The sequence below is a fragment of the Vibrio kasasachensis genome (genome assembly GCF_050337565.1).
GTDB lineage: Bacteria > Pseudomonadota > Gammaproteobacteria > Enterobacterales > Vibrionaceae > Vibrio > Vibrio kasasachensis.
The window spans coordinates 1-57,671 of record NZ_JAKJTB010000020.1 but is presented as its reverse complement, the minus strand read 5'-3'; the positions used below and the strand labels follow the sequence as shown (position 1 = coordinate 57,671).

The 57,671-nt window shown below is 43.7% G+C and carries 52 protein-coding genes, 1 tRNA gene and 1 pseudogene (1 of these 54 running past the window's edge); 27 read left to right on the top strand and 27 right to left on the bottom strand.

All coding sequences use genetic code 11. From position 1 onward, the window contains the following. Both L4C38_RS16535 and L4C38_RS16530 read left to right on the top strand, forming a co-directional pair. On the top strand, positions 1-969 hold the 3' portion of the coding sequence (locus L4C38_RS16535; protein ID WP_428798659.1) for a DUF3549 family protein. 69 nt of this gene lie to the left of the window's left edge; 969 of the gene's 1,038 nt are visible here — the last part of the coding sequence; its start codon lies off the left edge, out of view; it ends in the stop codon at positions 967-969. A gap of 24 nt (positions 970-993) precedes the next feature. Further along, positions 994-1,293, top strand: a complete 300-nt coding sequence (locus L4C38_RS16530; protein ID WP_428798735.1) for a DUF3301 domain-containing protein — start codon at positions 994-996, stop codon at positions 1,291-1,293. On the opposite strand, the gene L4C38_RS16525 is transcribed toward L4C38_RS16530, so the two are convergent. Then, complete coding sequence (locus L4C38_RS16525) at positions 1,241-1,759, bottom strand: GNAT family N-acetyltransferase (RefSeq protein WP_428798658.1); 519 nt, start codon at positions 1,757-1,759, stop codon at positions 1,241-1,243. The two genes, L4C38_RS16530 and L4C38_RS16525, sit on opposite strands and share 53 nt — an antisense overlap. A gap of 596 nt (positions 1,760-2,355) precedes the next feature. Here L4C38_RS16525 and L4C38_RS16520 point away from each other — a divergent pair. Further along, entirely contained in the window at positions 2,356-2,637 is a 282-nt protein-coding gene (locus L4C38_RS16520; protein ID WP_428798657.1) for a hypothetical protein, read from the top strand. Between the two features lie 114 nt (positions 2,638-2,751). On the opposite strand, the gene sucD is transcribed toward L4C38_RS16520, so the two are convergent. The 8 genes from sucD to sdhC form a co-directional block, all read right to left on the bottom strand. Beyond that, positions 2,752-3,624, bottom strand: a complete 873-nt coding sequence (sucD, locus tag L4C38_RS16515) for a succinate--CoA ligase subunit alpha (RefSeq protein ID WP_428798656.1) — start codon at positions 3,622-3,624, stop codon at positions 2,752-2,754. Further along, positions 3,624-4,790, bottom strand: coding sequence for an ADP-forming succinate--CoA ligase subunit beta (gene sucC, locus L4C38_RS16510; RefSeq protein ID WP_428798655.1), 1,167 nt, complete (start codon positions 4,788-4,790; stop codon positions 3,624-3,626). The genes sucD and sucC overlap by 1 nt, the downstream gene beginning before the upstream one ends. A gap of 196 nt (positions 4,791-4,986) precedes the next feature. After that, positions 4,987-6,192, bottom strand: coding sequence for a 2-oxoglutarate dehydrogenase complex dihydrolipoyllysine-residue succinyltransferase (gene odhB / locus L4C38_RS16505; protein WP_428798654.1), 1,206 nt, complete (start codon positions 6,190-6,192; stop codon positions 4,987-4,989). A gap of 11 nt (positions 6,193-6,203) precedes the next feature. Then, on the bottom strand, positions 6,204-9,059 hold the full coding sequence (gene sucA, locus L4C38_RS16500; RefSeq protein ID WP_428798734.1) for a 2-oxoglutarate dehydrogenase E1 component: 2,856 nt from the start codon (positions 9,057-9,059) through the stop codon (positions 6,204-6,206). Between the two features lie 105 nt (positions 9,060-9,164). Continuing rightward, the gene (locus tag L4C38_RS16495; RefSeq protein WP_428798733.1) at positions 9,165-9,875 is read right to left on the bottom strand and encodes a succinate dehydrogenase iron-sulfur subunit; all 711 of its coding nucleotides are present in this window, start codon (positions 9,873-9,875) and stop codon (positions 9,165-9,167) included. A gap of 13 nt (positions 9,876-9,888) precedes the next feature. Then, positions 9,889-11,655, bottom strand: a complete 1,767-nt coding sequence (gene sdhA, locus L4C38_RS16490; RefSeq protein ID WP_428798653.1) for a succinate dehydrogenase flavoprotein subunit — start codon at positions 11,653-11,655, stop codon at positions 9,889-9,891. Further along, positions 11,656-12,000 carry a succinate dehydrogenase, hydrophobic membrane anchor protein gene (gene sdhD / locus L4C38_RS16485; protein ID WP_428798652.1) on the bottom strand — a complete coding sequence of 115 codons (345 nt, stop codon included), beginning with the start codon at positions 11,998-12,000 and terminating at the stop codon, positions 11,656-11,658. Then, positions 11,994-12,386, bottom strand: a complete 393-nt coding sequence (sdhC, locus tag L4C38_RS16480) for a succinate dehydrogenase cytochrome b556 subunit (RefSeq protein ID WP_428798651.1) — start codon at positions 12,384-12,386, stop codon at positions 11,994-11,996. The genes sdhD and sdhC overlap by 7 nt, the downstream gene beginning before the upstream one ends. Before the next feature lie 396 nt (positions 12,387-12,782). On the opposite strand from sdhC, the gene L4C38_RS16475 reads away from it, so the two are divergent. Then, positions 12,783-14,072 (top strand): citrate synthase, encoded by a 1,290-nt coding sequence (locus L4C38_RS16475; protein WP_428798650.1) that lies wholly within the window; start codon positions 12,783-12,785, stop codon positions 14,070-14,072. An 83-nt stretch (positions 14,073-14,155) separates the two neighbouring features. On the opposite strand, the gene L4C38_RS16470 is transcribed toward L4C38_RS16475, so the two are convergent. Continuing rightward, positions 14,156-14,914, bottom strand: a complete 759-nt coding sequence (locus tag L4C38_RS16470) for a Nif3-like dinuclear metal center hexameric protein (RefSeq protein WP_428798649.1) — start codon at positions 14,912-14,914, stop codon at positions 14,156-14,158. A 90-nt stretch (positions 14,915-15,004) separates the two neighbouring features. Between L4C38_RS16470 and L4C38_RS16465 the strand changes: the two genes are divergently transcribed. Next, positions 15,005-15,757: a DUF1853 family protein gene (locus tag L4C38_RS16465; RefSeq protein ID WP_428798648.1), complete on the top strand. Its 753-nt coding sequence runs from the start codon at positions 15,005-15,007 to the stop codon at positions 15,755-15,757. Between the two features lie 57 nt (positions 15,758-15,814). Here L4C38_RS16465 and pgm read toward each other — a convergent pair whose 3' ends face one another. Together pgm and seqA are read right to left on the bottom strand one after the other, a co-directional pair. After that, complete coding sequence (pgm, locus tag L4C38_RS16460) at positions 15,815-17,461, bottom strand: phosphoglucomutase (alpha-D-glucose-1,6-bisphosphate-dependent) (RefSeq protein WP_428798647.1); 1,647 nt, start codon at positions 17,459-17,461, stop codon at positions 15,815-15,817. 232 nt (positions 17,462-17,693) lie between these two features. Next, positions 17,694-18,233 carry a replication initiation negative regulator SeqA gene (gene seqA, locus L4C38_RS16455; RefSeq protein ID WP_428798646.1) on the bottom strand — a complete coding sequence of 180 codons (540 nt, stop codon included), beginning with the start codon at positions 18,231-18,233 and terminating at the stop codon, positions 17,694-17,696. Between the two features lie 93 nt (positions 18,234-18,326). On the opposite strand from seqA, the gene L4C38_RS16450 reads away from it, so the two are divergent. The 3 genes from L4C38_RS16450 (at position 18,327) to fldA (ending at position 19,982) form a co-directional block, all read left to right on the top strand. Beyond that, the gene (locus L4C38_RS16450) at positions 18,327-19,091 is read left to right on the top strand and encodes an alpha/beta fold hydrolase (RefSeq protein WP_428798645.1); all 765 of its coding nucleotides are present in this window, start codon (positions 18,327-18,329) and stop codon (positions 19,089-19,091) included. Between the two features lie 84 nt (positions 19,092-19,175). Then, complete coding sequence (locus L4C38_RS16445) at positions 19,176-19,397, top strand: DUF2788 domain-containing protein (protein WP_428798644.1); 222 nt, start codon at positions 19,176-19,178, stop codon at positions 19,395-19,397. Positions 19,398-19,448: 51 nt separating this feature from the next. Beyond that, complete coding sequence (gene fldA, locus L4C38_RS16440) at positions 19,449-19,982, top strand: flavodoxin FldA (RefSeq protein ID WP_428798643.1); 534 nt, start codon at positions 19,449-19,451, stop codon at positions 19,980-19,982. A gap of 37 nt (positions 19,983-20,019) precedes the next feature. Here fldA and L4C38_RS16435 read toward each other — a convergent pair whose 3' ends face one another. After that, positions 20,020-20,511 carry a DUF4442 domain-containing protein gene (locus L4C38_RS16435; protein ID WP_428798642.1) on the bottom strand — a complete coding sequence of 164 codons (492 nt, stop codon included), beginning with the start codon at positions 20,509-20,511 and terminating at the stop codon, positions 20,020-20,022. Between the two features lie 200 nt (positions 20,512-20,711). On the opposite strand from L4C38_RS16435, the gene fcrX reads away from it, so the two are divergent. Beyond that, positions 20,712-21,158 (top strand): ferric iron uptake transcriptional regulator FcrX, encoded by a 447-nt coding sequence (gene fcrX, locus L4C38_RS16430; RefSeq protein ID WP_428798641.1) that lies wholly within the window; start codon positions 20,712-20,714, stop codon positions 21,156-21,158. Positions 21,159-21,260: 102 nt separating this feature from the next. Here the strand turns inward: fcrX and glnS are convergent, their stop codons facing one another. Further along, positions 21,261-22,931 carry a glutamine--tRNA ligase gene (glnS, locus tag L4C38_RS16425; protein ID WP_428798640.1) on the bottom strand — a complete coding sequence of 557 codons (1,671 nt, stop codon included), beginning with the start codon at positions 22,929-22,931 and terminating at the stop codon, positions 21,261-21,263. A 246-nt stretch (positions 22,932-23,177) separates the two neighbouring features. Further along, the gene (nagE, locus tag L4C38_RS16420; protein ID WP_428798639.1) at positions 23,178-24,737 is read right to left on the bottom strand and encodes an N-acetylglucosamine-specific PTS transporter subunit IIBC; all 1,560 of its coding nucleotides are present in this window, start codon (positions 24,735-24,737) and stop codon (positions 23,178-23,180) included. Positions 24,738-25,217: 480 nt separating this feature from the next. Here nagE and nagA point away from each other — a divergent pair, with 480 nt between their 5' ends. From nagA to L4C38_RS16390, 6 genes are all read left to right on the top strand, one after another. Next, complete coding sequence (nagA, locus tag L4C38_RS16415; RefSeq protein WP_428798638.1) at positions 25,218-26,354, top strand: N-acetylglucosamine-6-phosphate deacetylase; 1,137 nt, start codon at positions 25,218-25,220, stop codon at positions 26,352-26,354. Positions 26,355-26,356: 2 nt separating this feature from the next. Then, the gene (gene nagC / locus L4C38_RS16410) at positions 26,357-27,571 is read left to right on the top strand and encodes a DNA-binding transcriptional regulator NagC (RefSeq protein ID WP_428798637.1); all 1,215 of its coding nucleotides are present in this window, start codon (positions 26,357-26,359) and stop codon (positions 27,569-27,571) included. Positions 27,572-27,658: 87 nt separating this feature from the next. Further along, positions 27,659-29,245 carry a cation:proton antiporter domain-containing protein gene (locus L4C38_RS16405; protein ID WP_428798636.1) on the top strand — a complete coding sequence of 529 codons (1,587 nt, stop codon included), beginning with the start codon at positions 27,659-27,661 and terminating at the stop codon, positions 29,243-29,245. Positions 29,246-29,452: 207 nt separating this feature from the next. Beyond that, positions 29,453-31,117: an asparagine synthase B gene (gene asnB, locus L4C38_RS16400; RefSeq protein WP_428798635.1), complete on the top strand. Its 1,665-nt coding sequence runs from the start codon at positions 29,453-29,455 to the stop codon at positions 31,115-31,117. Between the two features lie 276 nt (positions 31,118-31,393). Further along, complete coding sequence (locus L4C38_RS16395; RefSeq protein WP_428798634.1) at positions 31,394-32,785, top strand: peptide MFS transporter; 1,392 nt, start codon at positions 31,394-31,396, stop codon at positions 32,783-32,785. Positions 32,786-33,055: 270 nt separating this feature from the next. Then, entirely contained in the window at positions 33,056-33,925 is an 870-nt protein-coding gene (locus L4C38_RS16390) for a TraB/GumN family protein (RefSeq protein WP_428798633.1), read from the top strand. A gap of 65 nt (positions 33,926-33,990) precedes the next feature. On the opposite strand, the gene L4C38_RS16385 is transcribed toward L4C38_RS16390, so the two are convergent. Then, positions 33,991-34,067 (bottom strand) — tRNA-Pro (locus L4C38_RS16385). Between the two features lie 257 nt (positions 34,068-34,324). Between L4C38_RS16385 and L4C38_RS16380 the strand changes: the two genes are divergently transcribed. The 3 genes from L4C38_RS16380 to rluF all read left to right on the top strand — a co-directional run bounded on the left by L4C38_RS16380 (position 34,325) and on the right by rluF (position 36,349). Beyond that, on the top strand, positions 34,325-34,465 hold the full coding sequence (locus L4C38_RS16380) for a DUF3149 domain-containing protein (protein WP_428798632.1): 141 nt from the start codon (positions 34,325-34,327) through the stop codon (positions 34,463-34,465). Positions 34,466-34,621: 156 nt separating this feature from the next. Next, on the top strand, positions 34,622-35,200 hold the full coding sequence (gene smrA / locus L4C38_RS16375) for a DNA endonuclease SmrA (protein WP_428798631.1): 579 nt from the start codon (positions 34,622-34,624) through the stop codon (positions 35,198-35,200). Between the two features lie 102 nt (positions 35,201-35,302). Further along, a complete protein-coding gene (gene rluF / locus L4C38_RS16370; protein ID WP_428798732.1) occupies positions 35,303-36,349 on the top strand; it encodes a 23S rRNA pseudouridine(2604) synthase RluF in 1,047 nt (348 codons plus the stop codon). Between the two features lie 100 nt (positions 36,350-36,449). Here the strand turns inward: rluF and upp are convergent, their stop codons facing one another. Further along, complete coding sequence (gene upp, locus L4C38_RS16365) at positions 36,450-37,076, bottom strand: uracil phosphoribosyltransferase (RefSeq protein WP_428798630.1); 627 nt, start codon at positions 37,074-37,076, stop codon at positions 36,450-36,452. Between the two features lie 179 nt (positions 37,077-37,255). Between upp and purM the strand changes: the two genes are divergently transcribed. From purM to L4C38_RS16340, 5 genes are all read left to right on the top strand, one after another. Beyond that, the gene (gene purM, locus L4C38_RS16360; protein WP_428798629.1) at positions 37,256-38,296 is read left to right on the top strand and encodes a phosphoribosylformylglycinamidine cyclo-ligase; all 1,041 of its coding nucleotides are present in this window, start codon (positions 37,256-37,258) and stop codon (positions 38,294-38,296) included. Between the two features lie 3 nt (positions 38,297-38,299). Beyond that, on the top strand, positions 38,300-38,938 hold the full coding sequence (gene purN / locus L4C38_RS16355) for a phosphoribosylglycinamide formyltransferase (protein WP_428798628.1): 639 nt from the start codon (positions 38,300-38,302) through the stop codon (positions 38,936-38,938). A 180-nt stretch (positions 38,939-39,118) separates the two neighbouring features. Continuing rightward, positions 39,119-39,775, top strand: coding sequence for a tellurite resistance TerB family protein (locus L4C38_RS16350; RefSeq protein WP_428798627.1), 657 nt, complete (start codon positions 39,119-39,121; stop codon positions 39,773-39,775). Positions 39,776-39,918: 143 nt separating this feature from the next. Beyond that, entirely contained in the window at positions 39,919-40,125 is a 207-nt protein-coding gene (locus L4C38_RS16345) for a YaeP family protein (protein WP_428798626.1), read from the top strand. Continuing rightward, positions 40,125-40,316 (top strand): DUF4250 domain-containing protein, encoded by a 192-nt coding sequence (locus L4C38_RS16340; protein WP_428798625.1) that lies wholly within the window; start codon positions 40,125-40,127, stop codon positions 40,314-40,316. The genes L4C38_RS16345 and L4C38_RS16340 overlap by 1 nt, the downstream gene beginning before the upstream one ends. A gap of 68 nt (positions 40,317-40,384) precedes the next feature. Here L4C38_RS16340 and L4C38_RS16335 read toward each other — a convergent pair whose 3' ends face one another. Then, complete coding sequence (locus tag L4C38_RS16335) at positions 40,385-40,714, bottom strand: DUF3622 domain-containing protein (RefSeq protein ID WP_428798624.1); 330 nt, start codon at positions 40,712-40,714, stop codon at positions 40,385-40,387. 379 nt (positions 40,715-41,093) lie between these two features. Between L4C38_RS16335 and L4C38_RS16330 the strand changes: the two are divergent. Beyond that, positions 41,094-43,739, top strand: a pseudogene (locus L4C38_RS16330) (chitinase C-terminal domain-containing protein); the annotation flags it as partial. A 128-nt stretch (positions 43,740-43,867) separates the two neighbouring features. On the opposite strand, the gene purL reads toward L4C38_RS16330, so the two are convergent. Continuing rightward, positions 43,868-47,791 carry a phosphoribosylformylglycinamidine synthase gene (gene purL / locus L4C38_RS16325; protein WP_428798623.1) on the bottom strand — a complete coding sequence of 1,308 codons (3,924 nt, stop codon included), beginning with the start codon at positions 47,789-47,791 and terminating at the stop codon, positions 43,868-43,870. Between the two features lie 385 nt (positions 47,792-48,176). On the opposite strand from purL, the gene mltF reads away from it, so the two are divergent. Both mltF and L4C38_RS16315 read left to right on the top strand, forming a co-directional pair. After that, positions 48,177-49,727 (top strand): membrane-bound lytic murein transglycosylase MltF, encoded by a 1,551-nt coding sequence (gene mltF / locus L4C38_RS16320; protein WP_428798622.1) that lies wholly within the window; start codon positions 48,177-48,179, stop codon positions 49,725-49,727. A gap of 276 nt (positions 49,728-50,003) precedes the next feature. Beyond that, complete coding sequence (locus tag L4C38_RS16315) at positions 50,004-50,138, top strand: hypothetical protein (protein WP_281364235.1); 135 nt, start codon at positions 50,004-50,006, stop codon at positions 50,136-50,138. Positions 50,139-50,204: 66 nt separating this feature from the next. On the opposite strand, the gene tadA is transcribed toward L4C38_RS16315, so the two are convergent. The 7 genes from tadA to L4C38_RS16280 form a co-directional block, all read right to left on the bottom strand. After that, positions 50,205-50,720 (bottom strand): tRNA adenosine(34) deaminase TadA, encoded by a 516-nt coding sequence (tadA, locus tag L4C38_RS16310; RefSeq protein ID WP_428798621.1) that lies wholly within the window; start codon positions 50,718-50,720, stop codon positions 50,205-50,207. 88 nt (positions 50,721-50,808) lie between these two features. Then, a complete protein-coding gene (locus L4C38_RS16305) occupies positions 50,809-52,089 on the bottom strand; it encodes a hemolysin family protein (RefSeq protein WP_428798620.1) in 1,281 nt (426 codons plus the stop codon). 118 nt (positions 52,090-52,207) lie between these two features. Further along, a complete protein-coding gene (locus L4C38_RS16300) occupies positions 52,208-53,767 on the bottom strand; it encodes an AbgT family transporter (protein WP_428798619.1) in 1,560 nt (519 codons plus the stop codon). A gap of 249 nt (positions 53,768-54,016) precedes the next feature. Beyond that, positions 54,017-54,472: a type IV pilus modification PilV family protein gene (locus tag L4C38_RS16295; protein ID WP_428798618.1), complete on the bottom strand. Its 456-nt coding sequence runs from the start codon at positions 54,470-54,472 to the stop codon at positions 54,017-54,019. Beyond that, a complete protein-coding gene (locus L4C38_RS16290) occupies positions 54,462-55,685 on the bottom strand; it encodes a hypothetical protein (protein WP_428798617.1) in 1,224 nt (407 codons plus the stop codon). Before L4C38_RS16290 ends, L4C38_RS16295 begins: the two co-directional genes overlap by 11 nt. Beyond that, positions 55,682-56,293 (bottom strand): PilW family protein, encoded by a 612-nt coding sequence (locus tag L4C38_RS16285; RefSeq protein ID WP_428798616.1) that lies wholly within the window; start codon positions 56,291-56,293, stop codon positions 55,682-55,684. The genes L4C38_RS16290 and L4C38_RS16285 overlap by 4 nt, the downstream gene beginning before the upstream one ends. Beyond that, positions 56,271-56,780 (bottom strand): GspH/FimT family pseudopilin, encoded by a 510-nt coding sequence (locus L4C38_RS16280; protein WP_428798615.1) that lies wholly within the window; start codon positions 56,778-56,780, stop codon positions 56,271-56,273. Before L4C38_RS16280 ends, L4C38_RS16285 begins: the two co-directional genes overlap by 23 nt. Before the next feature lie 102 nt (positions 56,781-56,882). On the opposite strand from L4C38_RS16280, the gene L4C38_RS16275 reads away from it, so the two are divergent. After that, complete coding sequence (locus L4C38_RS16275; protein WP_428798614.1) at positions 56,883-57,314, top strand: type IV pilin protein; 432 nt, start codon at positions 56,883-56,885, stop codon at positions 57,312-57,314. A 95-nt stretch (positions 57,315-57,409) separates the two neighbouring features. On the opposite strand, the gene L4C38_RS16270 is transcribed toward L4C38_RS16275, so the two are convergent. After that, positions 57,410-57,671 (bottom strand): IS3 family transposase (locus L4C38_RS16270; RefSeq protein WP_428798613.1); only part of this gene is annotated, 262 nt, incomplete at its 5' end.

Genomic DNA, 57,671 nt, shown 5'->3' with positions numbered 1-57,671 from the left:
GGACGTCGCATTAAGAATATCGATAACCAAACCTTTCAACAAATTGAAAAAGGCCAACAACCCTACCCGTTCCCACTGCAGCGCCATGCCCATTTGGCGATCGCTTATTGGAATGAAACCAAGCAACCTTGGATTTGGTTCTTAAAATTTGAACTGGATGAACGAGGTCTGTTAAAACAAGCAGATGTAGGTAACTTTATCAAGTTTGTGGTTGAAGCTATGGGGACTCGCTTAAATCAAGAGATGAGCGAAGTTCAACAACAGAAACTGGCTAACAACCCATATACTTATAAACCAACCGAAGACAAAATGTCGGTTTTCCATAGCCAGATCCGTGCCGAACTCAACCTACCGTCCAGTCAATACTACGAGCATGCACAACATTACTTCAAAGGTGGGCTAGGTTGGAACAATTGGCAAACGGTAGGCTTACAAGGGATCACGGATATCTGTGCTCGACTGGGTTCAGAACAAAATGGTGTCGAGCTGCGTAAAGCTCTTCCTCATTTGCCCAATGAGCCGCTCTATGCCACATTAGGCGCTCTGGAACATATTGTTTTACCAGAAAAATTAGCGCAACGTATCGCCGAACTGACCCAAGCGCAAATTGACCATAAAGAGCCCGATTTGTTTTTGCTTTCAGCACTAACTCGCGCCCTTTCTGGCGCAGATAGTGCGCTCTCGCTGCCTTTATTAAAACAAGTACTGGAAAGCCCACGCTTAAGCCATCAAGAAGTTCTCATTGGTATTGCAGGGCGCAGTTGGCACTTGCTTGCCGATAGCAAAATTGCAGAGGTGTTTTTATTACGATTAGCACAAACAGGCAACCAGAACCTTTTTAACCAACTATTTTCCGATTTGGTGATGCTTCCTGAATTGCGCATGGTGCTACTGCCTTTACTGCATTCTTCACCTTCTGAAGAACTAGCAACGGCACTGATTAATTTACAGAAAGCGACGAAAGCTTAATGACCACAGTAGCGAGCGATGGATATGTTCACTGATTTGTTTGCCATTTTATTTCTCTGCATTGTCTGTATGTTGTTTTGGCAGCAAAGAAGACAGTCAGAGTTAGCTAAAGTTGCTATCCAGCGGAAATGCGAGCAACTCGATTTACAGTTAGTCAGTACCGCGTTGAAAGCACATAAGATAAAAACGCCGGACGGTACCTGGCGTTGGCATACAATCTATCAATTTGAGTTTTCATCACTCGGTGATGATTGCTACCAAGGTGAACTCATTATGATAGGGTTTCGAGTAATTCACTTTCATCTACCACCGCATCGGATGTAAATTCGTATTCAAAAAAAGGTCCGTGGCTATCGCTATTGAGACCTTTTTTTACAAAGCCAAGTTTTTCTAGCAACCTAATCGATGCAGCATGATCGACGTTCGACGTTGCCCTCACCGTTTTTAGTGACAAATCTCTAAGCACTTTGTTAAAGAAAGCTCCTAATGCTTCGCTAGCAATGCCTTTTCCCCAATAAGCTTTATCAAACAAATAACCCAGTTCAGGGACAGATTGAAGATCACTTATAAATATATGCCCGATGTATTCACGAGTTCGGCTATCAAGTACCGCGCGTGCGTACAGAGTATGATCACTCAAAATACGATCAAAGACTAATCTAGCTTTGGCGACTGTGTAGGGACCGTTCATCTGAGCACGGTTTTTCACACAACAATTGAGGACCACAAAATCCGATAATAAAGACTCGTTATATGGCACTAATATTACGCGTCGAGTTGCGATGGTCACAAATCTTCCTTGCTTTCAGCAAATTTGAATGAAGCTTTCACTTCTCAAATTAAAATGTGTAAGCCGATACGTTAGCCAACGTAAAGATAAAGCGTTATATACCCAAGTAATCCCAAGATGCTTGGATATAACTGTAACTAGTCTAGTTTTTTGATTGGAGGTAGTCTGACACTTAGTGTCTGGTGGCAGGATTTTCTATGGTAAGTCGATTACCTATCTTGTCCTTCTATCTTCCATTAAAAACTAATTCCTTTGCACTTGGCGTGCTTAACGAGTTCAAAGCGATCCTACTTTGACTGCTAGCTTTATTTGCCACTTTTTGAATGCACAATGTAAACTAAATTACAAATCAAACAATGATCCGACACGCATTTTACATATTGCGACAAATGAACAATCAATAATCAATGGTCAATATTTCAAATATTTAGCACCTGAAACTAGTAGTACGGATTTATAACATAAGTGATTTCTCACAATTTCAATGGCGAATATCTTACATGTCATCACTATTTTTTCTATTCGCTTAATGCAAAGTAAGTCCGTAAAATAGCATCATCCACCGTTTTATACAGTGCCTAAGACAAGGAAAGACAATGCTTACCAAAGATGTTAGCCAAGAACTTGAGCAAGCGATTGAACAGCTGGTTCGCGAGGGAAAAGAGCCTACCGTTGCGTTAGTCAAATCACGCTTGAAATTTCCGGTTCCCATGCCAGCGCTTATCACTACAATTAAAAGCTGGAAAAACAGCCAACGCGTACCAAAAGTTGAAATTAGTAAACCTGATGTTCAAGTTGATAATAAGGTAAGCCAATTAGAAAAACAGGTTGCAGAGCTAACATTGCGTATCGAACAATTAGAAGCCAAATTGCTATAGACAACTCTTGCTTAACTAAGCATATCGAAATTAATCGGGTATACGTATTTCGACCTAAAAAAAAGGCTTGGTTATTCAACCAAGCCTTTTAATAATTTCTAGTTCTATGTAAGTTTACCAGCCGGTTACTTCACGTAGAGCTTTGCCGATATCAGCAAGAGACTTAACGGTTTTCACACCAGCAGCTTCTAGCGCGGCAAACTTATCTTCAGCAGTGCCTTTGCCACCTGAGATAATCGCACCAGCATGACCCATGCGTTTACCAGGAGGTGCTGTTACACCTGCAATGTAAGAAACAACTGGCTTAGTCACGTTATCTTTAATAAATGCCGCCGCTTCTTCTTCCGCTGTACCACCGATCTCGCCGATCATGACAATCGCTTCTGTTTCTGGATCGTCTTGAAACAGCTTAAGAATATCAATGAAGTTTGAACCTGGAATTGGATCGCCGCCGATACCAACACAAGTTGATTGACCAAAACCTTCGTCTGTCGTTTGCTTAACCGCTTCATAAGTCAGCGTGCCTGAACGAGATACGATACCAACGCGACCCTTCTGGTGAATATGACCAGGCATGATACCAATCTTACATTCGTCTGGAGTAATAACCCCCGGACAGTTCGGACCAATCATCACAACGCCCGCTTCATCTAAACGCACTTTAACGTCAAGTAGATCAAGCGTTGGAATGCCTTCAGTGATAGTCACGATAAGCTTGATACCCGCATCAATCGCTTCCAGAATTGCATCCTTACAGAAAGGCGCTGGTACATAGATAACCGATGCAGTAGCACCTGTCAGTTCTACCGCCTCACGAACCGTATTAAATACTGGTAGACCAAGGTGTTTTTGACCGCCTTTACCCGGAGAAACACCACCAACCATTTGCGTACCGTAAGCTATAGCTTGCTCTGAGTGGAAAGTACCCTGACCACCCGTAAAGCCCTGACAAATAACCTTGGTATCTTTATTAATTAGTACTGACATTATTTGCCCTCCGCAGCAGCAACTACTTTTTCTGCTGCTTCAGTTAGAGAGTTTGCAGCAATAATGTTTAGACCACTTTCAGCTAGTTTTTGCGAACCTAACGGCGCATTGTTGCCTTCAAGACGAACCACAACTGGTACTTCTACGCCGACTTCTTCAACTGCGCCTATAATGCCTTCTGCAATTAGGTCACAACGTACTATGCCGCCGAAAATATTAACCAGAACAGCTTTCACATTGCTGTCAGATAAAATGATCTTAAAAGCTTCTGTTACGCGTTCTTTAGTTGCACCACCGCCAACATCAAGGAAGTTAGCTGGTTGACCACCATGCAAATTCACGATATCCATGGTACCCATTGCTAGACCAGCACCATTAACCATACAACCGATGCTGCCATCTAAGGCTACGTAGTTTAGTTCCCATTGCGCTGCATGTGCTTCGCGCTCGTCTTCTTGCGACGGATCGTGCATCTCGCGCAATTTTGGCTGACGATAAAGCGCATTAGAATCGATGTTAATTTTGCCATCTAGACAGACCAGATCACCCGATCCGGTGACAACTAGAGGGTTGATTTCTAGTAGTGCGAGATCATATTGATCAAACATCTCAGCAAGACCAATGAAAATCTTAACGAACTGTTTAATTTGGTCGCCTTTAAGACCTAATTTGAATGCTAGTTCACGACCTTGATAAGCCTGAGGACCAACAAAAGGATCAATCGCTGCTTTGTGGATAAGCTCTGGCGTTTCTTCCGCCACTTTTTCGATTTCCACACCGCCTTCGGTTGAAGCCATAAATACAACGCGGCGAGTTGAGCGGTCAACGACCGCACCCAAGTACAACTCGTTTGCAATATCAGATGCTTCTTCAACTAAGATTTTAGTGACAGGCTGACCATTAGCGTCTGTTTGGTAAGTAACTAAGTTTTTACCTAGCCATTTTTGCGCAAATGCTTTCACGCCTTCTTTTGTATCATGCAGTTCCACACCGCCCGCTTTACCGCGACCACCAGCGTGAACTTGACATTTAACGACTTTTTTCTCGGTACTAATACGACCAGCTGCTTCGAAAGCTGCTTGTGGTGTATCACAAGCATAGCCTTCAGGTACAGGCAAACCGAATTCTGCAAACAGCTGTTTGGCTTGGTATTCATGCAAATTCATTTTGATATTCCGTTTGTTTTTCCCTTAAGGGAATTATAATTTCCATGACGCCGTAGTTGAGTTTTACCAAATTCATCCGTAGCGTCTTCTCAAATCAATCGCAATAAGATTCAATTAAGACCAGACAGTTGAGCTAGTCTAGCCCCGTAAGCTATAAGCGTCGAGCCATCAAAGACAACTCGACGTTTTAGCGATATTAAACGTCTAACAAGAGACGCGCTGGGTCTTCAAGTAACTCTTTAATGGTCACTAAGAAGCCAACTGACTCACGTCCATCAATAAGGCGATGGTCATAAGATAGAGCCAAATACATCATTGGTAGAATTTCTACCTTGCCATCAACAGCCATCGGACGATCTTGGATCTTATGCATACCCAAGATAGCGGATTGCGGCGGGTTGATGATTGGTGTAGACATCAACGAACCAAACACACCACCGTTAGTGATTGTGAAGTTACCGCCGATCAACTCATCAACCGTTAACTTGCCATCACGACCTTTGATTGCCAGCTCCTTGATGCCTTTTTCTACATCAGCAAAACCTAGTGTGTCACAGTCTTTAAGTACTGGAGTAACAAGACCACGTGGCGTTGATACCGCCATACTGATATCAAAATAGTTGTGGTAAACAATATCTTCACCATCAAGTGAAGCATTCACTTCCGGATAACGTTTAAGCGCTTCCGTTACCGCTTTCACGTAGAAAGACATGAAACCGAGGCGAATACCATGACGCTCTTCAAACTGGTCTTTGTATTGCTTACGAAGATCCATAATTGGCTTCATGTTGACTTCGTTGAAAGTTGTCAGCATTGCTGTACTGTTCTTCGCTTGAAGTAAACGGTTAGCCACTGTCTTACGCAGACGAGTCATTGGCACGCGCTTTTGGCTACGCGCTGTCGCTGGTGCTTGTTCAACCACTTCAGCCACTGTTGGTTCAGATTTCGCTCTCGCCAAGTGAGCATCGATATCTTCACGCGTGATACGACCACCTACCCCTGTACCTTTCACTTGTGAAGGTTCCAGGCCATGTTCAGCCAATAGACGGCGAACCGCAGGGCTCAGTGCATCATTACTCTCCTCAGAAAGAGAAGCCTTATGACGTTTATCAGGTGACGCTTGTGTATCTTCAGTGGTATCTGTTGTTGGCTCACCAGCAACAGCACCGGGCTTAAGTCTTGCGAGAAGCTGTTTAGAAAGTACTGTCGCACCATCAACTTCGATGATCGCTTCCAAAACACCCGATTCTGGTGCTGGCACTTCAAGCACGACCTTATCGGTTTCGATATCAACAAGTACTTCGTCACGTTCAACCATATCACCCGGTTGTTTGTGCCAAGTAGCGACGGTTGCGTCAGCGACTGATTCAGGTAAATCTGGAACCAGAATTTCAATTGTCATTTCTATCTTCCTTATACTTCTAGTTCTTTATCTGAGGTTTGGGAATCTAATGTATTAGAACCAGTGGTCAGAGCGTCTTCAACCAACGCTTTTTGTTGTTTCAAATGAACCGACATGTAACCTACCGCCGGAGAAGCCGATGCTGGGCGACCTGCATATTTGAGGTCAGCGCCTGCTGGAATAGCTGCACGGAAGTTATGTTGGCTACAATACCAAGCACCTTGGTTTTGAGGCTCTTCTTGGCACCAAACAAAATCTTCAACATTGGTGTACTGAGCGATAGCTTCTTTCACATCTTCCAATGGGAATGGATAGAGCTGCTCAATACGCACGATAGCCACATCTTCTTGCTCGTTCTTGCGGCGTTGGTCTAGTAAGTCGTAGTAAACCTTACCTGAACAGAACACCACGCGTTTCACCTTGCTTGGCTCAAGAGTATCAATCTCCGGAATAGCAGGTAGGAAAGTGCCATCAGACAGATCATCAAGACTAGAAATACATAATGGGTGACGAAGCAAAGATTTCGGTGACATCACTATCAAAGGTCGACGCATTGGACGAACCACTTGACGACGAATCATGTGATAAACCTGTGCTGGCGTTGATGGTACAACAACCTGCATATTCTGCTCTGCACATAACTGTAGGTAACGCTCTAAACGAGCCGAAGAGTGCTCCGGACCTTGACCTTCATAACCATGTGGCAACAGCATAGTTAGACCACATAAGCGTGCCCATTTCTGCTCACCAGAAGAAATAAACTGGTCAATCACAACTTGAGCACCATTGGCAAAGTCACCAAACTGGGCTTCCCAAACAGTTAAACCACTTGGTTCCGCCGTTGCATAACCGTACTCAAATGCAAGTACTGCTTCTTCTGATAATACAGAGTCAATCACTTGGAAAGGACCCTGTTTATCATGAAGGTTTGCCAACGGGATATAGGTGCTTGCATCTGATTGATTGTGCAATACCGAATGGCGATGGAAGAAGGTACCACGACCTGAATCCTGCCCAGAAATACGAATGCGTTTACCGTCATCAACCAATGTCGCATATGCCAATGTTTCTGCCATACCCCAATCAACAGGCTTCTCACCACTCATCATCGACAAGCGATCGTTATAAAGCTTGTTTACACGACTTTGCAGTTTGTGACTGTCTGGGTATTGGCATAGGCGAAGACCTAGGTCAACCAAGCGCTCTTTATCGTATTGGCTCTGCCATGGCGTGTCCCAGTCGTGACCGAGATAAGGAGACCAATCAACCGAGTGCAGTGCCATCGGACGCCATTCTTTAACAACAATATCGCCACGATCTAACGCGTCTCGATATTCATTGATCATTAGCGTTGCAGTTTCAATGTCGTTGTCACCGCGCTCAATCAAAACATCTGCGTACAACTTACGAGGGGTTGGATGTTTTTTGATCTTTTGATACATAATTGGCTGAGTTGCGTTTGGCTCATCAGCTTCGTTATGACCATGACGGCGGTAGCAAACAAGATCAATGACCACATCTCGTTTAAACTCGTTGCGATAATCCAAAGCAAGACGAGTAACAAATGCAACCGCTTCTGGATCGTCTGCATTCACGTGAAAAATCGGAGCCTGTACCATCTTGGCAATATCGGTACAGTACATAGTCGAACGCATATCACGAGGGTTTGAAGTTGTAAAACCAACTTGGTTGTTGACAACAATACGTACCGTACCACCGACACGATAGCCACGAGATTGCGACATGTTAAATGTCTCAGCTACAACGCCTTGACCAGCAATCGCCGAGTCACCGTGAATGGTAATAGGAAGAACCGTACTGCCGTTTTTATCACCTAGGCGGTCTTGACGAGCACGCACCGAGCCAATAACTACCGGATTTACAATTTCTAAGTGAGATGGGTTAAATGCTAACGCTAAGTGTACATCACCACCTGGAGTAGCAAAGTCAGCCGAGAAACCTTGGTGATACTTCACATCACCCGTTCCCCATGATTCGCCGTGCTTGCCCGCAAACTCATCAAATAAATCTTGTGGTTTCTTACCCAGAACATTGACTAACATGTTCAAACGACCGCGGTGAGCCATACCAATAACCACTTCGCGCATGCCACTCTTACCAGCATGACGAATCAACTCTTTGGTCATAGGAATCAGTGCATCACCACCTTCTAATGAAAAGCGTTTGGCACCCGGAAATTTTGCACCCAAATAGCGCTCGAGACCTTCAGCTGCGGTTAGCTCTTCAAGAAAATCGCGTTTTTCTTCTGCAGTGAATGTCGGTTGACCAACCACTGATTCCACACGCTGTTGAATCCAACGTTTTTGCTCGGTATCTATAATGTGCATGTACTCTGCACCGATAGAACCGCAATAGATTTTTTCCAATGAAGAGTAGATGTCCTTAAGCTTCATGGTCTCTTGACCAATCGCAAATGAACCCACATTAAAGGTTTCTTCTAGGTCGTCTTCATTAAGATTGTGGAAGGATGGGTCTAACTCAGCTACGAGAGGGCGTTGCCATAAACCGAGGGGATCAAGATCAGCTGCTTCGTGCCCGCGGAAGCGGTACGCGTTAATGAGCTGGAGAACTTTTACTTGTTTCGCATCGACATCGGGGTCACTAACTTGGACATTGTAATGCTTTGTTTCTTGAGCGAGTCGACGGAAGTAATCACGGACACGTGAGTGTGGTTGTTCCACCACATCAGTCGATGGTTTAGGTAAACCATCAAATACACGAATCCACTCCTCACTTACCAGATCAGGATCACTGAGATACAGTTCGTAGAGATCTTCTACGTATGTTGCATTAGCGCCAGCCAAGTGTGAAGACTCGAGCCATGCCTTCATCACACCGTTGTGCATATTTTCCCTTAACCAGTAGTTTTCACGTTTACCGCGGTCTATCCCGCACTTACATTGAATCAACCGCTACCCACTGTAATGAATAGCGGTATTCTAATTACTTCACTAAACCGAGCGGTTCACTAACATCGATTTGATGTGCCCAATCGCCTTAGTCGGGTTTAGTCCCTTAGGACAAACACTTACACAATTCATGATGCCATGGCAACGAAAAACACTAAATGCGTCATCGAGTTCGGACAATCGTTCATCAGTTGCGGTATCTCGGCTATCTATTAGCCAACGATAGGCCGCTAAAAGACCTGCTGGACCAATAAATTTGTCTGGATTCCACCAGAACGATGGGCATGAAGTGGTACAACATGCACACATAATACATTCGTATAAACCGTCTAAATGAGCACGCTCATCAGGTACTTGAAGGTTCTCACGTGATGGTGGCGTTGCCCCATCATTAATTAAGAACGGTTTTACTTTGGCATAGTTATCGTAGAACTGAGTCATATCGACGATCAAGTCACGCACCACTGGCAAGCCAGGTAGTGGACGAATCACTATATTCTCTCCCCCAAGGGCAGAAAGTGGAGTGATACACGCCAAACCATTTTTACCGTTCATGTTCAGACCATCTGAACCACAAACACCCTCACGGCAAGAGCGGCGGAACGAAATAGTTGGATCTTGTTCTTTCAGTAGAATAAGCGCATCCAAAAGCATCATGTCTGAGCCTTCTTCTACCTCAAGAGTGTAGTCTTTCATGTACGGCTTTTTGTCAATATCCGGATTATAGCGATACAAAGAGAAGTTCAATTTCATCATCTATCCTCCCTTAGTATGTACGAGCTTTCGGCGGGAAAGCTTCACGATGTACAGGTTCCATATTCACACCACGCTTAGACATTGCTTCAGTCTCAGGGTTGTAAATGGAGTGACATAGCCACTGCTCATCATCCCTATCAGGGAAGTCAAAGCGAGCATGCGCACCACGACTTTCGGTACGGAAGTTCGCCGCAACCGCTGTCGCATAAGCCGTTTCCATTAAGTTATCTAACTCAAGGCACTCAACACGCTGAGTGTTAAACTCTGTCGACTTATCTGCAAGGTGAGCATTCTTCAGGCGCTCGCGGATCACTTTCAGTTCCTCAAGACCTTTAGCCATAGCATCCCCTTCACGGAATACCGAGAAGTTATTTTGCATGCATTGCTGAAGATCTTTACGAATCTCCGCAGGATCTTCACCGTCGGTACTGTTTTCCCAACGATTGTAACGTTCAAGTGAACGCTCAATATCCGCATCTGTTGCCAGTTTCGCCTCAGCTTGTTTATCAAGGACCTCACCAAGATGTAAACCAGTTGCGCGACCAAATACCACAAGGTCAAGCAATGAGTTACCACCTAAACGGTTAGCGCCATGCACCGATACGGAAGCGATTTCACCACAAGCAAACAAGCCTTGAATTTCAACATCATTGCCTGCTTCATCTTGCTTAATCGCTTGACCAGATACTTGTGTTGGAACACCACCCATCATGTAATGACAAGTAGGAATAACTGGAATAGGTTCTTTCACTGGATCAACGTGAGCAAAGGTACGTGACAGTTCACATACGCCCGGAAGACGCGATTCCAATGTTTCTTTACCTAAATGGTCAAGTTTTAGCTTGATGTGAGGACCCCAAGGACCATCACAGCCACGACCTTCACGAATTTCGATCATCATCGAGCGAGCAACAACGTCACGACCGGCCAAATCTTTGGCATTTGGCGCGTAACGCTCCATAAAGCGCTCGCCGTCTTTGTTGAGTAGATAACCACCTTCGCCACGACAACCTTCCGTCACCAATACGCCCGCTCCAGCGATGCCTGTTGGGTGGAACTGCCACATTTCAATATCTTGCATTGGCACGCCTGCACGAATTGCCATGCCAACACCATCGCCAGTATTAATATGCGCATTGGTAGTAGAAGCGTAAATTCGACCTGCACCACCAGTGGCGAGAATCGTCGCCTTAGATTTGAAATAGCACACTTCACCAGTTTCCATGCAAAGTGCGGTACAACCTAGAACTGCACCGTCTTCATTTTTAACCAAATCAAGAGCATACCACTCAGAAAATATCGTGGTTTTGTGTTTGATGTTTTGTTGATACAAGGTATGCAATAGAGCATGGCCTGTACGGTCAGCGGCTGCAGCTGTACGCGCCGCTTGTTCACCGCCAAAGTTTTTCGATTGCCCCCCAAATGGGCGCTGATAAATCGTACCATTGTCGAAACGAGAAAACGGTAAACCCATCTTCTCAAGCTCGATAACTGATTCTGGACCGTTCTTACACATATATTCGATCGCATCTTGGTCACCGATATAGTCGGAGCCTTTGACGGTATCGTACATATGTTGCTCCCAATGGTCTTCGTGCGCATTACCTAGCGCAACCGTGATACCACCTTGAGCAGACACGGTATGTGAGCGAGTTGGGAAAACTTTTGAAAGTAGAGCACAGGTTAGACCTTGCTCTGAAATTTGTAGTGCAGCGCGCATACCTGCACCGCCTGCGCCGATTACCACGGCATCGAATTCACGAATTGGAATAGACACTTACGCACCCCACAGAATAAACAGACCAGAGAAGAAATAACCAAGCAACAACGCCACTACACCGACTTGTAACCCACCACGCAATTTAGTGCATTTGATGTAATCGGTAAGAACCTGCCACATGCCAATCCAAGCATGAATCAACACACAAGTCAGGGCGATCATGGTGAAGGCTTTGGTGAAGTTCCCAGCAAAAAACTGAGTCCAAGATGCGTATGAAATATCAGTGAACGCACAGAAGCTCACTAGATAAATCGTATACAGTGTCATAATGATCGCAGTTGCACGAATCAATAGAAAATCGTGCACACCATTACGACCAAATGATGAAACATGGTTTACCATACCAATACCCCCGCTAAAAGAGACAGCGCAGCTGTTATACCGAATGACACTTTCACACTCATGGCGCCAGTATCGAGTTCTTCAAAATAGCCTAAGTCCATTAGTAGATGACGTACACCACCGACGATGTGATAGGCTAAAGCGGTAAGTATTCCCCATAGGATAAACGTCACGAACCAACCATCAACAATGTCAACAGCTTTCATATATCCGACGGGGGATGATAAAGATAAAGACAGCAACCACAATAGGATACCGACTGCTACAAATGTGATCACACCTGTTACTCGGTGGAGAATAGATGCGATAGCAGTGATCGGAAAGTGTATGGTTTGCAAGTCTAGGTTTACAGGTCTTGACTTTCTTTCTTTCACGGGCTTGCTCACTCAGCTCACTAGAGCATTTATAGTTATTGACGAAATTGGTCGCTGAACCCACTAAAATGATAACACACTATTAACAAATAACCCCTAATAACACCCAGTTAAATGTAAATAAGTTGTTAACAACAAGTCTTGAATATTTGAATTATAATTCTTTCAACCCTTGAATTTATTAGGTTTCTCCCAAATTTCACGTTACCAATATACGGTTGGCAACATTCTAATACAATTAACGTAACAATTTTTGCTACACAGAACAGGTTTTTAACTTAATGTGCGTAAAAAATAATAACAAGAGCACACATCAGAGGAGATTTATTGACTTTAGTAACGAACAGACGTACAAAAATGGCACACAAACATCCTGGATGGATTAAATAATAAACAAAGGAGATTGTTATGGCGGATAAGAAAGCGACCCTTCATATTGAAGGTAAAGCGCCCGTCGAACTACCGATTATGGATGGGACGATTGGTCCTCAAGTAATTGATGTTCGCAAACTAGGGGCTAATGGCTACTTTACGTTTGACCCAGGTTTTCTTTCCACTGCATCTTGTGAATCTCAAATCACTTACATCGATGGCGGAAAAGGGGTGCTATTGCACCGTGGTTTTCCTATCGATCAATTAGCGAACAACGCTGATTATTTAGAAGTGTGTTATATTCTTCTTTACGGTGAAGCCCCAACCCGAGAGCAATACGAGCGGTTCAAAACGACAGTAACACGCCATACAATGGTGCATGAGCAAATTGCTAGCTTCTTCCACGGTTTCCGCCGTGATGCTCACCCAATGGCTGTTATGTGTGGAGTAGTCGGCGCACTTGCTGCCTTCTATCACGATTCACTTGACATCAATAACGACCTACACAGGGAAATTGCTGCGTATCGTCTCATCTCGAAGATGCCTACATTAGCTGCCATGTGTTATAAGTACTCAGTAGGTCAACCATTCATCTATCCGCGTAACGACTTGAACTACGCTGAAAACTTCTTACACATGATGTTCGCAAACCCATGTGAAGAATACGAAGTGAATCCAGTCGTCGCTCGAGCAATGGACAAAATCTTTACATTGCACGCAGATCACGAACAAAACGCGTCTACATCAACAGTACGTTTAGCGGGTTCCTCCGGTGCTAACCCATTTGCCTGTATCGCAGCCGGTATCGCTTCTCTATGGGGACCTGCACACGGTGGTGCAAACGAAGCATGTTTAAAAATGCTCGAGGAAATTGGCAGTGTTGATAACATTCCTGAATTTGTTGACCGCGCAAAAGATAAAGACGATCCATTCCGCCTTATGGGCTTTGGTCACCGTGTTTATAAAAACTACGACCCTCGCGCAACAGTAATGCGTGAAGCGTGCCATGAAGTTCTTACCGAGTTAAATATTCAAGATCCATTGCTTGATGTTGCTATGGAACTGGAACGTATTGCTTTGTCAGATGAATACTTCGTATCGAAAAAACTGTATCCGAACGTCGATTTCTACTCAGGTATTATCCTGAAAGCTATCGGAATTCCGGTTTCAATGTTTACAGTAATTTTTGCGATGTCTCGAACTATCGGTTGGATAGCACACTGGAACGAAATGCACAGTGATCCTGAAAACCGTATCGGTCGTCCACGCCAGCTGTACACTGGTGAAACTCTGCGTGAGTTCCGCCCACTGCATGAGCGCGAATAAGCCCATTGTTAATTGGCTTAAACTGAAAAAGGTTGACCTGATGGTCAACCTTTTTGTTATCTAAACAGAGATAGAAAGCGTGACTAAACCGGATTATCAATATCAACGAAGGTAACATCAAAACCATGTTCACTGGCCAACCATTCGCCTAATGCCTTAATGCCATAACGCTCTGTTGCGTGATGCCCTGCTGAATAATAGTGAATGTCTTGTTCACGAGCTGTATACGTTGTGCGCTCAGAGATTTCGCCAGAAATGAACGCATCCAAACCCAATTGAGCCGCCAATTCAATATAATCCTGACCGCCGCCTGTACACCAACCTACTGTTTCAATAGCCTTGTCTACGCTCCCAGTGGTGATATGCAGCGGAACTCGCCCTAATGCTAGGGCTATCCTATCAGTGAGCTGTTCGCCTGTTAGAGGGCGTTTTAAGCGCCCATACATTGCAACCGACTGAGGGTGCCCTTCCATCCCCCCTTCGACTTCAATTTCAAGCAAGCGCGCTAATTCAGCGTTGTTACCCAGCTCCGGATGAATATCGAGCGGTAAATGGTAACCAATTAAATTAATATCGTTTTTAATCAAGGTTCGAATCCGTTTACCTTTCATACCTCGAATAGACTCTGGCTCGCCTTTCCAAAAATAACCGTGGTGCACCAATAATGCATCCGCACCAAGTTCTACAGCTTTATCAATCAGTGCCTGTGATGCGGTCACACCTGTGACAATTTTTTTGATCTCGGATTTGCCTTCAACTTGCAGCCCATTTGGACAGTAGTCTTTAATTAGCTGAGGAGATAACTTTTGGTTAAGTATTTTTTCTAGTTGTAGATTATCCATCTTACTTTCCAGTATCCTGACTTAAGCGAAGTTATAACAACTTCACTCTGGAATGTCGAAATAAACCCCATTTTTTGATAGTGGATCAGTATGAGCGCTCTAAACGAATTTTATCGTTGGATTACCACCAGCCCGACCCTCATTGAGCACGATGATGTTTTCTGTGATTTACGCTCACTGTCATCATTACCACTCAGTAGTAACGCCATTTATCAAGGCAACTCAAGGCTAGGCTTTGTTTATCAGCATCTTTGCACTCAGGCATTTGAATTAAGTCCTCACTACAACGTATTGCTCGAAGAGATTCAACTGTCTAAACAAGGGAAAACGTTGGGCGCTATAGACTTAATGGTACGTAATCAACTCAATCAACATATCGAACATTGGGAAGTGGCAGTAAAATTTTATTTGCTGCATCAAGGTGTTTGGTATGGTCCCAACGCGCATGATCAACTCGACAAAAAATTGCATCGAATGCTTAGCCATCAGCTGGCTATGTCCAACAGTGATATCTTCCGACAACAATACCCAGAGTTAAACGTCGATGATCATCATCTATTGATGCAAGGTCGCCTGTACATCAACCCATTTTTCGAAGAACGAATCCCCAGCCATTGCCTTGGATACAAACTTAACCCAAGCCAAATCAATGGGCATTGGTGCTATTACTCTCAAGCATCGAAAATTGGACAACCGCTGTTTGAATTGCCGAAAATCCGTTGGGCGACAGGAAAAGATAAAGATGCTCCGTTAGTTTACCCAAGCCCCAATAAGTTTATTCACGGACAAACAAATGATGGAAAATTTTGGTTCGTTGTTCCTGATTGCTGGCCAAATAAATAAAGGCAACCCTATCGGCTGCCTTTACAATCAAACTGTTAGCATGCATAACAATGAACGTTATAACCCTGCGTCTTTAAACACTTGATTTACGATCTCTTGCGCTTCTGCTTCAATTTGCTTTAGATGCACTTCACCTTTAAAGCTTTCACAGTAAATTTTATAAATGTCTTCCGTGCCAGAAGGACGCGCAGCAAACCAGCCATTCTCTGTTGTTACTTTAAGACCACCGATAGCTGCACCATTACCCGGCGCATGTGTCAGACGCGCAGTTATTGCATCCCCAGCTAGAGTCTCAGCTGAGACTCTAGCTGGGCTAAGCTTCTTTAATACTGCTTTTTGCGGTCCATTAGCGACAGCTTGAATACGATTGTATTGCGACTCACCATGCTTCTGTGCAAGTTCTTCATAATACTGTTGTGGGTTTTTGCCTGTTACTGCCGTGATTTCCGCAGCCAGTAAGCATAGTATTATGCCATCTTTGTCAGTTGCCCATGGCGTGCCATCTTTACGTAGGAATGATGCGCCTGCGCTCTCTTCACCACCAAAGCCAAACTTGCCGCTGTAGAGACCATCAACAAACCACTTAAAGCCGACTGGTACTTCACACAGTTCACGCCCAAGATCCGCCACAACACGGTCAATTAAAGCACTTGAAACTAATGTTTTACCCACGGCAACATCGCGTCCCCATCCTTCACGATGACGGTATAGATAATCAATGCACACCGCTAAGAAATGGTTAGGGTTCATTAAACCTTTCGACGTGACAATGCCGTGGCGATCGTAATCTGGATCATTACCAAACGCGAGATCGTAGTCGTCTTTTAGTGCTAATAGACCCGCCATTGCGTATGGCGATGAGCAATCCATTCGTATTACGCCATCTTTATCTAGCGACATAAACTGAAAGCTTGGATCAATCGCGTCATTGACCAAGGTTAAATCTAAATCGTATGCCGTTGAAATCTGACGCCAGTAATCAATGCCACTGCCGCCCAATGGATCGACACCCAACTTTAGATTCGCTTTTTGAATTGCCTGCATATCGATAACATTGATTAGGTCATCAATGTATGGTTTAACCAAATCGATTTGCTTCAACAGCTGTGAATTTTTTGCTTCAGCCAAAGGCATACGTTTTACGCCTTGCAGACCTTCTGCGATTAGCACGTTAGCGCGGTTTTCTATCGCTTTGGTCAGTTGGTCTTCCGCAGGTCCACCATGGGTAGGGTTATATTTAATACCACCATCTTGCGGGGGGTTATGTGATGGGGTAATAACAATACCGTCAGCTTTATCTTCATTAGCGAGGTTGTAAGTCAAAATAGCATGCGATACCCCTGGTGTTGGTGTGTAACCGTTGTTTTGTTGAACGATTACCTCAATACCATTTGCAATCAGCACTTCAATCACACTGGCAAATGCAGGCTCAGATAACGCATGGGTATCTTTACCAACGAACAACGGACCAGTTGTTCCTTGCTCAGCACGAACTTCTGAAATTGCTTGAGCGATGGCCAAAATATGGTTCTCATTAAACGTCGATCTATCAGCAGTACCACGGTGACCTGATGTTCCAAATTCGACTTTATGTGCCGAGTTACTTGGATCTGGCTGCAGCAGGAAATAATTAGAAACTAACGCCGGGATATTGTGCAGATCCTTCTGTTGAGCCTTCTGTCCAGCTCGTGGGTGCATAGCCATTTTGACATCCTTTCTAAATAAACAAGTATACCCAAGTAACCTCGAGATGCTTGGTTCAGCGAGAATTGTTAAGTTAATAGACAACTCGCTGATTCAAAGATCTAGTGGTTCTAAGTTGAGAATCAGAAACACAGTCTATTAATGTGACAAAACTCTGAATCCTGCAAAGTCACTTGGGTATGTAAAAAGCCCCATAAAACTTAGCGAATTATGAGGCGATTAATTTTGTGGATTAGATCGAGTTAGTCACTTTCTCAATCAAATCTGCTGGGAAACTCATGCGAGACATAAGTTGCTCAACCATTTGTCTCTTACGACTTGTATTACTATTCGTAATAACCCAAAACGGCGATGCTGGTATCGCTTTCGGTTTCGTCGTATTGCCGCTAGCAAGCAAGGTTTGCTCACTCTCTGCAAAATATACACGTTTGCGACCTTTTACTTGAGTCGCCTCAGAGAAGCCCTCAGAGTCGAGACGATGCAGAGTGGACAACACCATCATAAAGCGATCTATCGCTTTTTTAAGACCAGCAAATTCATCCGAGATTAACAGAGAGCGCATTTCTTTAACGCAATCCACCTGCACATCTTTCATTGCATCTTTGCTTACCACAATACCTTGTGATGGGTTCATTACCAATGGAGCCTCTACGGAAACATCTCCATCAACATTCAACAAACGACGCAAAATATCTGAAGCACTCTCACCAATGTGTTGGGTTTGACCTGCGATGTAACGGTATAGATCCTCATCAACCTCAATTGTTTTCATTCGCTTTTCACAATCTCTATGTTTAAACTCTGTGGTGATTATAGCGAGATCTTCTCTCAGACTCTACGTTAAACCAGTCACGAATAAGATAAAATGTCACAACTGCTGAACTACAAACTCGAAGGTGAGGGTCACACCATAATCTTGATCCACGGATTATTCGGAAATCTTGATAATCTTGGCCTACTCGCACGCAACTTAAAACAGGACCATCAAGTTCTTAGCCTTGATCTTCGCAACCATGGGCAATCGTTCCATTCAACACAGCATGATTACCAGACTCAAGCTAAAGATGTCCAAGCTTTACTACAGCATCTAGCAATTGAACGTTTTACGCTGATCGGTCACTCTATGGGCGGAAAAGTCGCAATAAAAGTGGCTGAGCTTCTCGAACCAAATGTTGAAAAACTAATTGTTCTTGATATGGCGCCAGTTCGTTACACTCAAAATCGACATAACAACGTTTTTGCCGGATTAAAAGCAGTTGAAGCAGTCAAGCCAAGCAGTCGCAAAGAGGCACTAAGCATATTGGAGCAACATATAGAGCTCGAAGGTGTGCGCCAATTCTTAAGCAAATCCCTGTATAAACATGGTGATCACCTAGCGTGGCGATTCAACGTACAACACTTGTTGAACAACTATCACGACATTTTAGGTTGGCAGGCGATCAATTCCATATCGACCCCAACTTTATTTGTTAAAGGTGCGAATTCAGACTACCTAACTGGCGAATATCAAAGCCAAATTCAAGCCCAATTTACACACGCAAAAGCACACATTATCGCCAACACCGGGCATTGGCTACACGCTGAAAAACCAGAGGAAGTTCTACGAACTATTCGGAAATTTATCGCTTAAGTACAAAGTGAGATGCTTCCACATTAACTTTGGCTTTTAACAATGGTATAGTGCAGCGCAAGTAAATTGGCATAAAGGGATACCATGCTTTACGACTACATGAACATGCTTGAGTCTATTGGTCTCGATCTATTATTCGCTTCAGTTTTTTTTCTGATTGGTATGGCGATAAAAGATGTACTTCACGCCGGCAATGTTCCCACTTTTGGTCGTAGAATAGTATGGTTGGTGCTGTCTCTTGGTTGTGCTGGATTCGTCGTAAAAGGGCTGATTCAGCTAAGCTGGGAAGGTACTGGTTTAGGCTAACCCTTATTGAATAGATGCTAGAAAGTAGACAATATTAAAGGTAATGAATCTATGGCAAGTGTAGGTATCTTCTTTGGTAGTGACACAGGTAACACTGAAGCTGTTGCAAAGATGATTCAAAAAGAACTAGGTAAACAATTAGTTCACGTTCAGGACATCGCTAAAAGCAGCAAAGAAGACATTGATAATTTTGATCTTCTTCTTCTAGGTATCCCTACTTGGTACTACGGTGAAGCACAATGCGATTGGGATGATTTCTTCCCTGAGCTTGAGCAAGTCGATTTCTCTACCAAGCTTGTTGCAATCTTCGGTTGTGGTGACCAAGAAGATTACGCGGAATACTTCTGCGACGCGATGGGTACTGTGCGCGATATCGTAGAATCAAAAGGTGGTACTATCCTTGGTAACACTCCTACTGAAAGCTATGAGTTCGAAGCATCTAAAGCGCTAGTAGAAGGCGATGAAAGCCAATTCGTCGGTTTGTGTATTGATGAAGACCGCCAACCAGAACTGACCGATGAACGTGTTAAAAACTGGTGTAAGCAAATTTATGATGAAATGTGCCTAGCTGAACTAGAAGGCTAATTTCTTAAAAAACCTCCTTAATGGAGGTTTTTTTCACTCAAATTTCACTTACTTCCCTGAATTTTGGCTTCTTACGTACGTAAAGCTTGCGCTCAACCTCTGCAACAACAACTCCTTGTTTATCTTTTACATGCACAACAAACTCTGGAAAACTCTTTTCGCCCCTATTCGTCTCTTGATATATCTGATCAAGTTGCGCTGCATGCAAATCAAAATCTGCGAATAGGTCTCCCTTACCTGGTTTGATAAAGTTAATACTCGCTTCTTTATCCCAGACGTAAAATTCTTCGCCCAAAATCCCCATGAGCATAAGAGCATAGACAGGATCAGTTAGAGAAAAAATACTCCCACCATACTGGGTTCGATTAGCATTTTTATTCCACCAACATAACTTTAGCTTCACCTTAACTTGACGAAAATCCGCACTAATTGAAACAATTGTAATCCCACTTCCCCAAAAAGGTGGCCAACTATTTAAGGCAAACTTGACAAAGCCAGGCTTGTAAACCTTTGAAAATAAAGAACTCATCTAAATTTGCATCCATGCACACAAAACAAACGTTAATGAATTGTAACTAATTAGACCAGTTTTATCCGTGACACCACACAACTTTATAAAAAATATGAGTAACCCCTTGAAGTTCGTGGTTTATTGTTGAGGGAACCTGCCCTATAATGGTAGTAATATTGAATTCTGTTTAATGCCGCAGATCATCAACGGGAAAGTATATGTCAGACAATAATCAAGCGCTAAAGGATGCTGGTCTAAAGGTAACCCTACCAAGACTTAAAATTTTAGAAGTACTACAGCAACCTGACTGCCAACACATCAGTGCTGAAGATTTGTACAAAAAGCTGATCGATCTAGGTGAAGAGATCGGTCTAGCAACGGTTTATCGCGTTTTAAACCAATTTGATGATGCAGGCATCGTAACTCGTCACCATTTTGAAGGCGGGAAGTCAGTATTTGAACTGTCAACTCAGCACCATCACGACCACTTAGTGTGCTTAGATTGTGGTGAGGTTATTGAGTTTTCAGATAACGTTATCGAAGAGCGTCAACGTGAAATTGCTGAAAAATATAATGTGACTCTAACTAACCACAGCTTATACCTATACGGAAAATGTGGTGATGGTACTTGCAAAGATAATCCCAACGCACATAAAGCAAAATAACATTCAAAGAAGCGCCACAGGGCGCTTTTTCATTATGGTTAGTGAATACACTGATACAAAAAAGCCAGTCAATCGACTGGCTTTTTTCTGTTCACTTAATGATTATTGAGCGTCAATCTTTGCCCAAGTATCACGAAGACCAACAGTACGGTTAAAGACTAACTTGTCAGCCGAAGATTCCTTCGCATCCGCACAGAAGTAACCCATACGTTCAAACTGGTAACCTTTCTCAATTTCTGCTTTTGCTAAGCTTGGCTCTACGAAACCATTCATCAAAACAAGTGACTCAGGGTTAATAGTTTCAGCAAAGTTATCTGCTGCAGCTGGGTTTGGTACAGTGAATAGACGATCATATAGGCGAATCTCAGCAGGCAGACCTTTATCAGCCGATACCCAGTGAATAACACCTTTAACTTTACGTCCATCCGCTGGGTTCTTACCTAGCGTCTCAACATCATAGCTACAGAAGATTGTCGTGATGTTACCTTCAGCATCTTTTTCAACGCGTTCAGCTTTAATCACATAAGCACCACGTAGACGCACTTCTTTACCTAACACTAAACGCTTGTACTTCTTGTTACCTTCTTCACGGAAGTCTTCACGTTCGATCCAGATTTCACGAGTGAATGGTACTTCACGCTCACCCATCTCAGGTTTATTAGGGTGGTTAGCAACCGTTAGAGTCTCTACTTCGCCTTCTGAGAAATTCTCAATTACAACCTTCACTGGGTCAAGAACAGCCATTGCGCGTGGTGCGTTTTCATTAAGATCATCACGAATACAAGACTCAAGAGAGCCCATTTCGATCATGTTGTCTTGTTTAGTTACACCAATACGCTTACAGAATTCACGGATAGATGAAGAAGTGAAACCACGACGACGTAAGCCAGAAATAGTTGGCATACGAGGATCGTCCCAACCATTAACCAATTTCTCACTCACTAACTGACTAAGTTTACGCTTAGACATCACTGTATATTCAAGATTTAGACGACTGAACTCGTACTGACGTGGTTGGCAGTCAATAGTAATGTTGTCTAACACCCAATCGTATAGACGACGGTTGTCTTGGAACTCAAGCGTACAAATAGAGTGTGAAATATGTTCTAACGCATCAGAAATACAATGCGTAAAGTCGTACATTGGGTAAATGCACCACTTGTCACCCGTTTGGTGGTGAGAGGCAAAACGCACACGGTAGATAACTGGATCACGCATTACGATAAACGATGACGCCATGTCGATCTTAGCTCGAAGACAGGCTTTACCTTCTTCAAAGCCGCCATCACGCATTTTTTCAAATAGCGCTAGGTTCTCTTCAACACTGCGGTCACGGTATGGACTCAGTTTACCTGGTTGGGTAAGTGTGCCACGGTACTCACGGATCTGCTCAGGACTTAGCTCTTCAACATACGCCAAGCCTTTGTTAATTAATTCCACGGCGTACCCGTACAGCTTATCGAAGTAGTCAGATGAATAACAAACATCACCGTCCCACTCAAAGCCTAACCAAGTCACGTCATTCATAATTGACTCAACGTATTCAACGTCTTCTTTTTCTGGGTTCGTGTCATCAAAACGTAAATTACACTTACCCTGATAGTCCTGAGCAATACCAAAGTTTAGGCAAATTGACTTAGCGTGACCGATATGCAAGTAGCCGTTTGGCTCTGGCGGAAAACGAGTATGCACGCTTGTATGTGTCCCATCTGCTAAATCTTTATCAATGATTTGGCGAATAAAATTCGATGGACGAGCTTCAGCTTCACTCATCTATAGCACCTCAGATATTTAGTATTGTCAGAAAAAAAAGGCTCTAAGAGGATAAGTAAACTTCTCAGAGCATATAGCGACTTATCATCCACAATTCTGGTACAAGACACAACTAGAACAGACCTAATAACGAGAAATAATCACACGCGAATGATGGTTATTTAACCATCTTCCGTTTTGAATGTGCGCAAACGTAAAAAAGCCTCCCTTAGGAGGCTTTTACACTTACATTCTAACCCAAGGTTATTATGGAAGTTTTACATCAGATAAATCTTCGTTTGCACCGATAGCTTTCATTTCGCCAGCGACGATTTCAGCTAGAGGGCCAAGGATAACTTGTAGGTTGTTTTCACCAAGTTTCACTACACCTTTCGCACCAAGCTTCTTAAGAACATCTTCATTAGCGACAGTACGGTCTTTTAGAGTTAGACGTAGACGAGTGATACAAGCATCGATTGAAGTTAGGTTGTCATGACCACCTAGAGCTTTCAGGTATTGACGAGCTAGGTCGCCTTTCGCTGCTTCACCAGCTGGAGCTGCTACTGCTTCGTCATCATCTTCACGACCCGGCGACTTCAAGTTGAACGCGCGGATTGCAAAGCTGAATGTGAAGAAGTATAGAGCACCGAAGCCTAAACCGATTAGCAGTAGCGTTACAGGTTTAGTTGCTAGACCCCAGTTTAGTAGGAAGTCGATTAGACCTGCAGAGAAACCGAAACCGTGCAGAGTACCAAACATGTTAGCAACCACTAGTGATAGACCAGTGAATACAGCGTGCATTGCGTACAGTGCAGGAGCTAGGAATACGAACATGAATTCTAGCGGCTCTGTGATACCCGTTAGGAATGAACAGAATGCTACAGAGAATAGTGCACCACCAACTTGGCTACGTTTTTCTGCTGGTGCAGCTAGGTACATTGCTAGTGCAGCACCAGGTAGACCAAACATCATTACTGGGAAGAACCCGTTCATGAATACGCCAGCAGATTTGTCACCACCGAAGAAGCGATGTAGATCACCAGACTTAACTGTTTCAGTTACTTCTTTAACCACAGCTGTGATTTCAGGGTTAACTGAGTTAGTAAAGTTAAACGTGTATTCTTGACCAACGATTAGCGTTTTCGCTAGAGCTGGGTCAACACAAAGTTGCTTGAAGCTTTCGAAGCCAGCAGAACCCGCAACAACGATCTCTTGACAAGTACCCATACCGAACCAGAAGTATGAGTTAAGAACGTGGTGTAGACCTACAGGGATAAGCGCACGGTTAAGAGTACCGTAAACGAACTGACCAACAGCGCCAGAAGTCGATACCGCGTGTGCTAGAGCATCAAGTCCACCTTGGATTGAAGGCCATACAACACCAGACACAGCACCTGCAACTAAAGCAAACAGACCAGCCATAATAGGCACTAGACGTTTACCAGAGAAGAAGGCCAACCACTCAGGAAGACGAGTCATGTAGAAAGTATTGTATGAGTGACCTGCGATGATACCTGCGATGATACCACCAAAGAAGGACATGTTAACGCTTGCGTCAATTGTTGCGGCTGTTGCTGTTAGTACAAAGTAAGCTACTGCACCTGCCAGACCTGCAGCACCGTTACCGTCTTTAGAAAGACCGATAGCAATACCTAGACCGAACAATAGCGGTAGTTGGCTGAATATTGCGTTACCGGCGGCTGCCATAAACGCAATGTCTAATAGGTCTGGTTGACCTAGTCGTAAAAGAAGTGCCGCAACAGGTAATGTTGCGATAGGTAGCATAAGTGCTTTACCCAGCTTCTGTGCATATCCAAGAATATTCACCGTTAGTTCCCCCTATAGGAATTATATTTTGGTCGAGCTACTTTTTATTGTTGCTCAGTTTAGTCGAAGCCAGTTTATGATATTAATTTTGCTCCGCAAATTAAAACCTTACCATTTGTGATCATAATCACCACAAAAGGACACGATCGAAGGTTTTTGCTAGCGAGATCATAAAACTTATTTTACAATACAAAAAAATAGAGAATAATCGACATTCTTTCTGCTACTAATGTGTGCTGATATCAAGCCTAAAGTCTTTTTGACAAAGGCTTTAAGCGTAATGACTACATTATAAATTAGAATGAATTTCTTTCGCGACAGAAAGCACAGAAGTAGAGCATATAAAGGACATAATCATCCTTTGCTAAAGATATTTTGCGACCTAATTGAAGCTCACAAATTAAGTAAGCATGTGAGGAAATAGTCTTCGATTTGAATGGTCATAAGTTCCAGATTTTAAACAATAAGGATTAGCTAATCATGTATGCGCTAACTAACTGTAAAATTTATACAGGCAGCGACGTTCTCGTTGACCATGCTGTGATCATTAATAACGAACTTATTGAGGCTATTTGTCCTATCGCTGAACTTTCAGCCGATATCATCGTTCATGATATGCGTGGTGCTAACCTATCCCCGGGTTTTATTGACTTGCAGCTTAACGGTTGTGGCGGCGTTATGTTTAACGATGAAATCACGGCAGAAACCATTCAAATCATGCATGAAGCCAACTTAAAGTCCGGCTGCACCAGTTTCTTGCCAACACTTATTACCTCATCTGATGAAAACATGCGCCAAGCTGTTGTCGCAGCTAGAAACTATCACGCAAAATACCAAAACCAATCTCTTGGTCTTCATCTAGAAGGTCCATATTTGAACGTCGCGAAAAAAGGCATACATAGCGTTGATTTCATCCGTCCTTCGGATGACGAAATGATTGACTTTATTTGCAACAACGCAGATGTGATCGCCAAAGTAACGCTTGCTCCTGAACACAACAACCCTGAACATATTCAACGTATGCGCAATGCCGGAATTGTGGTGTCTATAGGTCATACTAACGCAACCTATGCTCAAGCACGCCAAAGCTTTGAACACGGCATCACTTTCGCAACTCACTTATTTAATGCTATGACTCCAATTGTCGGTCGCGAACCTGGTGTTGTCGGTGCAATTTACGATACATCAGATGTTTACGCTGGAATCATCGCTGACGGCTTCCATGTCGATTACGCTAATATTCGAATCGCTCACAAAATTAAAGGTGAAAAATTAGTATTAGTGACCGATGCCACAGCTCCTGCAGGCGCTGACATGGATTACTTTATTTTTGTTGGTAAGAAAGTATATTACAGGGATGGTAAGTGTGTTGATGAAAATGGCACACTTGGCGGCTCAGCACTCACTATGATTGAAGCAGTTCAAAATACTGTTGAGCACGTCGGAATCGCTTTGGATGAAGCACTGCGCATGGCTACTTTGTACCCAGCGAAAGCAATCAGTGTTGACCACAAACTTGGTCGTATCAAGAAAGGTATGGTGGCAAACCTGACTGTCTTTGATCGTGACTTCACTATCCAAGCGAATATTGTTAACGGACAGTACGAGCAAGTGTAAACATGAATGGCGGACAAATAGGCAACGTAGATTTAGTTAAACAACTAAACAGTGCAGCGGTTTACAGGCTGATTGACCAACAGGGTCCTATTTCTAGGATCCAAGTGGCCGATGTTAGCCACTTAGCACCAGCTAGCGTGACAAAGATTACCCGCCAACTACTTGAACGAGGTCTTGTTAAAGAAGTCGCTCAACAAGCTTCAACCGGTGGTCGTCGAGCAATCTCGCTAACAACCGAAGTAGTGCCCTTTCACTCAGTCGCAGTTCGTTTAGGGCGCGATTACATTCAGTTCAGTCTTTTTGACCTTGGTGGAAAAGAACTCGCGAGCGATTACCAAGAGTTTTATTACACAACTCAAGGTGAATTGGTTGACGGTCTGCTACTGTTTCTAAAAAACTTTATTCAATATAATCAATCAAGTATCAATCAGTTGATTGCTATCGGTGTCGCTTTACCCGGTTTAGTCAACCCGGAATCTGGCATAGTGGAATATATGCCAAATATCCACGTAGACAACTTAAACCTCGGTGATTTGATCCAGAACACATTCCATGTTCAATGTTTCGTGGGTAACGACGTACGCGGTATGGCTCTAGCGGAACACTATTTTGGCGCAAGTAAAGACTGCCAAGATTCTATCTTAGTTAGTGTCCATCGTGGTACTGGCGCGGGTATTATCGTTAATGGTCAAGTCTTCTTAGGCTACAACCGCAATGTGGGTGAAATTGGTCACATTCAAATCGATCCTCTAGGCGAGCAGTGTCAATGTGGCAACTTTGGCTGTTTGGAAACGGTTGCGGCAAACCCAGCGATTGTCGAACGAGTGAAAACACTTATCGCACAAGGTTACAAATCAAGCTTGTCTCAACTAGAAACAATCACCATCAAAGAGATCTGTGAGCACGCAAACCAAGGTGATGAGCTAGCTAAGCAAAGCCTAGTGCGTGTAGGTAACCAACTTGGTAAAGCGGTTGCTATTACCATCAACTTGTTTAACCCACAAAAGGTAATCATTGCTGGTGATATCACTTCATGTAAAGAGATCCTTTTCCCTGCTATTCAACGCAATGTGGAAAACCAATCACTCGTTACATTTCATACCGACCTACCAATAGTCGCTTCTGAGATTGATAAACAGCCAACATTGAGCGCATTCGCGATGATTAAACGCGCAATGTTGAACGGCGTTTTGTTACAAAAATTGCTCGAAGACTGATAGATTAAGCTCATTGTTACGTTAGAATAGAAAGGCTACGTCAGCGACGTGGCCTTTCTTTTTTCAAGGAATTATAATTTTAATTGTATGGAACTGATATTAATTACTGCCGCATTTGCAGCAGGCTTTGTTGCCCTAAAATGCAATCTACCACCTCTCGTGGGATTCTTGCTCGCAGGTTTCGGTCTGCACGCTGCTGGTTTTAGTACCAATGACACTATTATTACGCTAGCGGATCTCGGCGTTACCCTTCTTCTTTTTACCATTGGTCTAAAGCTCGATATCAAAACCCTTCTTTCTAAAGAAATTTGGGCTGGGGCAACCGTACATAACTTACTATCAACCGCCATATTCACTGTTGCGCTTCTCTTACTAAAAGTGCTTGGCGTCAGTACCATAGCAACCATGAATCTAGAGCAAATCGTCTTACTCGGGTTCGCTCTTTCATTTTCCAGTACTGTTTTTGCCGTTAAGTCGCTACAAGAAAAAGGCGATATGAATGCTACTTATGGCACGTTAGCCATTGGTATATTGGTAATGCAAGACATCTTTGCTGTCGTGTTTCTAACAGCTTCAACCGGAAAAATACCTGAATGGTATGCAATCGCTCTGTTTGCCCTGCCATTATTAAGACCGCTATTCTTTAAACTGCTTGATTGGGTGGGACATGGAGAAATGCTGGTTCTTTTGGGGATTTTCTTCGCGTTAGTCGTCGGTGCTGGGTTATTTGAGCTTGTCGGTATTAAAGCTGACCTTGGCGCATTAATCTTAGGTATGTTACTCGCCGGACATGAAAAGGCATCAGAGTTATCAAAATCGCTCTTCAACCTCAAAGAACTGTTTCTCGTCTGCTTTTTCCTCAATATTGGTCTGTCCGAGCAACCGACCATGACAGGCTTCGCTCTAGCATTGGTATTTCTATTACTATTGCCATTGAAAGGAGCGCTCTACTTTTTAGTACTCAATGCGTTTAAATTTCGTGTACGTACTTCGCTACTCACTTCTCTCAGCTTGTTCAATTTCAGTGAATTTGGGCTTATCGTGGGTGGATTGGCGTTTAAGATGGGCTGGATGAGCGGTGATATCCTTGTTGCACTTGCGTTAGCTGTCTCTATCTCCTTCGTTATCGCTGCACCAATTAACCGCAAAGGACATGAGCTATATCGACGCTCTAGCCGTTGGCTCAAAGAACACGCAGCAGAAAAACTGAATGAACGAGACCAACTCATTGACCCAGGATCTGCGCAAGTTTTAATACTTGGCATGGGTCGAATTGGAACCGGTGCTTACGATGAACTAAGAAGCCGCTACGGGAAAATTAGCTTAGGCATCGAAGTGCGTGAAGAGGCTGCGGCTAAACATCAAGCCCATGGTCGTAATGTTATTTCAGGTGACGCAACTGACCCTGATTTTTGGGAGCGTATCCTCGATACAGCGAATGTTAAGCTGGTATTACTCTCGATGCCTCATCATCAGGGAAACCAAATTGCTCTTGAACAATTAAAGCTACGTCATTATCAAGGACAGATAGCCGCAATTGCAGAATACCCTGACCAAATCGAAACTTTGCTCGAAAATGGCGTTGATGCAGCATTTAACATTTATAACGAAGCGGGTAGCGGTTTTGCAAGCCATGTCTGCAAACAACTGCAACCTGGCTTTCAAAAACTGTGATTTAGTCAGCTTCTGCTCACTATTAAAGCAATAATTACTCTAAAATCCACCGTACGGTGGATTTTTTTTAACATTATCGAAATATATTAAATAATATTTAATGCATTCGGTATTTTGTCATTTTTTTTATCGCTTACTGTTGATTTTTTTAACCATAATGGCAAATTTATAGGTAACAGGTAAATACAGTTTAAATAAGGGATTAGTATGTGTGCAATTTTCGGCATTTTGGATATAAAAAGTGATGCAGCCCAACTGCGACCAGTGGCTCTTGAGATGTCAAAGAAATTACGTCATCGCGGCCCTGATTGGTCAGGTATTTATGCTTCAGACAACGCAATTCTTGCTCATGAACGTTTAGCAATTGTTGGTCTAAATAGTGGTGCTCAACCTATCTACAGCCCAAACGGGAAACACATACTGGCCGTGAATGGCGAGATCTACAACCATAAAGAAATTCGCGCTCGCTACGAAGGTAAATACGACTTTCAAACAGATTCTGACTGTGAAGTAATTTTAGCGCTGTATGCAGATATGGGCGAAGCCTTGCTTGAAGAGCTTAATGGTATCTTCGCTTTCGTTCTTTATGATGAAGATAAAGATCAATATCTTATCGGTCGCGACCACATTGGCATAATTCCTCTTTACCAAGGTTATGATGAACATGGCAACTACTATGTTGCCTCAGAAATGAAAGCACTGGTACCCGTATGTAAAACGATCAGTGAATTCCCTCCTGGTAGTTTCTACGGCAGTGCAGATGTCGAGCCACAGCGTTACTACCAACGCGATTGGAATGAATATAACGCCGTTAAAGATAACCTAACCAGCAAAGAAGAGTTAACAGAAGCACTTGAGGCAGCGGTGAAGCGTCAATTGATGACTGATGTACCTTATGGTGTGCTACTTTCTGGCGGTTTAGATTCTTCGATCACCTCAGCAGTGGCAAAACGTTTTGCCGCAATGCGCATTGAAGATGATGAAAAATCGGAAGCATGGTGGCCACAACTGCACTCTTTTGCCATTGGTTTAGAAGACGCTCCAGACTTAAAAGCAGCCCGCGAAGTTGCAACACAGCTTGGTACCATACACCATGAAATGACTTACACCATTCAAGAAGGTCTTGATGCGATCCGCGATGTGATTTACCACATTGAAACTTACGATGTCACGACCATTCGCGCATCAACGCCAATGTTTTTGATGGGTCGTAAGATCAAAGCTATGGGTATCAAGATGGTGTTGTCAGGTGAAGGTGCTGATGAAATCTTTGGCGGTTACCTATACTTCCACAAAGCACCAAACGCACAAGAATTTCACGAAGAAACGGTACGTAAACTACTCGCTCTTAATATGTTTGACTGCGCCCGTGCAAATAAATCTTTGGCAGCATGGGGGGTTGAAGGACGTGTACCTTTCCTCGATAAAGAGTTTATCGATGTAGCAATGCGCCTCAACCCAGCAGATAAAATGTGTGGCAATGGCAAGATGGAGAAACACATTCTACGTGAATGTTTTGAGCACTATCTGCCAGAATCCATTGCTTGGCGCCAGAAAGAGCAATTTTCTGATGGTGTAGGTTATGGCTGGATCGATTCTCTCAAGGCGACCGCTGAAGAAAAAGTAACCGACCAACAACTTGAAACTGCGGCTTATCGCTTCCCATATAACACGCCAGCAACAAAAGAAGGTTACGTTTACCGCGAAATATTTGAAGAGCTATTTCCACTGCCGTCAGCAGCGGAATGTGTTCCTGGCGGTCCCTCCGTTGCTTGTTCGTCAGCAAAAGCAATTGAATGGGATGAGTCATTCAAAGATTGCGCAGATCCATCAGGTCGTTCGGTAAAAGCGGTTCATAACGACTCGTACTAATATAAGATCTTATACTTATAAAAAGGGCGCTTAGCGCCCTTTTTTATGTCTAGTCTTTACAGCTCATACAGGTTGTTTTTTAAACGCGCTCAAATATGAAACCTAAGTTTTACTCTGCTTAAAATCGCCGTATTGGTTTACATAAGCCTTCATAAACAGTGCATTTGTCACATAATTCATGCAACAACCAGCAAACTAATAGTTTGCAATGTGAAATATTCTAATGTATAGATATTGCCACATTAAATTCTTTAAAAAATACTATTAGTTAATCTTATGCCAACACAGCATCATCAAATTCTAGGACACCCTCGTGGACTGTTCTTACTTTTTGGCACTGAACTATGGGAACGATTCTCATATTACGCAATGCGTGCAATTTTAGTGCTCTATTTAACAGATACAACTTTAAACGGCGGTTTAGGTTGGTCGACTAAAGATGCTCTAGATCTCTACGGCATCTATACTGGACTTGTCTACATCACCCCACTGATCGGTGGATGGTTAGCTGACAACTATCTCGGTCAACGCCGCTCTATCTTGATCGGTGGCGCATTAATGGCTATAGGTCAATTTACTCTTGCTATTCCTTCTGGCATGCTCGGTTTAACTGAACTACATAGCTTTTACCTTGGTTTAGCTCTGCTAATCGCGGGTAACGGTCTATTTAAGCCAAATATCTCAACCATGGTGGGTGACCTATATAACGAAGGCGATAACCGCCGTGATGGTGCGTTTACTATCTTCTATATGGGCATCAACATTGGCGCTCTACTTGCTGGTGTAATCTCAGGCTCTGTCACCAACGAATTTGGTTGGAAAGCAGGCTTCGTTGCCGCAGGTATTGGCATGCTAATGAGCTTAGTCATGCAAATGAGCCTAGCGCAATCTTGGCTTGGTGATATCGGTAGAGAACCTGCTGCTAAACGCGATCGTGAACTTAGAAATTCACAACAAAAACAGTCGTTAACTAAGGTTGAAGTCGATCGCCTAAAAGTAATTTTGGTAATGGGTCTATTTGTTATCGTATTCTGGGCAGGTTTCGAACAAGCTGGTGGCTTGATGAACATTTATACCCAGCAATACACTGATCGTATGATTGGTGGATTTGAAGTGCCTGCGGCTTGGTTCCAGTCTTTAAACCCATTCTTCATCATTACGTTAGCACCTGTATTAGCCGCTTTATGGGTAAAGCTGGGAAAACGCGAACCAAACTCTCCAATTAAGTTTGCTTTAGCTCTATTCTTCTTAGCTATTGGGTTCTTATGTATGGTCGGTGCAGTAATGGAACAAGGTGGCGACACCACGGTGAAAACATCAATGATGTGGCTCGTTGGTGCGTTCTTCTTCCATACACTAGGTGAATTGTGCCTATCACCGATTGGACTATCACTGGTGACAAAACTAGCGCCGTTACGTCTTGCGTCATTAATGATGGGTGCATGGTTCGGCTTTCAAGCAATTGCAAGCTACGCTGCAGGTTATATTGGCTCAAACGTTGGTGAACTTGGCACATTGCAAATCTTCGGTGGTATTGCCGTTGCTGCGACCATTAGTGGTGTGATTCTATTATTGTTCTCTAACACGCTAGTTCATTGGATGCACGGCGCTGAATCACCAATCAGCACAGCACAACAAGTTGAAGAGCAACAAGCTCAAATCGCTTAATCCAAGTCAGCAAACTCAACAATATTCACAGCCCGGCTTAACACCGGGCTTTTTTTTATATGCATCACGCGAAGCTTAGGATATCGGAACAATCCTGCGAGTTAATTCACAGTAAAAAATTAGTTTGCTGAGCTATTCGCTTATTTCATTCAAGAAACTAATGTTTCATCGCCCTCATCTCAGGTTACTAATCAAGCTCTTATTGCCAAGTAGCACAATTCCATTCATGCTTAATCGATAAGTGGTTATTTTTGCCTACTAGGAATTGCTATGTTCAGATTGCTCTACTTGCTTATATCCATACTGGTGTCATCTTTTGCTATTGCCGAGCCACTCTATTGGCAAGCAAGTAAGGGGGAACTGAACTACTTGCTCATTGGTTCCGTGCATGTCGGTGAAGACAGTATGTACCCACTCCCAGCCAACTTAACCACATTTCTCCAGCATTCTGATGGTATTGTCGTAGAAACCGATATTCGCTCCCCCTCTGCCATCCAGTACCCTCAAACCACAGTGACGACTCAACAAGTACTCACTAACAATCAAAAGAAGGAGCTGATAGGGATAACCAAATTACTTGGTCTGGATCATCAGCAACTATTCCTGTCTCCTCCATGGGCGACAGCACTGACCATGCAAATGAAGCTGATTGAGTACTTAGGTTATAAGGCACAAGATGGAGTTGATTTGTGGTTGCTAAATCAGGCATCAGCCGGAGGAAAGTCCGTGTATAACCTTGAAACAATACAGTTTCAAATTGATCTCCTTACGCGGCTACCAAATGGTGGAAAAGAATTATTAACGAGTGCCATCGACGAATTTGATCACATTGAAAGTGCAGCGCACTGTTTGATCCAAAGTTGGAAACAGGGGGATATCAAAAAGCTTAATGAATTTGCTAAATTATCGGAAATGTCCCCCGAACTTGAAAAGCTATTCATATTTGAACGCAATCGAAATTGGGCAAGGAAACTCTCTAGTGGATCGTTGTTTCCTAGCCACAAGGGCAACTACGTAGTGGTCGTTGGCGCATTACACTTGCTTGGTCGAAATAGCGTACTTGAACTGCTGAAAGCGCAAGGTTTCACTGTCACTCAACGATCCAAAAGCGTACCAGCTAACTGTGAGTTTAAGTTTTAATCGCAAAGTTGATTCCGGTAGAAACGAAAAAAGCCTCAGCATTTCTGCTGAGGCTTTTTAAAATATGGTCGGTGAAGAGGGATTCGAACCCCCGACCCTCTGGTCCCAAACCAGATGCGCTACCAAGCTGCGCTATTCACCGAGATGTCTTATTCGAGCTTAATGCCCGTCAACGGATGTGTATATTACGGATTATCACGCTCAACACAAGTGATTTTGCTAAGTTTATCCCCCCTGACAGTTCGTTTGCCTAAAACAACATCAACGGGCCACTACTTGTGACAGAAAACACACTAACGGAAACATTTTAGTAACCTTATCAATGCAATTGATCCAGATCAGTATCTTTTGTTATCCAAACGTTAACCTTAACTACGTCTTCGGAACTTTGGAGGAAACATGGACTTTTGGCTCGATCTCCTTTTTGGTAATGCAGTTGGACTTTCGTCTATGATCGTTATATTGATCACTGTAGGTCTAATGCTATTTTATGGCGGTTTCTTCATTTACAAGGTAATGACTGACAAATCTCCTCACTAGATCGCTAAGCTGAGCTATTCAGTAGCAAAGCGCTTTGCACCGAAGTAGATACTCTGTCTACTTCGGTTTTTTATGCTTGCTTAACAGAAAATATGACCTAACAGCTCTTTGAATAGGTATAATTACTTCATTGAACTCTTACCCTGAGATGCCGTTATGTCTCAAAATGACTTCGACTTATTCCAACAAATGATGGGGGATGTAAAACCCCTGCAAAATGACACCGCTGAACTTAAAAAATCTCACCAAGTCAGTGAAGCTCAGATCGCTAAGCGAGAAGCCGCCGTTTCATTAGCTGAACACGAACCTGAATATCTGTCGTTAGATAATGCGCCAATGCTCAAACCTGATGATGTCATTGCGTTTAAACGCAATGGTGTTCAAGACGGCGTTTATCGCAAACTTCGATTGGCTAAGTATCCTATCCAAGCAAAGCTCGACTTACATCGTAAAACGTTAAAACAGGCGCGTGATGAAGTAGTCAACTTCCTCAAGCAATGCATGCGCATGGATATTCGAACCGTCATCATTATTCATGGTCGAGGAGAGCGCTCTAACCCACCCGCTTTAATGAAGAGCTATGTTGCGCATTGGGTGACTCAAATCAGCGATGTTCAGTGTGCACACAGTACGCAGCAATTTCATGGTGGAACGGGTGCGGTCTATATACTGCTGCGCAAGAGTGAAGAAAAAAAATTAGACAACCGAGAACGCCATCAAAAACGAATGGGCTAATAGCACTGCGGCTGTTACAATCGCCGCGAACTAATTCACGCCATGTTAGAAATCAACATGACGACTGACATTTGCCGTTGGGAAACGTTGAGAGAAATTCCTATGCCACAAGATAATGCTAAGCGCTTAAACAAATTCATCAGTGAAACTGGCTACTGTTCACGTCGCGAAGCCGACAAGCTTATTGACCAAGGTCACGTAACCATAAATGGGCAAATACCTGAAATGGGCACAAAAGTAATGCCTGGTGATGACGTTTGCATTAATGGAAAACCGCTGAAATCGAAAGAAAAACCTGTCTATATTGCCTTAAACAAACCAACCGGTATTACCTGTACTACCGAGCGTGATATTCCGGGCAACATCGTAGATTTCATTGGGCATAAGTCGCGCATCTTCCCGATCGGTCGTTTAGATAAACCGTCTGATGGTTTAATTTTCTTAACCAACGATGGCGACATCGTCAATAAAATTCTGCGTGCGGGCAACAGCCACGAAAAAGAATACGTAGTTCGAGTGGATAGACCAATAACCGATGAGTTTATTCGCCAAATGGGTTCTGGCGTTGAAATTCTCGATACCGTCACTTTACCTTGTAAGGTAACTAAAGAGACCAAATACTCTTTTCGTATCGTTTTGACTCAGGGCTTAAACCGTCAAATTCGCCGTATGTGTGAAGCATTAGGCTTTGAAGTATTCAAACTCCGCCGCGTCCGTATCATGAATATCACATTGGACGATATTCCAAACGGTCGTTGGCGTTATCTGACAGACGATGAAATCAATGAAATTCACGCCATGTGTGAAGGATCTGTTAGTACTGAAGAAGCATCAAAAACGGATTCAAAAGGTAAGCACATTCGAAAAGCAACCGATGCTAAGTTGTTTGATAGTCGAGAAGAAAACCAAACTTCAACAGCGCGCCGAAACCAAGATACTCGTACGTTTAAAGGTCGCAATGCTGATGAGTTTCGTCACGCTCCAAATTCGAAGAAAGGGCGCAATCACTCTTCATCAAACGGTGGGGGCTCTGGTAATGCATCTTCTGGCAACAAAGGGAAGCCTTTTCACTCCTCTAAACGCAATAGCGAACAAGCAAAATCAGGCAATCAGCCGCGTTTCGGCGGTACATTGGGCTTGAAGAAGTAGCGGTAGGTAAACAGCAAAATGTTGAATTAACAGCACGTTAAGCTGTTATTCTATTCTCAAAAAAAAGGGGAGCTTTGCTCCCCTTTTTCATTACTTGGTATTATTTAGTACCAAAGATTTTATCACCTGCATCACCTAGACCCGGAACGATGTAACCTTTATCGTTTAGCTTCTCATCGATAGCCGCACAGTAAAGTTCAACATCTGGGTGAGCGCGTTCAAGAGCTTCAATACCTTCAGGGGCAGCAACAAGTACAAGAACTTTAAATGCCTGACAGCCATTCTCTTTTAGAAGATCGAGCGTTGCGATCATTGAACCACCCGTTGCTAGCATTGGATCAACAACAAGCGCGATACGCTCGTCGATGTTCGATGCTAGTTTATTGAAGTACGGTACTGGCTCAAGTGTTTCTTCATCACGATAAACACCTACTACACTGATACGTGCACTAGGCATGTGCTCTAATACGCCATCCATCATACCGAGACCGGCACGTAGGATAGGCACTACAGTCACCTTTTTACCTTTAATTTGATCGACTTCAACTGGACCATCCCAGCCTTCAATGGTTACTTTTTCTGTTTCAAAATCCGCGGTAGCTTCATAAGTTAGTAGGCTACCAACTTCTGTCGCTAATTCACGGAAGCGCTTCGTGCTGATATCACCTTCTCTCATTAGACCAATTTTATGTTTAACAAGTGGGTGATTAACTTCAACAACTTTCATGTCCATCTCCGGCTTTTTGGTTTTTTTAAACAAACCTTCAGATTATAAACGATTTCACGCTAAATTTCTTGAATTAGTGTAAGATAAAAAACATGCGCAAACGTTTGCTATTGCAGTTTATCAACTGTTAGAATAGCGCCCGATTTCTCATATCCAATTGACTAAACCGAGGACTTCCTGTGAGTGGCAATAATACTTCTCTAAGCTATAAAGACGCTGGCGTTGATATCGATGCAGGTAACGCACTTGTCGACCGTATCAAAGGTGCTGTAAAACGTACTCGTCGCCCTGAAGTAATGGGTGGTATTGGTGGCTTTGGTGCACTTTGTGAACTGCCAACCAAATATAAGCAACCAGTGTTAGTTTCTGGTACCGATGGCGTGGGTACTAAATTACGCCTTGCGTTGGATATGAACAAACATGACACCATCGGTATCGATTTGGTTGCCATGTGTGTTAATGACCTAATCGTACAAGGTGGCGAACCACTGTTTTTCTTAGATTACTACGCAACAGGAAAACTGGATGTGGACACCGCAGCCGACGTTGTTTCTGGTATTGCAGAAGGTTGTGTACAAGCGGGTTGCGCACTTATCGGTGGTGAAACTGCCGAAATGCCGGGCATGTACGAAGGCGAAGATTACGATGTTGCTGGTTTCTGTGTTGGTGTTGTCGAAAAAGCAGACATCATCGATGGCAGCAAAGTTGCGGCTGGAAATGCACTAATCGCAGTTGGATCAAGTGGCCCACATTCAAACGGCTATTCATTGATCAGAAAAATTTTAGAAGTGTCTGCTGCTGATAAAAATCAAGAGCTTGACGGTCGTACTGTTGGTGAACACCTACTAGAACCGACTAAGATTTATATCAAGTCTGCACTTAAAATGATTGCCGAGCATGATATTCACGCTATTTCACACATTACTGGCGGCGGCTTTTGGGAAAATATCCCTCGTGTACTTCCTCAAGGTACTAAAGCTGTTATTGACGGTAATAGCTGGGAATGGCCAGCCATTTTCAAATGGCTGCAAGAGCAAGGTAATGTAACCACCCACGAAATGTACCGAACTTTCAACTGCGGCGTCGGTCTTGTTGTCGCTCTACCTGAAGATCAAGCTGATGCTGCTGTAGAGCTCTTGCAACAAGAAGGCGAGAACGCATGGGTTATCGGTAAAATTGCACCTGCACAAGCGGGTGAAGAGCAAGTAGAGATCATATAAGTTATGAAGAGTATTGTAGTTTTAGTTTCCGGAAACGGTACCAACCTGCAAGCAATCGTAGACGCCTGCGATGCCTCAATTAAAAATGGCAAAGTAACGGCGGTATTCTCGAATAAACCGGACGCTTATGCACTTGAACGTGCTAAAAAAGCGGGCGCAGCTGGAGTGTTTCTCGATCCTAAAGCATTTGATACTCGTGATGCCTTTGATCATGAACTGATGCGACAAATGGATGGTTTTGCACCTGATTTAATCATCCTTGCTGGTTATATGCGTATCTTAAGTGGTGAATTCGTACGCCACTATATGGGGCGTATGATCAATATCCACCCTTCTCTATTGCCTAAATACCCAGGGTTAAATACCTATCAACGTGCGATACACGCTGGGGATGAAGAGCATGGTACAAGCGTGCATTTTGTCACTGAGCAATTAGATGGCGGACCCGTTATTTTACAAGCAAAGGTGCCGATCTTTGATGAAGATACTGTGGATACCCTCACTGAACGAGTGCAAAATCAAGAACATCGCATTTACCCAATGGTGGCAAAATGGTTTGTTGAAGATCGCTTAGAAATGCGTAATGGCAAAGCCTTTTTAGATGGTGTGCAACTTCGTATACATGGCTACGCGACGGAATAGACCGTGATTATTGATTGAACCTAAAAGCGAACTTTATGTTCGCTTTTTTATTTTTTGTCGCCTAACTAACCTAGCAATTCACCTCGTATTTATCTATTAATCCCCTGTTCATTTTTTGTTTGTTACTGTAGTTCTAACCATACAAAATCAGCCCGATCGGCATCATTTTTGGAGATGACTATGGATATAAAATCGCTACTTAATCAAGCTCTTAATTCAGACATTGTTCGACAAGGACAAGAGAAAATAAAAAACCCATCAACCTCAAGTACGATAAAATCTCTCGGTGCTGGTGCCGTAGGCGGTGGTTTAGTTAATCTTTTGATGGGCTCTAAAAAAAGTAAAAAGATGGGGAAAAAGATAGGGAAAAATGCATTAAAAATTGGTGGCGCTGCCGCACTTGGTACATTAGCTTATAAAGTCTACAACAACTGGCAAGCAAACCAATCGACTGCAGCTACATCCTCCAGCGAACAGTTTGATGAAAACAGTATCATTCACGAACAACTGATCCTTAAAGCAATGATCGCTGCCGCTAAAGCTGATGGTCACGTTGACCAAACTGAAATGTCACATATTGAGTCCGCTATTGAGCAAGCTGGCGCCGATGACCAACTCAAGACAATGATTCATCAAGAGCTCAATAAACCATTAGACCCAAGTCAAATTGCTCAATTGGCTCATACACCTCAGCAAGCTTCAGAGATTTACCTAGCCTCACTGATCGTCGTTGATGAGCAGAACTTTATGGAAAAAGCATATCTAAAAGAGTTAGCTAAGCAACTTCATTTACATCCAGAAGTGACTCAACAGCTTGAATTGCAACTCAATAGCTAAGTAACCGACCAGATCAACTATCATGATTGAATATTTTTGGCTCAATTGAGGTCAAGGCTTGAGATTGTACAATCTCAAGCTTTGAGTTTGCTAAACACAATGTGTATATTGAGATGAGTTCTCATTTAATTGGAAGTAAAACGATGAAAGTTTACGATTGTTGTGATTTAGTACGCGAGCTCTACGCGCAAATTGGCAGTGGCGATCAAGGCTATATTCCTAAAGCAATTGGATGTGCGGTACGTACGCTTAATGAAGTTGCAGCCGACGTCACTCTAGACAAATCAATTCGTGAAAAAGCTGCGTTTGCCGCCGCTAACTTGTTGATTTCTGATTTCGAGGATCAGTAATGAACTTGAGCAACTTTGAAAGCATGGACACCATCATGCTTATGAGCATCGTTAACTTGAAGTTACGTGATGAATTTAGTGGTGACTTAGACGAACTCGTCGCTTTTTTTGAGATCGACAAAGTCGCTTTAGAAGCTAAACTTGCCACTGGCGGATTTGAATATTTAGTGGCAGCTGGTCAATTTCGCTAAGCGATCGTTATCTGTATTCAGAATATAAAAAAACCGCCAAAAGGCGGTTTTTTTATTTAAAACAAAGATTACTCTTCTTCATCCGCTTCTTCGTCTGCTTCTAGTGCAGCTTCAGCGCGTGCACGTAGTGCCGCTGCTTTACGTTTTGCTGATTCAAGCTCTTGACGTTCTTGACGTTCAACACGTTGTTGGCCTTTACGCTCGTTGCGCTCTGCTTGGTTCTTAACAAAACCTAGCAACTCGTTCTCAGCCCAAGCTTGTGCAAGTTCTTCAGTTTCGAAACCAGCTTGACGCTTAGATACAAGAGTTTTACGAGAAGTAACTTGGCGAATAATTTCTGCAGTCCAACCAGCGCGCTTTTCAACCACGCGAATTGCGAATTTTTTGTTTTTAGACATTTCTATTTCCTAAGGGATTATTCAGGGATCGGTCAACTTGATAACTCCATCGAAGCTGAGCTGTTTAACACCATCCCTTGGTAAGCGCGGTATTAGAACATAATCAATTGCACTTTGCTGCAAAAACTTGCTACTCACCAAAAAAAAAATCTCCTATCTATATTGACTTTTGTAGATACACATTGAATGCGTGTACCAAATGCGTTGTTTGCTAATGATTAAGCCGTCATCCCCAACGCGAAGTGGCACGTAAAATACAATATCAATATAGTTGCATATAAATACCTTCACTATAGTAAATTTGCGGCTGATGATATCTGCTTTTATGTCGTTCAACCGCCTACACAATTTTTATTATTGTACAGTTAAGGAAGAACTAATGAATCACATAAATATAAGGACGAAGCTGCGTCAAGCACTCACTTTAGGAACCTGTGGTGCGGCAAGCTTATGTACTATTAACGCCTATGCGGCTGTAGATTGCACCAACATAGAAATTTGGGACAGTTCAAAGGCTTATACTGCTGGATCTCAAGCACAAGAGACCAACAACGTTTACAAAGCAAACTGGTGGACGCAAGGTCAAAACCCTGCGACGCACTCTAACCCCCATCAAGAATGGACGCTCATCGATAGTTGTTTATCCAATGGATCCAACCTCCCTCCTACAGTCGACCTTGCTCTCTCCGCTAACGCAATTAGTTTAGGGTCGCCTGTGGTATTAAGCTCAAATGCGAGCGATCAAGATGGTCAAGTCACGCAGGTAGAGTTTTTAGTTAACGGTATTCCTATTGGTTCCGTAACCGCCCCCCCTTACCAGCTAAGCTACACACCCACTCAAGTTGGTAACCTAAGTTTAGTTGCGCAAGCAACCGATGATAAAGGCGCGGTAACCGATTCTACGCCGGCATTCTTAACCGTCTCTGATGGAGTTATAACAAAAAGCTGTCGTCCGGATGGATTATATCAAACACCCGGGACGACTGTTCCTTACTGCACTAGCTATGATGAAGAAGGTCGTGAACTCATGGGCGCGGATCACCCCCGCCGTGTAATTGGTTACTTTACCAGTTGGCGAGCCAGTGAAGATGCGCAAACCGGCTATCTTGTTAATGACATTCCATGGGAACAACTGACGCATATAAACTACGCGTTTGTCAGTATTGGTTCTGATGGCAAAGTTAATATAGGCAACGTTAATGACCCAGCTAACCCCGCGGTTGGAATGGAATGGAATGGCGTAGAAATAGACCCTACTCTTGGTTTTAAAGGTCATTTTGGTGCACTCGCAACAGCCAAAGTCAAACACGGCGTTAAGACACTAATCTCGATTGGTGGCTGGGCTGAAACCGGCGGTCACTTTGGTCCAGATGGCAATCGTATTGCGGATGGTGGTTTCTACACTATGACGACTAACGCTGATGGTTCAATCAATCATGCTGCCATTCAAACCTTTGCTGATTCAGCCGTTGTAATGATGCGTCAGTACAAATTCGATGGCTTAGATATTGATTACGAGTATCCAACAAGTATGTCGGGTGCCGGCAACCCAGATGACAAGGCATTCTCAGAATCTCGTCGACCTTACTTGATGAAGTCTTACCATGAGTTAATGCGTGTTCTCCGCGAGAAAATTGATATAGCCAGCCAACAAGATGGCAATCACTACATGCTGACTATTGCCGCGCCATCTTCCGCATACTTACTGCGTGGCATGGAAACGATGTCCGTCACTAAGTACCTCGACTACGTCAATATCATGAGCTACGACTTACATGGTGCATGGAACGATCATGTAGGCCATAACGCGGCATTATTCGATACAGGTAAAGATTCCGAGTTAGCGGCATGGAACGTTTACAACACCGCCGCTTATGGTGGTATTGGATATTTAAATACCGATTGGGCTTATCACTACTTCCGTGGTTCAATGCCGGCAGGTCGTATTAACATTGGTGTGCCTTACTACACTCGAGGCTGGCAAGGCGTGACTGGTGGCGAAAATGGTCTTTGGGGTAGAGCCCCTCTACCTAATCAAGCGGATTGTTTACCGGGTACCGGTGAAGGTGAGAAAAACAACTGTGGTAACGGCGCTCTCGGTATCGATAACTTATGGCATGATAAAGACACCGCTGGGAATGAAATGGGAGCAGGCTCCAACCCAATGTGGCACGCACTCAACCTCGCGAATGGTATGGTTGGTTCATACAGCACCGCTTACGGCTTAGATCCTGCAAACAACCCTCTTCATGCATTAGTGGGGACTTACTCTCGATTCTATGACAATGTGGCAGTGGCACCGTGGCTGTGGAATGCAGAGAAGAGTGTTTTCCTCTCTATCGAAGACAAAGCATCGATCAATGTCAAAGCCAATTATGTGGTCGACAAAGAAATTGGCGGTATCATGTTCTGGGAGCTGGCGGGTGACTATAGTTGCTACCAACTCAACGCCAACGGAAATCGCGGTACTGTAGATCCAACAGAAGCAGCTTGTCAAAGCGGCAATGGTGAGTACCACATGGGTAATACCATGACTAAAGCCATCTACGATAGGTTCTTGTCAGCGACACCTTACGGTAACAAAGTGGCGAATACTCCACTTCCGGGTCAAACCTTAGACATTGTCGTTAACATAGATGGGTTCAAAGTGGGCGATCAAAACTACCCGATCAATCCTAAAATCACCTTCACAAACAATTCCACTTCAGCACTTCCGGGTGGCACTGAATTCCAATTCGACATCCCTGTGTCTGCTCCTGACAATGCGAAAGATCAGTCAGGTGGTGGCTTGAAGGTTATTGCTTCGGGTCATACCAAAGCAAATAATATCGGAGGATTAGACGGTGTGATGCACCGAGTATCCTTCAACTTACCTAGCTGGACCAGTTTAGCACCGGGCGAGAGCTACATACTTGATATGGTGTACTACCTACCAATTTCAGGTCCGAGTAATTACACCGTTCACGTGGGAGCCAACAGTTATGGATTCAAGTTCGAGCAGCCTGAATTGCCTGTTGCAACGCTTCAGTAATCTGAAGAACCCAACGTTGTAAATAGAAGGGAACTAAAACAAAAAACCGCCGTTGCTTAAAAGCTTCGGCGGCTAATACTAGCGTTAACTGTACGAGTTAACTAATGGGCAAATAAATTACCTTAACCCACATTCTTACGTGCATTTTGGAAAACACGCATCCAAGCACTGTTCTCACCCCAACTATCAGGATGCCATGAGTTAGCCACTGTGCGGAATACACGTTCAGGGTGAGGCATCATAATCGTCACTCTGCCATCAGCCGTGGTTAAGCCCGTAATCGCGTTTGGAGAACCGTTCGGATTATTCGGATACTGCTGCGTTGGGTTACCATTGTTATCAACGTAACGTAGAGTAATTGAACCCGATGCTTCAATCGCACTTAGGTGCTCTGCGTTACGCACTTCCACACGACCCTCGCCGTGAGAAACCGCGATTGGCATACGAGAACCCGCCATACCATCAAAGAATATCGAATCCGATTTCTGTACTTCAACCAGACTAAATCGTGCCTCAAAGCGTTCTGATTCGTTACGAACAAAACGTGGCCACAACTCAGCACCTGGGATCAACTCTTTCAAGTTGGAAAGCATCTGACAACCGTTACATATCCCTAATGAGAAGGTATCTTCTCGCTCAAAGAAACCTTCAAACTGCTCACGCGCTTGGGCATTAAATAGAATGGATTTTGCCCACCCTTCACCAGCGCCAAGAACGTCACCGTAGGAGAAGCCACCACATGCAACTAAGCCATTGTATTCTTCCAGCACTGCTTGCCCGGTTAAAATATCGCTCATGTGAATATCAGTTGCTTCAAAGCCAGCACGGTCAAATGCAGCTGCCATCTCAACGTGAGAGTTAACCCCTTGTTCACGCAAGATTGCCATCTTAGGTTTTGCGCCAGTATTAACCATAGCAGCAGCAATGTAAGGTGCAGCAATATCTTCATGCACATCAAAGCTTAATGACACGTTCAAGCCAGGATCTGAATTATCTTTCTTCGCTTCAAATTCTTGGTCAGCACATACAGGGTTATCACGCAGTGCTTGCATTTTATGAGTTGTCTCAGCCCAAATGATGCGTAGTTCTGTGCGAGAACGCTCAACCGCTACCGCCTCACCAGAGGTAATCAGAATGCGGTCTGAATCTTCTACGCTACCAATAACATGCGAACACGTTTCTAGACCGTGTGCAGAAAGGGTCGATAGCACTGAATCTAGATCTTCATTTCTAACTTGAACCACAGCACCGAGTTCTTCATTAAATAGAGCAGCTAGAGTGTCATCACCTAATGCATTGATGTCCGCCTTCACGCCACAGTGACCAGCAAATGCCATCTCAACTAGAGTCACAAGCAGACCGCCATCGCCTTTGTCGTGATACGCCACTAGCTTGTCATTGCGCACTAAGTTTTGCATCGCATCAAAGAAGCCTTTTAGCTGCTCTGCATTATCTACATCTGCTGGTTTATCACCAAGCTGCTTGTAAACTTGCGCCAGTGCTGTAGCACCTAAGCGGTTCTTACCATTACCGAGATCGATGAGCACAAGTGAAGACTCACCTAACCCTTCTAAAGTAGCCGCGGTTCTAAGCTGTGGTGTGACTGTTTTACGAATGTCTTCCACACGACCAAAAGCAGTGATGACCAGTGATAACGGAGAGGTCACTTCTTTATTCTCGCCATTGTCTTGCCACTGCGTCTTCATCGACATAGAGTCTTTGCCCACAGGGATAGTCAAGCCAAGCGCTGGACAAAGTTCTTCACCTACCGCTTTTACTGCTTCATAGAGACCAGCATCTTCACCTGGGTGACCCGCTGGTGACATCCAGTTCGCCGATAATTTGATGTGTTTGATATCACCAATATCCGTTGCCGCGATGTTCGTTAGTGATTCGCCTACCGCTAAACGTGCTGAAGCACCAAAATCAAGTAGTGCTACCGGCGTACGCTCACCCATCGACATAGCTTCACCATGGTAGGTATCATAACTTGCCGCTGTTACCGCACAGTTTGCTACAGGAACCTGCCAAGGACCGACCATTTGGTCACGCGCAACCAAACCAGTTACTGAACGGTCACCGATGGTAATAAGGAAAGTTTTCTCAGCCACGGTTGGCAAACGAAGTACACGCTCAACTGCATCATTAATTTCGATACCATCACGGTTGATAGCTGGGCTCTCAACTTTCAATGTCGTCGCATCACGATGCATCTTCGGAGCCTTGCCAAGAAGAATCTCCATTGGCATATCAATTGGCGTATTGTCGAAATGCGTATCTTCCAACGTCAAATGACGTTCTTCTGTCGCTTCGCCAACTACTGCATAGGGCGCACGTTCACGTTTACAGATCGCGTCAAACTCAGCCATGTTTTCCACAGCTACAGCCAGTACATATCGCTCTTGCGATTCATTACACCAAATCTCTAGCGGGCTCATGCCTGGCTCATCATTTGGTACATCACGTAATTGGAACTTACCACCACGTTCGCCATCATCGACTAATTCTGGAAGCGCATTTGAAATACCGCCCGCACCCACATCGTGGATAAATGCAATTGGATTCTGCTCGCCAAGTTGCCAACAGCGATCAATCACTTCCTGACAACGACGCTCCATCTCTGGATTCTCACGTTGTACCGAAGCAAAATCTAAATCTTCTGCCGATTGCCCTGACGCCATTGAAGAAGCCGCGCCGCCGCCAAGACCGATGTTCATCGCAGGACCGCCAAGCACGATAAGCTTCGCGCCTACTGGGATCTCTTTCTTCTGCACGTGTTGGTCACGGATATTACCCAATCCACCAGCAATCATGATTGGTTTGTGGTAACCACGTACTTCTTCGCCTGCATGAGAAGTAACCTTCTCTTCATATGTACGGAAGTACCCAAGCAAGTTAGGACGACCAAATTCGTTGTTAAATGCCGCGCCACCAAGTGGGCCATCTAGCATGATATCCAACGCATTAACAATACGACCCGGTTTACCAAAATCCGTTTCCCATGGTTGTTCAAAACCCGGAATACGTAAATTTGAAGTGGTAAAGCCCACCAGACCCGCTTTCGGTTTGCCACCAATACCAGTTGCGCCCTCATCACGGATTTCACCACCAGAACCGGTTGATGCTCCTGGCCATGGCGAAATAGCGGTTGGGTGGTTATGAGTTTCTACCTTCATCAAGATATGTGCGTCTTCATGATGATAGTTGTACTGACGCGTTTCAGGATCTGGGAAGAATCGACCCACTTTTGAACCCGTCATTACCGCGGCATTATCTTTATAAGCAGATAACACGTATTCCGGTGTGATTTCGAATGTGTTCTTAATCATCTTAAATAGAGACTTATCTTGATCGATACCGTCGATAGTCCAGTCTGCATTAAAGATTTTGTGTCGGCAGTGTTCTGAGTTTGCCTGCGCAAACATCATCAATTCAATATCTTTTGGGTTGCGACCCAATTTGATAAAGCTCTCAACCAAGTAATCAATTTCGTCTTCTGCCAGTGCAAGACCAAGGGAAACGTTTGCTTTTTCAAGTGCGAGACGACCACCAGCTAAGATATCAACCTCTGCCACTGGAGCCGGTTCTGATACATTAAACAGCGCATCAGCCGCTTCAAATTCGGTGAATACCGTTTCCATCATGCGGTCATGAATGAGCGCTTTGATTGTTTGAATTTGCTCATCAGAAAGGGGGACGGAAGATTCCACATAATAAGCCGTGCCGCGTTCAAGACGTTTTACTTTGTCTAAGCCACAGTTACGGGCAATGTCCGTCGACTTTGAAGACCACGGAGAGATAGTCCCTGGACGTGGTGTCACGATAAGCAACAAACCTTGTGGTTCATGCTCTTCAATCGTTGGACCATAGGTAAGTAGCTTTTCAAGCTTGTCTAAGTCTGAAGCATCTAGATCCGACGACAAATTAGCAAAGTGCATAAACTCGGCGTAAATACCGTTCACAGGCAACTGCTGTTCACGGCAAAGTTCTAGTAGCTTGTTAACACGAAACTCGGAAAGAGCTGGGGAGCCACGCAAAATTCTCATGTGCTTAGGTCTCTCTGCAATTGATTAAGGTGATATTGGAATAAATTCAGATAGTTACTGGCAACCTACCGACAACTTATACCGATTTCATCTCTGGTTTCGGGCGCATTATAAAGGATTTATTTTTGTGATGTAACACTAAAAGCAAACGTTTGCTTTATTTTTTTGTCAAATTTGAAATACAGCATATTTAGCTATTATGATTCAACGCTTATCCCACCTGACATTGCTTAGCTTAAAGCGACTACACAAGCCACAGATACTAAACGTAAATTTGTCACATATGACAGAAAAATAAAGCCATGCTCGCGATAGCTTCAGCTTTACTTTGCCTTACCCGTCTACTCTGATATAAATGCCGTACATGAAGTACGAGACACTATGAATGATGATTAATAAAGTACGAGCTTATCTCTTATTCGCAATCAGCGCTGTCATGCTGGTCGGTTGCCAGATCGAATCGGCACCAAAAAGCGATTTAGATCAAATTCGTGAACGCGGCGTTTTACGTGTAGGCACATTAAATAATCAGCTTTCATACTACATAGGTCCTGATGGTCCTGCTGGTCTAGACTACGAAATTGCACGTCAGTTCGCGCAAGAACTTGGTGTTCGCCTCGAAATGAAACCCGCTTATCAAATTTCCAATCTTTATCCTGCGCTAGAAAATGGTGAGATTGATATTATCGCCGCTGGTCTAACCCAATCGCCAGAGAGATTAAAACGTTTTAGAGCCGGACCCGCTTACTACTATGTCAGCCAACAGTTGATCTACAAAAAAGGACATTGGCGACCACGTAATTTAAGCCAACTGCTTAAAAAACAAGATACATTAATTGAGCAGAACGATGGCAAGCCGGTTGTGACCATTGTGGTTGATTCCCACTTTGATCAAACCTTGAGCAAAATTAAAAGTGAGCACCCTAGTTTTCAGTTCGCTATTGATCGTTCAGCTGATGTGAGTGACCTGCTTAAACAAGTGTCCGAAGGTAAAGTACGTTTTACGGTAGCAGATTCCGTCGAAGTATCACTTTCCCAGCGAATCTACCCTGATGTAGCAACGGCATTCGAATTGACGGAAGATCAACCAACCTCATGGTTTTTACGTCGCTCTGATGATGAAAGCCTCTACGCCATGGTCATCGAGTATTTTGGTCATATAAAACAATCAGGTGACTTAGCGCAACTTGAAGAAAAATACATCGGTCATATCGGCACCTTTGATTATGTCGATACCCGTGCATTCATCCGCGCGCTAGACAAAAAACTTCCTAAATGGGCACCGCTATTTAAAGAATACTCAAAAGAGTTTGATTGGCGCTTAATTGCTGCGCTGGCGTACCAAGAATCGCACTGGAATCCGGTAGCAAGATCACCAACAGGGGTACGCGGTATGATGATGCTGACTCTACCTACCGCGAAAAGCGTTGGTGTTACCAACCGACTAGACCCAGAGCAGTCTGTAAAGGGTGGCGTTGAATACCTACGTCGTATGGTGGCGCGAATCCCTGATTCTATTGAGCAACATGAGAAAATTTGGTTTGCCCTCGCTTCATATAACGTTGGCTTCGGTCACGTAATGGATGCCCGAAGACTGACCAAAAAACAAGGTGGTAATCCTGACCAATGGTCTGATGTAAAAGAGCGCTTACCGCTACTGCGTCAAGCCAAGTATTACAGCAAAACCCGTTACGGTTACGCTCGTGGTGATGAAGCGAGAAACTACGTTGAAAACATTCGTCGCTACTATCAGAGTGTTATTGGTCATATTGAACAACAAACACCTGACGAAGGCGATGTCGATATTAACGATCTAACTGTAATTCAGGTTGACCCTAAAATACTTTCAGCTGCCCAAGGTACGATTTCTCAAGCGTATCCTGTATCAGCGTCAGCTCCTGCCACTTCTTCAAGTAGTAGTGACAAAACCAACTAAAACAGTGGTTAGCTGGTCTAAAGCAAGGGAAGTCTCGATTTATTAAGATTTCCCTTGAATTTCACGCCACAAACTATGCATACTCACTGCCCTTCAAGAGTTTGGATAAACTGTCATCAATTATTGATACACACCTATACCCAAGTGACTTCAGGATTCAGAGCCTTGTCACTGTTACTTGGGTATAACTACGTAGAAGTGTGTTCTCGCCTGATTTAGGTGGGGATAATATCGGTTAAACCGATAATACAATTTGTATTATTTGGAGGTTGTTTTATGCGAAAACGCAGTATGCAATCAAAACGCCTTAAAAAGACTGTTGCCGCTAACCGCCGTAAACGCAAATTAGCAAACAACAAGAAAAAGGTGATTGCTCGTCATCGTGCATTTGTGCAGTTGTCTAGCCTCTAATCCCATGGAATTTAGTCGGCTTGAGAAGTTAGCAAATATATAAATGTTTGCTAACTTCATTCCCTTTTATTGTTCCCGTTTTAGAGCTCTCTTCGCTTTCTTCAACGTTTTAATTTCTTTACGACGACGTTTGAAAAACGTTTGCAGTTGCGCTCGGCATTCAGCTTCAAATAACCCACGCTCTACCGTTGCATAGTGATATGCAGCTTGATGTTCAAACAAATTTAATACCGTACCAGCAGCACCCGCTTTGATATCGCGTGCACCAAAGACAATTCGTTTAACACGGCTATGCAGCAGTGCACCTGCACACATTGGGCAAGGCTCTAATGTTACGTATAGTGTGGTATCAAGTAATCGATAATTGGAGAGAGCTTGCCCTGCTTTACGCAATGCTTGCATCTCAGCATGCGCAGTCGCATCATGGTTACCAATCGACTGGTTCCAGCCCTCTGCGACGATTTCACCATCTTTAACTAGCACAGCTCCTACCGGGATCTCTCCCTCTTCTTCTGCTTGGGTGGCCAATGCCATAGCACAACGCATGAAATGCTCATCGAGTGCGGAAAATTGCTGTGACAAACTGAGCTCCATCTATAGGAATAAATAAAAAAATAGGTATGCCGTGCAGCATACCTAATCATAGCCTTCTAACACAACTTAACGTGTATTAGTCATTCAGCTTTTGCTCAATCGGCATGGCTTTAACGCTCACAATACGATTATGCTCTACCAACAAAATCTCGAATTGCCATTGCTGGCAAGAGATCACTTCACCTTGCTCTGGTAAACGTCCCACTAGCCAAGTCAATAATCCATTCAGGGTTTGAAAACCTTCATCCTCCCCCTGGATTTCAGAGAATCCTAACCGGTTTTTTACCTCATTAAGCGGAATTGAAGCATCGAAAACCCATCCACCATCTATTGGCTCTGCCCATAAATCATTTGGGTTATTCGATAACTCACCAGCAATCGCCTCCAATACGTCATAGTGGGTAACCACACCTTGAATATCACCATACTCATCAACGATGAACGCCATTTCACAACCCGACTCTTTAAAGTAGGTAAGCAAACGCAGCCCTTTCATTGACTCAGGAATGTAAACGGGTGACTTACACAAGCCCACTATCACCTGCACACTCAATTTATGAGCTTGATTCAGTAGTGCCTTAGCGGAAACAGTACCGACCATTTTATCCAAGTTACCTTGGCAAACAGGAAAGACACTGTGCTTGGTTGAACGCAACCGTTTAAGTAAAAGCTCTATCGGCTGGTCGATATCGATAAAATCAATAACACGCCGAGGTGTCATCAATGAACCGACCGAGCGATCATCAAGCTGAAGGATATTGCGGATCATCTCCTGCTCGCCTTGCTCTATCGCCCCTGATTCCGATCCTTCGCGCACAATCGCGTGAATGTCGTCTTCTGTTACGCTGTCTTCTTGGTTGCTTTTCCCTAGTAATTTCAGCAGCACTTCGGTTGACCAAGAAAGCGCAAAGACAAAGGGTGTCGTAATTTTCGAGATCCAGTAAATAGGCAATGCAACCAATACCGCGATCGTTTCTGCTTGAGACTGCGCAAAACGCTTTGGCACAAGCTCACCGATAACAATGGCAAAATATGTAATGCCGACAACCACTATGATGGTCGAAAACACATTTGCCTGCGCGGGCTCTATACCCCATAACTCCATTTGCAGCGCTAACGGCACTGACAGGGTTGCTTCACCGACAATACCGCTCAACAGGCCAATAACCGTGATACCAATTTGAATCGTAGAGAGAAAACGAGTGGGATTTTCTTTCAAATCAAGAGCGACTTTGGCAGCTTTATGTTTCTCAGCCATGCGCTTAAGCCGGCTCGTTTTTGCTGCAACCAATGCGATCTCAGACATAGCAAAAAGACCGTTTAAAACAATTAACCCTACTAAAAGCAGAATTTTCATAGATGTTTATTTTCCATTTTGAGAGTGACGGCACAGTAGCCGTCGGTTGCAGTGTAAAACAAGATACAAATAAAAAAAAGCCTACCCAATTGGGTAGGCTTGTAACCATTTATGTCACTTACATAGTGTAAGTGTATGGAGCTTGAATACCTAAAGGAATACCTATCATCCAGTAAGCAACTAGGAAGATTGACCAACCAATCAGCATTGCGATAGAGAATGGCATCATTAGAGATGCAAGCGTACCGATACCCGCTGATTTCACGTAGCGCTGACAGTAAACAACCACAAGTGGGAAGAAGACCATTAACGGTGAAATGATGTTCGATACAGAATCGCCAACACGGTAGGCCGCTTGAGACAGCTCAGGAGAAATACCCACCGCCATTAACATTGGAACTAGAATAGGACCAATCAGAGCCCACTTCGCTGATGCAGAACCGATGAGCAGGTTTACCGAAGCTGTAAGCAGAATCATACCAACGATTGTCACTTCGCCTGGCAGATTCATCGCCTTCAGACCTTCCGCGCCGTACAACGCAAGCATGGTACCAATATTTGATTGTGCAAATGCCGATAGGAACTGAGCACAGAAGAACGACATAACAATGTACGCACCCATGGTCGACATTGTGCCCGCCATTGCTTTAATCACATCGTTGCTGGTTTTAAATGAACCAGAAACTCTACCGTATACATAACCAGGTATGATGAACAAAATGAAAATCAATGGCACGATCGAGCGCATTATAGGAGCAGAGAATGCGGTAAGCTCACCTTCCGGTGAACGCAATGCTGATGTTTCAGGGATTAGCGCTGCAACAAGAAGTGCAATACCAGCCATCATTGACCAACCCGCATAACGAAATGCTTTCGATTCTAGCTCTGAAAAAGAACCTAGATCTGGTGCTTTTTCAGCGTCTTCATCAATTGGCGTATTAGCTAGACGAGGCTCAATAATCTTCTCTGTAACATACCAACCAATAGCAACGATGATCACTGATGATAGACCAGTAAAGAAAATGTTCGCCAGTGGGTTAACAATGTATTCAGGATCTAAAATTTGAGCTGCTGTTTGTGTAAAGCCAGCAAGCAACGGATCAATACCTGATGGAACGAAGTTTGCCGAGAAACCACCAGATACACCCGCAAACGCAGCTGCAATACCCGCCAGTGGGTGACGCCCTGCTGCATGGAAGATGATCCCGCCTAGAGGAATAACCAGTACGTAGCCCGCATCTGCTGCCGTGTGCGATACAATCGCAACAAGGATCAACATTGGCGTTAGCAATTTAGCTGGTGTGAAGTTAAGCATCTTCTTAAGGCCGGTGGTAATGAAGCCTGAAGAATCAGCGACACCAACACCGAGCATTGCTACCAAAACGATACCTAGTGGCGCAAAACTTGTGAAAGTACTCACCATATTCGCTAGGAAGCTTGCTAAAGCATCACCAGTTAAAAGGTTTGAAACGGTTAGAGCATCGCCAGTGCGAGGGTTGATTAGATCGAATGAAATATTCGACAAAAGTGCTGATGTTACCCATGTAATCATTAAAGCCCAGAAAAACAGAATCGCAGGATCTGGAATTTTATTGCCGATACGTTCAATCGCGTTTAGAAAGCGATCCATGCCTTTCGACTTCGGCAATGGTGCTTTATTTGCAGCTTGGTTACTCATGGTAAGTCCATATGTGATGTTGTTGCTCGTGACCTTTAAAAATAGTTATCGCGGTCGGTAGTTAATTCAGCATTTTATTAAATCCATCACACAAAAGCACATAACCCTGCAAGAAAATACATATTTAGAGACATATTTGGCAATTTCCACCACACACCACAACAATATGTACACATAATCGCGCATTAGCAGAATACAATATTGAAACCAATTTGAAACGTTTACCGTTTTTTCCGTGCTAGAACATTTTTATAGATCGAATTCGCTGTACTTCGACAAGTAAGTTGTTAGCGATAGAGCATGGGATGGACTCAACTCAATGCTATCTGCGATACGTTTATTCCAACTCACCATTACTGTGACTTTTTTTAGCTCTCCATCCAAAACGCCTGCAACATTTTCCACTTTACAATTTAAGGTATAAATTGAACCACTCAGTTGACTAATACCCTGCCCACAATATGCTGGTAATCCAAGTTGAGAAAACGCTATCAACCCAGTACTACCACTGATATTACTGGCGCGAGTTCGAAATAATTCCAATTGCCTCTCTGCAAAATGTAACGCTTCTACTTGATGAAGCGTAAATACTGCTTTTTGTTCAAGGCTGACTTGCAGTTTAAGCAGCCCAAGTGCTGCGACACTAATCAAAATACAAGACAGCGTGACCTCAAACAAAGTGAACCCCCTGTGCTTATAAGTCATTCCATGATCCCCTTTGCCACATATACAATGAGGAGGCTAAGCCTTCAGACGCAGCCCGATCATATTTAAATACCATTGAGTTCAAAAAATATGCAGAGCTATTAGGTAAGTCGAGGAATAACCCGCCAGAACTGACAAAAGAGCCCGCTTGAAAGTGAGCGACAGACGATTTGTAGCTGGCAGGCAAATAGATACCACTCGTGGTATCAAGCCAGCGACTAGTTAGATCAACTGGCGGAGACGGTTCATACATATGATACATAGAGCCATAAAAAACCACTGGCGAGTAAATAGCAAACACACCATTTTCTATCACCAATTTTCTGGGCGTTTTAGGCAGTAAAGTCAATGCATGCCCACTCGCTAGATCGCAGTCACCTTGAACCCAGACTTTGTTCGTTGATGAGAATGCATTACCAACGAGCTCATCACAGTTAGTCTTTGAACCAGAAATCACCTTAAAACTAGAGCGCACGTCATTGATTTTGGATCGGGGTTGACCGAAGAAGGCTTGAAAAGGGTCCAAAGTCTCATCTTTAACAATGTCATTTTTGAAATCGGTCTTACTCGGATCGGATGCTGTATTTTGACTGTGAGCTAAAAATGTTTTGCTTGATTCATGGCAAGAGCCGGAATAGCCGATATAAGGCCCATCTGTCTGTGGGTTAACCGTCCTTAATCCACTACCTGAATAGATATACTCGATCTCTTTAGCATAACGAATCGAAACACACTCATCTATTCCATCAATTTGTTTACCAGTCACATCTGGCCATATCTCAAATGAACCGTTCAATATCAATGTTCCACGAGAATGTATTGCCCCAGACTTTCTTACTTGAACGATCGTCTTACTTACTCGTTCGATTCCATCTAAATGATAAACCAGTCGATAGTTGTTTAACGCATCAAGCTCGGTAAATAAAGACTGTCGATCTCTATCCGTTAAACAATGATTTTGCATACTAGAATAAGCAGCGTGAGCGCTTCCTTGAGTCAAATTACCCGGATCTTCCACCGTCGTTTTAATGTAAGTATACAAACACTCGATGGCGCCTTCTGCTTGCCAGTGATTGCTGCGTGATTTAACTTCATTTTGCGCGACTTTGATTTGGTGAAATGTCACTCGATAGCTGCCAAGAACCAGCAATAACAGCGCGGAGAGTAAAATGGATGTGACAATGATCGTTACTGCTCCTCGCTGCGATTTCATTGCCAATTCCTTTGTTTAATATCCACAGATAGCGCACGCGAATACACGTGATCGATCGTATGTGCCGATATAGAAAGATGCCAAATAGCAGAAGTCGCGTTAGCGTTGCTCAATGTCGTGGATGACAATGAAAATGAGACAACATTAACCACGTTCTCATCTAGCAATGAACGGCAACTCACGATCTCTGGCAGCGCCTTAATGTCGTTTTTCAGCACCACACCTTGCTCACATAAAATGATTTTCCCTGAGTTCAAGTAATATCGCAGGCTACGGTAGTTCTTGTTGTCTGCCACATCTCTGTAATAAGCCATACCAAAATCACTGCTACTATTTAACTCAATCACATTCGCCGCCCCTGACAACAGAAGACTCTGTCCCTGAGCGTTATCAAAACCGGCTCGCTGAATATCTTCTTCAATGGTTTGAAATGTACTGGTGAGTGATTGCAATAAATAGAGTTGCTGGCTTTTGTCATGAGCGACATTGTGGGCAGAAATAAAGATAGAACCGATGATCCCAAGTGTCATCGCACCGATTCCTACCGAGACAATCAGTTCAATTAAAGTAAAACCTTTGGTTAAACTAATGGCATGTTGGGTAGCCATAAGCCACTCCGTTAACACCACAAATTTTGACTCTACCTGGCGGGTTCGCCATTACAACTTTGAGCTTACTGGAGCCTTGAGCTACTGGGAAAAACGCAATAGAACCACCGTTAGGTCGCCCACGGACTTGATCAAAGGTAATGTAGGCAGGAGTATAGTTATGTCTCACATCGATCTCGACAAACGGAGTGCCGCTAAAATACAACAGCGAGTTACCGTCCAATAGTGCTGAATCCGTCAGTTGAATATGCCAAGTGCCTGAGCTTGCACTACCATCAGCCTCAAAGGAAAAATGTGCGTATAGCCTTTGATTTCGCGTTACCGCTTCTGTCTTAGCTTGTACTAAAAAACTGTTTAATTCACTCGCGAGGCGCTTCATTTTTACTTTGTCGGAAATCGCACCGAAACTAGGGACAGCCATAACCAACAACATGCTGAGAATCGCAATAATGATGGTGAGCTCCAGTAAGTTAAAGCCTCGACTCATTTCCCAAAATCCTTTGCAAATAGATTGGCAGGTAGTTTCAATCTTGCTTTGATGCTAGCAGCAATCAAAACTGAGCTAACAGATAAACAGGAACTCCTCGAAATGGCTCCGATTATTGGCTGTAAGGCACGAAAAAGTCGATTAAAGGCAATGACATTGATCGAACTACTGGTAGTCGTGACTATCGTGGCAATACTCGCATCATTCGCCTACCCGACTTACCAAGCGCAAGTTATTACCAGCAGCCGAACCCTCGCATTGAGCGATCTCAGCCGTATTCAGCTCTACCTAGAGAATGAATATAAGGGCGGATACAGTAGCCCACGCGATGCCATTATGTCTGGCGGAAACTGCCAGCTTTGTCAGAGTAATCACAACGAGTATCTCATCACAATATCAATTAGCAGCAATGGCTATAGCATTAGCGCTGATCCACTCGGTAAACAAGAAAATGATATCTGCCTTAACAGTATTAACGACATAATTACTCTTGACCATTCTGGTCAAGGTAGACCTGAAGCGTGCTGGAAGTGATGAATCAATGGCGAGAAAAAGTGGTGAATAGTAGAAAGGTAGGAATGTAAAAAAGCCTGCATAATGAAGTGACCCCGTAAAGTTGGACATTTCTGTTAAGCGGCTTTCAAGGCCTGAGTTCGATATTCTATCGGAGTCAGGCCTTTTAGTTTCACTTTTATACGTTTGGTATTGTAGTACTCGATGTATTCTTTAATTTGCTCTATCAAATCATCTGCATCTTCAAAGCTTTGGTTGTGATACATCTCTGTTTTGAGTAAAGCAAAAAAGTTTTCAGCAACAGCATTATCCAAGCAGTTACCTTTTCTCGACATGCTTTGCGTTAACCCACTCTCCGCTACCTTTTTCTGGTACTGT

What these genes read in the sequence shown, in the direction of transcription:
- L4C38_RS16530 (WP_428798735.1), top strand. Translation starts at nt 994, where the DNA reads ATGTTCACTGATTTGTTTGCCATTTTATTTCTCTGCATTGTCTGTATG.
- L4C38_RS16520 (WP_428798657.1), top strand. Translation starts at nt 2,356, where the DNA reads ATGCTTACCAAAGATGTTAGCCAAGAACTTGAGCAAGCGATTGAACAG.
- sucD (WP_428798656.1), bottom strand. Translation starts at nt 3,624, where the DNA reads ATGTCAGTACTAATTAATAAAGATACCAAGGTTATTTGTCAGGGCTTT.
- sucC (WP_428798655.1), bottom strand. Translation starts at nt 4,790, where the DNA reads ATGAATTTGCATGAATACCAAGCCAAACAGCTGTTTGCAGAATTCGGT.
- odhB (WP_428798654.1), bottom strand. Translation starts at nt 6,192, where the DNA reads ATGACAATTGAAATTCTGGTTCCAGATTTACCTGAATCAGTCGCTGAC.
- sucA (WP_428798734.1), bottom strand. Translation starts at nt 9,059, where the DNA reads ATGCACAACGGTGTGATGAAGGCATGGCTCGAGTCTTCACACTTGGCT.
- L4C38_RS16495 (WP_428798733.1), bottom strand. Translation starts at nt 9,875, where the DNA reads ATGAAATTGAACTTCTCTTTGTATCGCTATAATCCGGATATTGACAAA.
- sdhD (WP_428798652.1), bottom strand. Translation starts at nt 12,000, where the DNA reads ATGGTAAACCATGTTTCATCATTTGGTCGTAATGGTGTGCACGATTTT.
- L4C38_RS16475 (WP_428798650.1), top strand. Translation starts at nt 12,783, where the DNA reads ATGGCGGATAAGAAAGCGACCCTTCATATTGAAGGTAAAGCGCCCGTC.
- L4C38_RS16470 (WP_428798649.1), bottom strand. Translation starts at nt 14,914, where the DNA reads ATGGATAATCTACAACTAGAAAAAATACTTAACCAAAAGTTATCTCCT.
- L4C38_RS16465 (WP_428798648.1), top strand. Translation starts at nt 15,005, where the DNA reads ATGAGCGCTCTAAACGAATTTTATCGTTGGATTACCACCAGCCCGACC.
- pgm (WP_428798647.1), bottom strand. Translation starts at nt 17,461, where the DNA reads ATGGCTATGCACCCACGAGCTGGACAGAAGGCTCAACAGAAGGATCTG.
- seqA (WP_428798646.1), bottom strand. Translation starts at nt 18,233, where the DNA reads ATGAAAACAATTGAGGTTGATGAGGATCTATACCGTTACATCGCAGGT.
- L4C38_RS16450 (WP_428798645.1), top strand. Translation starts at nt 18,327, where the DNA reads ATGTCACAACTGCTGAACTACAAACTCGAAGGTGAGGGTCACACCATA.
- L4C38_RS16445 (WP_428798644.1), top strand. Translation starts at nt 19,176, where the DNA reads ATGCTTTACGACTACATGAACATGCTTGAGTCTATTGGTCTCGATCTA.
- fldA (WP_428798643.1), top strand. Translation starts at nt 19,449, where the DNA reads ATGGCAAGTGTAGGTATCTTCTTTGGTAGTGACACAGGTAACACTGAA.
- L4C38_RS16435 (WP_428798642.1), bottom strand. Translation starts at nt 20,511, where the DNA reads ATGAGTTCTTTATTTTCAAAGGTTTACAAGCCTGGCTTTGTCAAGTTT.
- fcrX (WP_428798641.1), top strand. Translation starts at nt 20,712, where the DNA reads ATGTCAGACAATAATCAAGCGCTAAAGGATGCTGGTCTAAAGGTAACC.
- glnS (WP_428798640.1), bottom strand. Translation starts at nt 22,931, where the DNA reads ATGAGTGAAGCTGAAGCTCGTCCATCGAATTTTATTCGCCAAATCATT.
- nagA (WP_428798638.1), top strand. Translation starts at nt 25,218, where the DNA reads ATGTATGCGCTAACTAACTGTAAAATTTATACAGGCAGCGACGTTCTC.
- nagC (WP_428798637.1), top strand. Translation starts at nt 26,357, where the DNA reads ATGAATGGCGGACAAATAGGCAACGTAGATTTAGTTAAACAACTAAAC.
- L4C38_RS16405 (WP_428798636.1), top strand. Translation starts at nt 27,659, where the DNA reads ATGGAACTGATATTAATTACTGCCGCATTTGCAGCAGGCTTTGTTGCC.
- asnB (WP_428798635.1), top strand. Translation starts at nt 29,453, where the DNA reads ATGTGTGCAATTTTCGGCATTTTGGATATAAAAAGTGATGCAGCCCAA.
- L4C38_RS16395 (WP_428798634.1), top strand. Translation starts at nt 31,394, where the DNA reads ATGCCAACACAGCATCATCAAATTCTAGGACACCCTCGTGGACTGTTC.
- L4C38_RS16390 (WP_428798633.1), top strand. Translation starts at nt 33,056, where the DNA reads ATGTTCAGATTGCTCTACTTGCTTATATCCATACTGGTGTCATCTTTT.
- L4C38_RS16380 (WP_428798632.1), top strand. Translation starts at nt 34,325, where the DNA reads ATGGACTTTTGGCTCGATCTCCTTTTTGGTAATGCAGTTGGACTTTCG.
- smrA (WP_428798631.1), top strand. Translation starts at nt 34,622, where the DNA reads ATGTCTCAAAATGACTTCGACTTATTCCAACAAATGATGGGGGATGTA.
- rluF (WP_428798732.1), top strand. Translation starts at nt 35,303, where the DNA reads ATGCCACAAGATAATGCTAAGCGCTTAAACAAATTCATCAGTGAAACT.
- upp (WP_428798630.1), bottom strand. Translation starts at nt 37,076, where the DNA reads ATGAAAGTTGTTGAAGTTAATCACCCACTTGTTAAACATAAAATTGGT.
- purN (WP_428798628.1), top strand. Translation starts at nt 38,300, where the DNA reads ATGAAGAGTATTGTAGTTTTAGTTTCCGGAAACGGTACCAACCTGCAA.
- L4C38_RS16350 (WP_428798627.1), top strand. Translation starts at nt 39,119, where the DNA reads ATGGATATAAAATCGCTACTTAATCAAGCTCTTAATTCAGACATTGTT.
- L4C38_RS16345 (WP_428798626.1), top strand. Translation starts at nt 39,919, where the DNA reads ATGAAAGTTTACGATTGTTGTGATTTAGTACGCGAGCTCTACGCGCAA.
- L4C38_RS16340 (WP_428798625.1), top strand. Translation starts at nt 40,125, where the DNA reads ATGAACTTGAGCAACTTTGAAAGCATGGACACCATCATGCTTATGAGC.
- L4C38_RS16335 (WP_428798624.1), bottom strand. Translation starts at nt 40,714, where the DNA reads ATGTCTAAAAACAAAAAATTCGCAATTCGCGTGGTTGAAAAGCGCGCT.
- purL (WP_428798623.1), bottom strand. Translation starts at nt 47,791, where the DNA reads ATGAGAATTTTGCGTGGCTCCCCAGCTCTTTCCGAGTTTCGTGTTAAC.
- mltF (WP_428798622.1), top strand. Translation starts at nt 48,177, where the DNA reads ATGATGATTAATAAAGTACGAGCTTATCTCTTATTCGCAATCAGCGCT.
- L4C38_RS16315 (WP_281364235.1), top strand. Translation starts at nt 50,004, where the DNA reads ATGCGAAAACGCAGTATGCAATCAAAACGCCTTAAAAAGACTGTTGCC.
- L4C38_RS16305 (WP_428798620.1), bottom strand. Translation starts at nt 52,089, where the DNA reads ATGAAAATTCTGCTTTTAGTAGGGTTAATTGTTTTAAACGGTCTTTTT.
- L4C38_RS16300 (WP_428798619.1), bottom strand. Translation starts at nt 53,767, where the DNA reads ATGAGTAACCAAGCTGCAAATAAAGCACCATTGCCGAAGTCGAAAGGC.
- L4C38_RS16295 (WP_428798618.1), bottom strand. Translation starts at nt 54,472, where the DNA reads ATGACTTATAAGCACAGGGGGTTCACTTTGTTTGAGGTCACGCTGTCT.
- L4C38_RS16290 (WP_428798617.1), bottom strand. Translation starts at nt 55,685, where the DNA reads ATGAAATCGCAGCGAGGAGCAGTAACGATCATTGTCACATCCATTTTA.
- L4C38_RS16285 (WP_428798616.1), bottom strand. Translation starts at nt 56,293, where the DNA reads ATGGCTACCCAACATGCCATTAGTTTAACCAAAGGTTTTACTTTAATT.
- L4C38_RS16280 (WP_428798615.1), bottom strand. Translation starts at nt 56,780, where the DNA reads ATGAGTCGAGGCTTTAACTTACTGGAGCTCACCATCATTATTGCGATT.
- L4C38_RS16275 (WP_428798614.1), top strand. Translation starts at nt 56,883, where the DNA reads ATGGCTCCGATTATTGGCTGTAAGGCACGAAAAAGTCGATTAAAGGCA.